Genomic DNA, 55,389 nt, shown 5'->3' on the forward strand with positions numbered 1-55,389 from the left:
TCGCCGCCAGCGTCGTCGATTTACCGGAACCCGTAGGGCCGGTGACCAGCACCAGGCCGCGAGGAACGTCTGTAATCTTCCGAAACACTTCCCCCATGCCCAACTCTTCCATGCTCAGGACCTTCGATGGAATGGTCCGGAACACGGCGCCCGCGCCACGGTTCTGGTTGAAGGCGTTGACCCGAAAGCGCGCCACCCCCGGCACTTCAAAAGAGAAGTCCGTTTCCAGATCTTCCTCGAAGTCCTTGCGCTGGCGGTCGTTCATGATGTCGTAGATCAGCGCCTGTACCTCTTTCTGGTCCAGCGCTGGCAGATTGATCCGTCGCACATCGCCGTCCACACGGATCATCGGTGGCAGGCCAGCCGAGAGGTGTAAGTCCGACGCGCCTTGCTTGGCACTGAAGGCAAGCAGCTCGGTAATATCCATACAGCTCCTCATCACATAGAATGCCGCAGACTTTAGCCCTGCTGGCGCAAATCAATGTCCACGATAGCAGAGAACATTTCAACGCTCGCAGAGCGAATTCGCATCGCAGCGCAGGCCGCTCAACGCGACCCGGCGACCGTCAGGCTGCTGGCCGTGAGCAAGACCAAACCAGCCAGTGACCTACGCGAAGCGTACGACGCGGGTCTGCGCGACTTCGGCGAGAACTACCTCCAGGAAGCCCTCGGCAAACAGACCGAATTGAGCGATTTGCCCTTGATCTGGCATTTCATCGGCCCCATCCAGTCAAACAAGACTCGCGCCATCGCCGAGCATTTCGACTGGGTACACTCCGTGGATCGTCTGAAAATCGCACAACGCCTGTCCGAACAGCGCCCTGCTGAACTGCCCCCGCTCAACATCTGCATTCAGGTCAACGTCAGCGGTGAAGCCAGCAAGTCCGGCTGCACGCCTGAAGAGCTGCCTGCGTTGGCGCAAGCGATCAACGCCCTGCCCAATCTGAGATTGCGCGGCGTGATGGCAATTCCCGAACCCACCGAAAACAGCGACGAACAGAACGCTGCCTTTGCTGCCGTGCGCAGCCTGCAAGACCAACTGAAGCTGCCGCTGGACACCCTTTCCATGGGCATGAGCCACGACCTGGAAGCCGCCATTGCACAAGGCGCAACCTGGGTGCGGATCGGCACGGCCCTCTTTGGCGCCCGTGATTACGGGCAGCCCTAACCTTTGCCTCACAGGAAATCGTTCATGAGCAAGACTCGTATTGCGTTCATCGGCGCCGGCAACATGGCTGCCAGCCTGATTGGCGGCATGCGCGCCCAAGGCGTCGAGGCTGAATTGATCCGCGCCAGCGATCCTGGTGCCGAAACGCGCGAGCGCATCAGCAAAGAACACGGCATCAAAACCTATGCCGACAACTCAGAGGCCATCGAAGGCGCTGACGTCGTTCTGTTGGCGGTCAAGCCGCAGATGATGAAAGCCGTTTGCGAGGCGCTCAAACCCTCGTTGAAACCAAATCAGCTGATCGTCTCGATTGCCGCCGGTATCACCTGCGCCAGCATGAAAGGCTGGCTCGGCGAGCAACCCTTGGTGCGCTGCATGCCCAACACCCCGGCGCTGCTGCGTCAGGGCGTGAGCGGTTTGTACGCCACCGCAGACGTGACGACGGCTCAGCGCCAACAGGCGGAAACCCTGCTTTCGGCTGTGGGCATCGCGCTGTGGGTCGACACCGAAGCGCAGATCGACGCCGTCACTGCCGTTTCCGGCAGCGGCCCTGCGTACTTCTTCCTGCTGATCGAGGCGATGGCAGCTGCTGGCGTCAAGTTGGGCCTCTCGCCTGAGGTCGCCAAGCAACTAAGCCAGGAAACCGCGCTGGGTGCCGCACGCATGGCCACTACCAGCGATGTCGATGCCGCCGAGCTGCGTCGTCGCGTCACCTCGCCTGCGGGCACCACGGAAGCGGCGATCAAATCGTTCCAGGCGGACGGTTTCGAAACGATCGTTGAAAAGGCGCTTGGCGCCGCTGCACATCGCTCGGCCGAACTCGCCGAACTGCTGGGCAAATAAGGAGCGATTTATGAATGCACTCACCGGCGCCACAATTTTCGTCATTCAGACGCTGATCAGCCTGTACCTGACAATCGTTCTGCTGCGCTTCGTGCTGCAACTGGTCAAAGCCAACTTCTACAACCCGCTCAGCCAGTTCGCCGTGAAGGCCACTCAGCCTCTGCTCAAGCCGATTCGCCGCATCGTTCCAAGCGTGCTGGGGCTGGATACGTCGTCGCTGTTGCTGGCCATCGTGATTCAGGCGCTGTTGATGGCCTTCGTGCTGATGATGACCTACGGCACCATCGGCGACTTCCCGCACCTGTTGATGTGGGCAATCATCGGTATCACCTCGTTGCTGCTGAAGATCTTCTGGGTGGCGATGATCATCATGGTGATCGTCTCGTGGATCGCCCCCGGCACCCACAACCCGGCGGCCGAGCTGGCCTACCAGATCAGCGAGCCGATCCTGGCGCCGTTCCGCCGCATCGTCCCGAACCTGGGTGGCATGGACATCTCGCCGATTTTCGCGTTTCTGGCGATTCAGGTGGTGCAGTCGTACGTCATGCCTGAACTGGCGGGCTATGCCGGTATGCCGCAAGAGTTGTGGCGGATGATCTGATCCCCAGCCTTGACACTCCCCTGTAGCAGTCCGGCTTGCCGCGACAGCGATCATTCAGACGCTACCGCCATCAAGCCGGACTGCTACGGGAGTTGTGTACGCCACTCCTGTTGTTTGCTTGCCGCTCCCCCCCGCGATCTTTAGACTTACGCCTCATTTCAGTGAGAGCAGGGTCGATGTCCACGGTCTTTCCCGAAGATTCTGTTGGTCTGGTCACGCCGCAAACGGCGCATTTCAGCGAGCCACTGGCTCTGGCCTGCGGTCGTTCGCTGGCCGCATACGACCTCATCTACGAAACCTACGGTCAACTCAACGCCGCCAAAAGCAACGCGGTGTTGATCTGTCACGCCTTGTCCGGCCATCACCACGCTGCCGGTTACCACAGCACCGAAGACCGCAAGCCGGGCTGGTGGGACAGTTGCATCGGCCCCGGCAAGGCGATCGACACCCACAAATTCTTCGTCGTCAGCCTGAACAACCTCGGCGGCTGCAATGGTTCCACCGGCCCCAGCAGTATCAACCCGGAAACCGGCAAGCCGTTCGGCGCCGATTTCCCGGTACTGACCGTCGAAGACTGGGTGCACAGTCAGGCGCGACTCGCCGACACCCTCGGCATCATTCAATGGGCCGCCGTGGTCGGCGGCAGCCTGGGTGGCATGCAGGCGTTGCAGTGGACGATGACCTATCCGGACCGCGTGCGCCATTGCCTGGCAATCGCCTCGGCGCCCAAGTTGTCGGCACAGAACATCGCCTTCAACGAAGTCGCGCGCCAAGCCATCCTCACCGACCCCGAATTCCATGGTGGCTCGTTCCAGGAACAGGGCGTGATCCCTAAACGCGGCTTGATGCTGGCGCGTATGGTCGGCCACATCACTTACCTGTCCGACGACTCGATGGGCGAGAAATTCGGCCGTGGCCTGAAAAGCGAAAAGCTGAACTACGACTTCCACAGCGTCGAGTTTCAGGTCGAAAGCTACCTGCGTTATCAGGGCGAAGAGTTCTCCGGGCGTTTCGACGCCAACACTTACCTGCTGATGACCAAGGCGCTGGACTATTTCGACCCGGCCGCCAACTTCAACGACGATCTGGCCGCGACCTTCGCCAACGCCACCTCGAAATTCTGCGTGATGTCCTTTACCACCGACTGGCGCTTCTCCCCTGCCCGTTCGCGGGAACTGGTGGACGCGCTGATGGCCGCGAAAAAGGACGTTTGCTATCTGGAGATCGACGCACCGCAAGGCCACGACGCCTTCCTGATGCCGATTCCGCGCTATTTGCAGGCCTTCACCAGCTACATGAACCGAATTGCACTCTGAGGACACCATGAGAGCCGACCTGGAAATCATCCAAGACTGGATACCGGCAGGCAGCCGCGTGCTCGACCTCGGCTGTGGCGACGGCGAATTGCTGGCCTGGCTGAAGGACAACAAGCAAGTGACCGGCTACGGTCTGGAAAACGACCCCGATAACATCGCCCGTTGCGTGGCGCGGGGCGTTAACGTCATCGAGCAGGATCTGGACAAAGGCCTGGGCAACTTCGCCAGCAACAGCTTCGACATTGTGGTCATGACCCAGGCGCTGCAAGCCGTGCATTACCCCGACAAGATCCTCGACGAAATGCTGCGCGTTGGCCGCCAGTGCATCATCACCTTCCCGAACTTCGGTCACTGGCGCTGCCGCTGGTACCTGGCAAGCAAGGGCCGGATGCCGGTGTCCGAGTTCCTGCCGTACACCTGGTACAACACGCCAAACATCCACTTCTGCACGTTCGCGGACTTCGAAGAACTGTGCCGCGGGCGTTCAGCGAAGGTCATTGATCGGCTGGCGGTGGATCAACAGCATCGCCACGGTTGGACCAGCAAGCTTTGGCCTAATCTGTTGGGTGAGATCGGCATCTATCGAGTCAGCAGCCCTACGTTGCAGGACCACCAGATCGCCGTGTAATCCCGACAAGAAGGAGAACGATCATGGCGCGTCTGCTAACCCTGCTGGGCCTGTTGATGACGCTCGCCATGTCAGCGATGGCCGCCGACAGCGCCAGCCCGACACGACAACAGCAGTTCGGCGACCTGATCGTTCATTACAACGCCTTCGCCTCCGGCATGCTGCAACCGGCGATTGCCGCGGAATACGGCCTGACCCGCAGCAAGGGTCAAGGCGTGATCAACATCACAGCGATCAAGGACGGCAAGACCGTCATGGCCAGCGTCGACGGCTCGGTCGCCGACCTGACCGGGCGCAAGAAAACCTTGAGCTTCAAGTCGATCAGTGAGAACAGTTCGATTAATTACCTCGCCCAGTTCGCTGTGGAGCCTGATACCTCGGCCACTTACGTGTTCACGATCAACGTCAAAGCGGCTGACGGCGAAACCCACACGCTCAGCTTCAACCAACAGATTTTCTCGGACGAATGATGAATTTTTCCCAACTCGTACTGGCCAGCCACAACGCAGGCAAACTCAAAGAACTTCAGGCCATGCTCGGCGGCAGCGTAAAACTGCGCTCTATCGGCGAATTCAGCAGCGTCGAACCTGAAGAAACCGGCCTGTCGTTCGTCGAGAACGCCATCCTGAAAGCCCGCAATGCCGCGCGCATTTCCGGGCTGCCTGCATTGGCGGACGACTCGGGCCTCGCGGTGGACTTTCTGGGCGGCGCGCCGGGCATTTATTCCGCTCGTTACGCCGATGGCAAAGGCGACGCGGCGAACAACGCCAAACTGCTCGACGCTCTGAAAGACGTGCCCGAAGAACAACGTGGCGCGCAGTTCGTCTGCGTGCTGGCGCTGGTTCGTCATGCCGATGACCCGCTACCGATTCTCTGCGAAGGGCTGTGGCATGGGCGCATCCTGACCGCCGCCAGCGGCGAACATGGTTTTGGTTACGACCCACTGTTCTGGGTGCCGGAGCGCAATCTGTCGAGCGCAGAGCTGACGCCTGCCGACAAGAACCAGATCAGCCATCGCGCCCGCGCCATGGCCATTCTGCGTCAGCGTCTGGGTTTGTAATGGTCAGTGATCTTCACACTCGGCCGCTGATCCTTGGCGCGGCCGGTCTCAGTTCGGAATCGGCACGACCTCCGCTGGCCGAGCTGCCCCCGCTGTCGCTGTACATCCATATCCCCTGGTGCGTGCGTAAATGCCCGTATTGCGATTTCAACTCCCACACCGCCAGCGCCGTGCTGCCGGAAGAGGAGTATGTCGACGCGCTGCTGGCCGATCTCGATCAGGATTTGACTCACGTCTATGGCCGTGAGCTGAGCACAATCTTCTTCGGCGGCGGCACGCCAAGCCTGTTCAGCGCAGAAGCCCTAGGACGGCTATTGAGGGGCGTCGAGCAACGCATTCGTTTTGCTCCGGACATAGAAATCACGCTGGAAGCCAACCCCGGCACCTTTGAACAGGTCAAATTCAGCGCCTATCGCGGCCTGGGGATCAACCGCCTGTCCATCGGTATTCAGAGCTTTCAGGAAGCCAAGCTCAAGGCCCTCGGACGCATTCACAATGGTGATGAAGCCGTGCGCGCGGCGGACATGGCGCGTCAGGCCGGTTTTGATAACTTCAACCTGGACTTGATGCACGGGCTACCCGATCAGTCCGAGGATGACGCGCTGGGCGATCTGCGTCAGGCCATCGCCCTCGCGCCGACGCATTTGTCTTGGTATCAGTTGACCCTAGAGCCCAATACCGTGTTCTGGAATCAACCGCCGACGCTGCCGGAAGACGACATCCTCTGGGACATCCAAGAGGCCGGTCAGGCGCTGCTGCGAGAAAACGGCTACGCGCAATACGAAGTTTCGGCCTATGCACAGCCAGGACGTATTGCACGCCATAACCTGAACTACTGGAGTTTCGGTGATTTCATCGGCATCGGTGCTGGCGCCCACGGCAAACTCAGCCACCCTGACGGCCGTATCGTTCGCACCTGGAAAACCCGGTTGCCCAAGGATTACCTGAACCCGGCCAAGCCGTTTCAGGCGGGCGAAAAGCTGTTGCCGCTGGATGAAATGCCGTTTGAATTCCTGATGAACGCCCTGCGCCTGACAAATGGGGTCGACGCTGCATTATTTCAGCGCCGCACCGGTCTAAGCCTCGATTCGCTCGCCAGCGCGCGTCAGCAAGCCGAACAAAGAGGTTTGCTGGAGGCCGATCCCACGCGTCTGGTAGCGACTGCCCGAGGTCAACTGTTCCTCAATGACCTGCTGCAGGATTTTCTTCTTTAAGGCTTAACGCTAAGGAAACTGAATGGACCTCGTACTCGACCTGCTGGCCACTGTCTCACGCTGGAGTCGCAGCAACCTGTCGGAAATCGCGCTGGCGTTGGTGGGCTGCCTGTTGATCCTGTTTGGCGCAGATATCAAAGGCTGGATCGAAGGCCGGTTGAGCAGCTTTGCCGGTGCCTTGCGCGTCCCGGTCATGGCGCTGCTGTGCACCATCGGTAGCGGCGCTGCGCTGATTTACGCCACGCCATGGGTCGTGCGCGGACTCAGCCAGTTCAACAACTACAGCCTGGCGCCGGTATTGCTGGTGGTGCTGGTCTTGATTGGCGTGGTGGCTGATCGCAAGTGATGGACATCGCACCCGTAGGCTTCACGGGTGCGACGCTTTCATTAGCGAATGCTCTGGATGCTGCCTTTGTTGCCGGTAACCTTGACGTTCACCTGCTTGAAGATGAAGTAATCGTTGACGGTCACTTCATAACGCGGCGCTACAATCAGGTCTGAACCGGACGACTTCACCGCCTTATAGGCCGCCGCAGCCTTGGCCTGAGAGATCGGGTCCGGCAGAGGCAAGCCCATGCCGCCACCGCTTGCGCCGCCATACGTCACACCGTCAGCGAATTGAGTATCGCCGCCGATGTTCAACCAGCCGAACAGAACGTTGCTGGACGATTCACCCTGAATGGTTTCGCCAACTTTCACGTCCGCCTTGAGATCGGTCGTCACATCGCCAGAAAGCGACGCAACCGGTTGGCTCATGTTGTAGCTGACACAGCCACTCGTCGTTGCGATCAGCGTAGCGACTGCGGCCATTTGCCAGATCTTTTTCATCATCATTCCCCGTTTTCAACATTGATAGGTGCAACGGCAGGACGATAGCGATCAAATTTGGCGAGCGAAGCAGGAGGGTTCTGACGGGGGTGTAGTTTCGCTTTGAAGGGGCTGAAGGATGAATCCTACAAGAATCCACCGATCCAGATCATGAACGACTGTGGGAGCGAACTCATTCACGATTGGCCGGTACAGACGGTATATCCCTATCGTCTGCAATAGCTCATCGCGAATGAATTCGCTCCCACTGGTTTGCGCACCTCTGCACCCTCATCGGTGCAGCACGGTCAGATCAAGCGATCTTTTCGAACTTCAGATCCCATACCCCATGCCCCAAGCGCTCGCCACGGCGTTCGAACTTGGTGATCGGGCGCTCCGCAGGGCGCGGAACGCATTTGCCGTCTACGGCCAAGTTGCGATAACCCGGCGCGACGTTCATCACTTCCAGCATGTATTCGGCATAAGGTTCCCAGTCGGTGGCCATGTGCAGAATGCCGCCCGGCTTGAGCTTGCTGCGCACCAGCGCCGCGAATTCGGCCTGCACGATACGGCGCTTGTGATGGCGCGCCTTGTGCCACGGGTCCGGGAAGAACAGCATCAGGCGATCGAGGCTGTTATCGGCCACGCAACGGTTGAGCACTTCGATCGCATCGCAATCGTAGACTCGCACATTGGTCAGGCCTTGGGTCAGCACGCCATTGAGCAGTGCACCGACACCCGGACGGTGCACTTCAACGCCGATGAAATCCTGTTCAGGCGCAGCCGCTGCCATTTCCAGCAGCGAGTGGCCCATGCCGAAGCCGATTTCCAGCGTGCGTGGCGCGGAACGGCCAAACACCTGATCGAAATCCACCGGCGCGTCCGCCAGCGGCAAGACAAACAGCGGCTTGCCCTGGTCCAGACCGCGTTGTTGGCCTTCGGTCATGCGACCGGCGCGCATCACGAAGCTCTTGATGCGCCGATGATGGCTGTCATCGCCCTGGGCTTTACCGTCTTCGTCGTTCATCACTTCGTCGTCCGGAAGTGGGTCGGGCGTTTGCGAATCAATCATCAACAGGCTCTTACTTGATCAGACCATCCAGCGGCGAGGACGCGCTGGCATAGAGTTTTTTCTGCATACGCCCAGCCAGGTAAGCCATACGGCCTGCCAGGATGGCGTGTTTCATGGCTTCGGCCATCAGGATCGGTTGCTGCGCGTGGGCGATGGCCGAGTTCATCAGCACCGCTTCACAACCCAGTTCCATGGCGATGGTGGCGTCGGACGCAGTGCCAACACCGGCATCGACCAGCACCGGGACTTTCGATTCTTCAAGAATGATCTGCAGGTTGTACGGGTTGCAAATGCCAAGACCGGTGCCAATCAGCCCCGCCAGCGGCATGACCGCACAGCAGCCGATTTCCGCCAGTTGACGCGCGATGATCGGGTCATCGCTGGTGTAGACCATCACGTCGAAACCATCCTTGACCAGCGTTTCAGCGGCCTTGAGGGTTTCGATTACGTTGGGGAACAGCGTCTTCTGGTCAGCCAGCACTTCCAGCTTGACCAGGTTGTGGCCGTCAAGCAGTTCACGGGCCAGGCGGCAGGTGCGCACGGCTTCGATGGCGTCGTAGCAACCTGCGGTGTTCGGCAGGATGGTGTAGCGGTCCGGCGGCAGCACGTCGAGCAGGTTCGGTTCGCCCGGGTTTTGACCCAGATTGGTCCGGCGCACGGCGACGGTGACGATCTCGGCACCCGAGGCTTCGATGGCCAGACGGGTCTCTTCCATGTCCTTGTACTTGCCGGTGCCGACCAACAGGCGCGACTGGAAAGTACGACCGGCCACGGTAAACGGCTTGTCGCTACGAACGTTGCTCATTGGAAATCCTCTTTATGGTTGAGGTTCTTGCAATTCTTCTGGATCGGGCAGCAGCGCGAGGCTGAAAGGCCTAGCCGCCGCCGATGGCATGCACCACTTCGACCTGATCACCTTCGTTCAGCGTCGTGGAAGCATGCTGGCTGCGCGGCACGATATCCAGATTGAGCTCGACCGCAATTCGACGCCCGGCCAGGTCCAGACGGGTCAACAACGCCGCAACGGTCTCGCCGTCGGGCAGTTCGTAGGATTCACCGTTCAACTGAATGCGCATGCGAAGGCAGCCATCATTTTAGGGGGCGTGCATTCTAGCCCGATCAGTCAGGATGAAAAAGGCAAAGCAGCGCCATTCGTCATGCGCAACCCTTTAAAGGGTATCCACGCCCAAACGCCACGCGGTCCAGCCCAAAATGAACCAACCGACCAGGAAACACAGGCCACCAATCGGCGTGATGATGCCCAACTTGCTGACACCCGTCAGGGTCAGGGCATAGAGGCTGCCGGAGAACAACAGAATGCCCAGCGTAAATGCTATACCGGCGTAGCTGACCAGCCGCCCCTGAATCTGCGTAGCGAGAATCGCGACGCCAAAGATCGCCAGCGCATGGATCAACTGGTACAGCACACCGGTATGAAAAATCGCCAGGTATTCCGGGGTTAGCCGGTTTTTCAAGCCGTGGGCAGCAAATGCGCCTAGCCCAACACCGGTGAATCCGAAGAAAGCGGCCAACATCAGAAAGGTTCGAAGCATGTGTAACTCCAGGTTCAATGGCGCGTGATCTGTATAATGGCCCGCTCAACGGGTTCGGCCAAGCCATCTCTATGCTGCGTTTTTTTCTTCGTCGTATCACCAAAGGCCTGCTCTGGTTCGCAGTGGCCAGTGTCGTGCTGGTTTTGATTTTTCGTTTCGTGCCTCCGCCCTTTACGGCGTTGATGGTCGAGCGCAAGGTTGAATCCTGGTTCGATGGTCAACCCATCGATCTGCAACGTGATTGGGAGCCGTGGGAGAAAATTTCCGACGATCTGAAAGTCGCGGTCATTGCGGGTGAAGACCAGAAATTCGCCGAGCACTGGGGTTTCGATATCGACGCCATCCAGGCCGCACTGGTTCACAACGAACGAGGCGGCTCAATTCGCGGCGCCAGCACCCTGAGCCAGCAAGTCTCGAAAAACCTGTTCTTGTGGTCGGGTCGCAGCTACTTCCGTAAGGGGCTGGAAGCCTGGTTCACGGCGTTGATCGAAGTGTTCTGGTCCAAGCAGCGGATTCTTGAGGTTTACGTCAACAGCGTTGAATGGGACGACGGCGTGTTCGGCGCCCAGGCAGCGGCTCAGCACCACTTCCACGTGAATGCCAGCCAACTGTCGATGCAGCAGGCCAGCTACCTTGCCGCCGTACTGCCCAACCCACGGGTCTGGAGCGCCAGCCATCCGAGCAGCTACGTATCACAACGTGCCGGGTGGATTCGCCAGCAGATGCGTCAGTTGGGTGGGGATGAGTATCTGGTGGGGTTGAATCACAGCCGTAAGTGGTGAAATTACAAACCTGTAGAAGTGCCGCCCAGACCAAGCTCACTCCTACAGGTGATTAGGCAACTACACAAACAAAAACGCCCCGATCATCTCGGGGCGTTTTTCGTTTCGGTTGGTCGCTTACGCTGCAATCGATAGCTTGAGCTTGTTCATCGCGCTCTTTTCGAGTTGACGAATACGCTCGGCAGAGACGTTGTACTTCTCGGCGAGGTCATGCAGCGTTGCCTTTTCCTCAGCCAGCCAGCGCTGGTAAAGGATGTCGCGACTGCGTTCATCAAGCACACTCAACGCTTCGTGCAGGTTCGCCGTCGAGCTATCAGACCAATCGGCGTCTTCCAACTGACGCGCCGGATCGTAACGATGGTCTTCCAGATAGTTGGCTGGCGACTGAAATGCGCTGTCGTCGTCCGCTTCCGCCGCCGGATCGAACGCCATGTCCTGGCCCGTCAGACGGCTTTCCATTTCGCGCACTTCACGCGGCTCAACGCCAAGGCTTTCCGCTACGCGATGCACTTCTTCGTTGTTCAGCCAGGCCAGACGCTTCTTCTGGCTGCGCAGGTTGAAAAACAGCTTGCGCTGGGCCTTGGTGGTCGCGACTTTCACGATGCGCCAGTTGCGCAGGATGAACTCGTGAATCTCGGCCTTGATCCAGTGCACAGCGAACGACACCAAACGAACGCCCATTTCTGGGTTGAAACGCTTCACGGCTTTCATCAAGCCGACGTTGCCTTCCTGGATCAGGTCAGCCTGAGCCAGTCCATAACCGGAATAACTGCGTGCGATATGCACGACAAAACGCAGGTGGGCGAGCACCATCTGCCGAGCCGCCCCTAGATCCTGCTCGTAATAGAGACTCTCGGCCAGTTCACGCTCCTGCTCGGGAGTCAGCAATGGAATGCTGTTCACCGTGTGCACATAGGCTTCCAGGTTTGCACCCGGAACCAAGGCATAAGCAGGTTGCAAAGAATTGGTCATACGAAAAAACCTCCTACACATGACTCGTGCAGTTCAGCACTGCGAAATTGACCGGGGACCGCGAAACAAGTTCCCTTAAGTTGAAAAGTCAATAGATGAAACAAAATTTACGCTACAAACATGAACCCAACATTAACACTCAACGCGGCGCCAGCTCTCTCAGGTGACGCGCAACCGCAATCCACGCACCGATATACCCCAACAACACAGCCCCTAGCAAGAGTGACAGACCATCAGCCACTGGCACACCGGCCAGCGAGAAATTGCTGCCGTACAGCCCTGCCAAGCGGATGACCGCCTCATTGAGCCAGTCCAGACCAAAGGCCAGGATGCCCCACGAGAAGATCCCCGCGCCGAAGCCATACAACGCGCCCATATAAAGGAAGGGCCTGCGCACATAGCTGTCGGTGCCGCCCACGAGTTTAATCACTTCGATCTCTGTGCGGCGGTTTTCGATATGAAGACGGATGGTATTGCCTATCACCAATAACAATGCGACAACCAACAGCACCGTCAAACCGAATACGAAGCGATCACCCAGCTTGAGGATCGCTGCCAGCCGCTCGACCCAGACCAGATCCAGTTGCGCCTGTTGCACCTTGGGCAGTTCAGCGAGTTGTGTACGTAATGCCTCAAGCCCCGCCTTGTCAACTTCCAGTGGCGTCACCAGCACGACGCCAGGCAGCGGGTTTTCCGGCAACTCCTTGAGGGCTTCACCCAGACCCGACTGCTTTTGGAACTCGTTCAATGCCTGATCGCGGGAGATGTACTCCGCTTCGGCGACACCGTTCATCTCCTTGATCCGGCTGACCAGACTTTGCCCTTCGCTTGGCGACGCATCCAGTTGCAAATAAAGCGAAATTTGCGCGGCGCGCTGCCACGATCCACCCAAGCGCTCGACGTTGCTCAACAGCAACGACAAGCCCATGGGCAAGCTCAACGCAACGGCCATCACCAGACAGGTGAAGAAACTGCCAATCGGTTGTTTGCCCAGACGGCGTAGGCTGTCGGCCATGCTGGAGCGATGAGCCTCGATCCAGGCGTTGAACAACTCGCCAAAACTCGGGCCGTCGTCGTCATCGTGGCGTTTCTTTTTCTGTTTCTGTGGCCCCGGCTCGGCGGCCTTGGGCGCGACGCGTTCGGACACCTTGGGACTGCGAGTGGCACTCATACGCCAGCCTCCCCATCACCGATCAGTCGGCCGCGTTGAAGCGTGAGCATGCGATGGCGCATCCGGGCAATCAATGCGAGGTCGTGACTGGCAATCAGCACGCTGGTGCCCAGTCGGTTGATGTCTTCGAACACACCCATGATTTCTGCCGCCAGCCGAGGGTCGAGGTTACCGGTTGGTTCGTCCGCCAACAGCAACGCCGGGCGATGAACGATGGCACGCGCAATACCGACGCGCTGCTGCTGACCGGTGGACAGGTCGCCAGGGTACAGCTCGGCCTTATCGGACAGCGCAACGCGCTCCAGCGCAGAATCCACACGCTTGGTGACTTCGGCCTTCGACAGCCCGAGGATCTGCAACGGCAATGCGACGTTGTTGAACACCGTGCGATCAAACAACAACTGGTGGTTCTGGAACACCACGCCGATCTGACGACGCAAGAAAGGGATCTGCGCGTTGCTGATCTGGCCCAGGTCCTGTCCGGCCAGCAACAGCTTGCCCGAGGTGGGGCGCTCCATCGCCAACAGCAGACGCAACAGGGTACTTTTACCGGCACCGGAGTGACCGGTTACAAACAGAAATTCACCACGACGCACTCGAAAGCTCAGCTCATGCAAGCCGACGTGTCCGTTCGGATAGCGTTTACCGACCTGTTCGAAACGAATCATGTGCGCTCCCGCTCGGCGAATAGGGCTTGAACAAAGGGTTCAGCCTCAAAAGTCCGCAAGTCGTCGATGCCTTCGCCGACACCGATGTAACGAATCGGCAGTCCGAATTGCTTGGCCAGCGCGAAGATCACTCCGCCTTTTGCCGTACCGTCGAGCTTCGTCAACGCCAGGCCCGTCAGGTTGACGGTCTGGTTGAATTGCTTGGCCTGATTGATGGCGTTCTGGCCAGTGCCCGCGTCGAGCACCAGCAGCACTTCGTGTGGCGCCGCTTCGTCGAGCTTGCCGATCACACGACGAACCTTTTTCAGCTCTTCCATCAGGTTGTCTTTGGTGTGCAGGCGACCCGCCGTGTCAGCGATCAGCACATCAATGCCACGGGCCTTGGCGGCCTGAACGGCGTCATAGATCACCGAAGCCGAATCAGCCCCAGTGTGCTGGGCAATGACCGGAATCTTGTTGCGCTCACCCCAGACCTGAAGCTGTTCGACCGCTGCGGCACGGAAGGTGTCGCCCGCTGCGAGCATGACTTTCTTGCCTTCAAGCTGAAGTTTTTTGGCCAGCTTGCCGATGGTAGTGGTCTTACCCGCGCCGTTGACGCCGACGACCAGAATCACGAACGGCTTGTGCTCGGCGGCGATCACCAGCGGTGCTTCCACCGGTTTGAGCATTTCCGTCAGTTCGCTTTGCAACGATTTGTACAGCGCATCGCTGTCGGTCAGCTGTTTCCGCGCCACTTTCTGCGTCAAATTCCGCACGATCAGCGACGTTGCTTCAACGCCAACATCGGCGGTGAGCAAGCGGGTTTCCAACTCGTCGAGCATGTCGTCGTCGATGGCCTTCTTGCCCAGAAACAGGCTGGCCATGCCTTCGCCAAGACTGGCGCTGGTTTTCGACAGGCCCTGTTTCAGGCGGGCGAAGAAGCCGGGCTGTTTAGGCTGGGCTGGCTCAACAGGCGACGGGACCGGCGGTTCGGCAGCAATAGGAGCTGGCGATGTTTCGACTACCGGCGCTGGCTGCGTCGGCGCGACAACGGATGCGGGTTGCGTCAGGGCAGGCAAATCGTTGCCGGCGACAGGATCCGGCAGCGCCACGGGCACCGGCTCGATCGCGGGGGGCGCTTCGACAACCGGAGAGGGTGCAGGAGCTGCAACCGCTGTCGGCACGTGCGACGCCGTGTGCGCTGGAATCGCAGGCGTCACATGGGGTTCGCTCTCATCGGTCAGCGCGACCGGCTCTTCGGCAACAGGCAGCTTCAGCCAAGGCTCGGCGGCAGGCTGTGCGTCGACAGCATGTTCCGGCTCAGGCGCAACAAAGGTGTGCGATGCAGGGCTGGTGGGCGGAATGGTCGGAGGCGTTTGCGGCTCGGCGAGGGGCGAAGTCGACTCAACGACAGGCTCAGGGGCTGCAACGGGGGATTCTGCTGGCTGTTCGGCGACGGTTTCCTGCGGCTTTTTGCGCAGCCATCCGAACAGGCCTTTCTTCTCGCCAGCCTGGGCTGGGGTCTTCTTGTCGTCGTTGGAACCAAACATGGAGGACGGCTATCTCAAGGTAGCGACGCGCCAGACCGGCGCCTCTGAAAAATTCTGTATGCGAAACAGACTGTTTTTAAGTCCGCTCGTTCATCAGCTGGCCCGGCGCAGGACGATACTGAAATCACTTCGAAGCGTGAAGCCGCATGCGCTGGTTTCAGCTCATGGGCCATCGCTTATCCGAAAACTCCTACATCTTAGTCGTGGTCGGCGAGCAAACTGGCCGCTATCCTAACACCCCCGCGCCCGCCGACGCTAAGTTCACGCAGGCCGTCTCGAAGGTTCAAATTACGAATGAATGCTCTCGCCCGCCGTGCCGCAGGCTTTTTGCTCGGTACATTGTGTTTGCCCCTCGCTGCTGTTGCCGCCGATCCTCAACCCACTACCGAATTCACGCTGGAAAACGGCCTGAAGGTGGTCGTGCGCGAAGACCACCGCGCGCCGGTCGTCGTCTCGCAGGTCTGGTACAAAGTCGGCTCCAGCTATGAGACGCCCGGCCAGACAGGCCTGTCCCACGCGCTGGAACACATGATGTTCAAGGGCAGCTCCAAAGCAGGCCCCGGCGAGGCATCGTTGATCCTGCGCGATCTGGGCGCTGAAGAGAACGCCTTCACCAGCGACGACTACACCGCTTACTACCAGGTGCTGGCCCGCGACCGTCTGAGCGTGGCTTTCGAGCTGGAAGCCGACCGCATGGCCAGCCTGCGCCTGCCGCCGGAAGAGTTCGCTCGGGAAATCGAAGTCATCAAGGAGGAGCGCCGCCTGCGCACCGACGACAAGCCTAACGCGAAGGCTTATGAGCGCTTCAAGGCCATTGCCTACCCGGCCAGCGGCTATCACACGCCCACCATCGGCTGGATGGCTGACCTGGACCGCATGAAGGTCGAGGAACTGCGCCACTGGTACGAATCCTGGTACGTGCCGAACAACGCCACACTGGTGGTGGTCGGCGACGTGCAACCCGATGAAGTGAAAGCGCTGGCCGAGCGCTTCTTCGGGCCGATCCCTCGTCGCGACGTGCCACCGTCGAAAAAACCACTGGAATTGCCTGAACCCGGTTTGCGCCAGATCACCGTTCACGTCGCCACACAAATGCCGAGCCTGATGTACGGTTTCAACGTACCGAGCCTGGCCACGGCCACGGACCCACAATCGGTGAACGCCCTGCGGCTGATCTCGGCGCTCCTCGATGGCGGCTACAGCGCGCGCATTCCGTCGAAACTCGAACGCGGGGAAGAATTGGTCACCGGTGCTTCGTCTAACTACGACGCCTACACCCGAGGCGACAGCCTGTTCACCATCAGCGCCACGCCAAACATGCAGAAGAAGAAAACCCTGGCGGACACCGAGGCCGGTATCTGGCGCCTGCTGAACGAACTGAAGACCAAGCCACCCACCAAAGCCGAGCTTGAGCGTGTTCGCGCGCAAGTCATTGCAGGCCTCGTCTACGAACGCGACTCCATCACCAGCCAGGCCAGCACCATTGGCGAACTGGAGACCGTCGGTCTGTCCTGGCGGTTGATCGATGGCGAACTGGCTGCGCTGCAAAGCGTCACGCCAGAAGACATCCAGAAAGCGGCACGCACCTATTTCACCCGCGAACGGCTTGCCGTCGCGCATGTACTGCCTGAGGAGAAAGCCCAATGACCCAGCGCATCGAGACCCGCTCTGCGCGAACAAGGGCTTCAGCATTGTTGCTGGCCGTCACCGTTGGCCTGCTTGGCCCTGTCGCGGCCATGGCCGAGACGCCAGCGTCGGCCCCCATGGAGACGCCAAAAGCCATCGACAAAGCGGCCAACACGCTGCAATCGCTCAAGGAACTCGATGGCAAGGCGCCCGCCCGCCGCGCGTTGAATATTCAGTCGTGGAACACCGCTGAAGGCGCGCGCGTACTGTTCGTCGAGGCCCACGAACTGCCCATGTTCGACATGCGCGTGCTGTTCGCCGCCGGCAGCAGCCAGGACGGCGCAACACCGGGCATCGCGCTGATCACCAATGCCATGCTCAATGAAGGCGTCAAAGGCAAAGACGTCAGCGCCATCGCTGCGGGGTTCGAAGACCTCGGCGCGGACTTCGGCAATGGCTCCTATCGCGACATGGCCTTGGCCTCGCTGCGCAGCCTGAGCGCTCCCGACAAGCGCGAGCCTGCGCTGAAACTGTTTTCGGAAGTGGTCGGCAAACCGACGTTTCCTGCCGACTCACTGGCGCGCATCAAGAATCAGTTGATGGCCAGCTTCGAGTACCAGAAGCAGAACCCCGGCAAACTGGCGGGCGATGAGTTGTTCAAGCGCCTGTACGGCGACCATCCGTATGCGCACCCAAGCATGGGCACCGCGAAAACCATCACGCCGATCACCCTCGCGCAGTTGAAAGCCTTCCACGCCAAGGCCTACGCAGCGGGCAACGCCGTCATCGCGCTGGTGGGCGATCTGTCTCGCGCAGACGCCGAAGCAGTGGCCGCACAAGTGTCGTCGTCGCTGCCAAAAGGCCCGGCGCTGGCCAAAACCGTTGCACCGACAGCCCCCAAGCCGGGCGAAACCCATATCGAGTTCCCGTCCAAGCAGACTCACTTGATGCTGGCTGAGCTGGGTATTGATCGCGCCGATCCGGATTACGCCGCGTTGTCGCTGGGTAACTCGATCCTTGGCGGTGGTGGTTTCGGCAGCCGCCTGATGACGGAGGTGCGCGAGAAGCGCGGCCTGACCTATGGTGTGTCGTCAGGCTTCACGCCGATGCAGGCGCAAGGCCCGTTCATGATCGGCCTGCAAACCCGCGCCGAACTGAGCGAGAACACGCTCAAGCTGGTCAAGGACGTTACCCGCGACTTCCTTGCCAACGGCCCGACCCAGAAAGAACTCGACGACGCCAAAAGGGAACTCGCGGGCAGCTTCCCGCTGTCGACCGCCAGCAATTCGGCAATCGTTGGCCAATTGGGGGCGATTGGCTTCTATAATCTGCCGCTGAACTACCTCGAAGATTTCATGACGCAATCCCAGAGCGTCACCGTCGAGCAGATCAAGGCGGTGATGAACAAACACCTGAACGTGGACAACTTGGTGATCGTGACCGCGGGCCCCACTGTCCCGCAGAAGCCTCTGCCACCCCCCACTGATAGACCCGCCGAACAACCCCTCGGCGTTCCGGAGCATTGATGACCTCGACTTCCAAGCCGCCGCGCCTTCACAAAGGCCCCAAAGTTCACACAGGCCTGGGCCAGTTGCGGATCATCGGCGGCGAATGGCGCAGTCGGCGTCTGAGTTTCCCTGACGCGCCGGGCCTGCGTCCGACGCCAGACCGGGTCCGGGAAACCCTGTTCAACTGGCTGGCGCCTTACATCGAAGGCGCTCGCGTGCTCGACCCGTTCGCGGGCAGCGGCGCGCTGTTTCTGGAAGCGCTGTCGCGAGGCGCCAGCCTGGGTCTGGCGCTGGACGCCAACTCGGCGGCCATTTCCAGCCTGCGTGAGCACTTGGGCACACTGCGTTGCACCGTCGGCAAGACCTCCACCGGCGACGCACTGCGTTACCTGGAGACGCAGCCCGCCGAAGCGTTCGACGTGGTTTTTCTCGATCCACCCTTCCACCAGAACCTTCTGACGCCAGCGTGCGCGCTGCTCGAAGAACGCGGCTGGCTGGCAAACGACGCCTGGGTTTACACCGAAAGCGAGACGGCTCCGTCGACGCTGGGCATGCCGGGCAACTGGCGCCTGCACCGGGAAAAAAAGACCGGTCAGGTGCATTACGCCTTGTGGGAACGCAGTGGCCACGCCAACTGACAGCGGCCCGTTCGCTCCAGCGTTCGGCCTCGGCAACCCCCACCTGCAAACCATGTGGGGGCCGATCTGGCGCTCAATCCCCTCGTTGGAGCGACGACGCGAGCGTATCTGGCTCGACGACGGTGACTTTCTCGATCTCGACTGGCATGGGCCCCATGACGCCAAAGTGCCCGTGGTGTTGGTACTGCACGGGCTGACGGGGTCATCCAACTCGCACTACGTGGTCGGGCTGCAACGTGCGATGGAAAAGCACGGCTGGACCAGTGTCGCCCTGAACTGGCGCGGGTGCTCGGGCGAACCGAATCTGCTGCCACGCAGCTATCACTCGGGCGTCAGTGATGACCTCGCAGCGGTCATCGCCCACATTCGCCGAGCACGCCCATTGGCGCCGCTGTATGCCGTGGGTTACTCGATGGGCGGCAACATTCTGCTCAAGCACTTGGGCGAATCCGGGCTGGACAGTCAGTTGCAGGGCGCGGCAGCGGTGTCGGTGCCCTTCCGGCTGGATGAGTGTGCGGACCGCATCGGGCTGGGCTTCTCCAAGGTCTATCAACGACACTTCATGCGCGAAATGGTGGGCTACATCAGAGACAAGCAGCGTCGATTTCAGCACGAAGGCATGAACGAAGGACTCGCCGTGCTGGCGGCACTGGGTTCACTGGACAACCTGCGCACGTTCTGGGACTTCGATGGCCGCGTGACTGCACCGCTGAATGGCTTTGACGACGCGCAGGATTACTATCGCAAGGCATCGAGCCGCTACTTCCTCGGCGCGATCCGCACCCCAACGTTGCTGGTGCAATCGTCGGATGACCCGTTCGTCTTCAAACACAGCCTGCCCGCCCTCAGCGAGCTGTCGGCAAGCACCCGATTCGATCTTCAGGAACATGGCGGGCATGTGGGCTTTGTCGGGGGTACGCTCAGAAAGCCGGTTTACTACCTGGAGCAGCGGATACCACAGTGGTTGGTGGATGTGCATGGGAAAGACGCTACTCGTTGATCGCGCCACTCCTACAGAGGCATAAGTAGCGCTTCAAACCTTGCAGGATCGTTCAAGACACCTCTGCGCCACAGGCCTACCATCCGGGACATAAGGAGAAATACCATGTCCCGCCATCAGTTATTCGTTCGCGGCCTTCGCGACAGCATGCCCATGCTGGTCGGCATCGCGCCGTTCGGCATCATTTTCGGAACCCTGGCCGGTGTCGGCGGCCTGTCGCTGTGGCAAGCGGTGGGCATGTCGATGTTCGTCTACGCCGGGTCCGCGCAATTCATCGTGGTCAGCCTGATGGGCGCCGGGGCCAGTGCCGTGGTGATCCTGTTGACCACCTTCATCGTCAACCTGCGCCATGTGCTCTACAGCGCCACCCTGCAACCACAGGTCCAGAACCTGCCGCAGCGCTGGCGACTGTTGCTGGCGTTCTGGCTGACTGACGAAACCTTTGCTGTCGTCCAGCGCTATTACCTCGTCCACGGTCGTACGCCATTGGCGCATTGGTACTGGCTAGGCGTGACCAGCGCGCTGTATACCTGCTGGGTCAGCAGCTCACTGATCGGCGTTCTGTTCGGTCAAGCCGTGCCGGACATGGCCAGTTGGGGCCTGGAGTTCGCGATGCTGGCGACCTTCATCGGCATCGTCGTGCCGCTGTTGCGCAACCAGCCGCAGATCGCTGCCGCCGTGGCCGCAGGCGCCGTCGCTCTGATGACATGGTCCTGGCCTTACAAACTGGGGTTGATGGCCGCTGCATTCAGTGGTATCGCGGTGGGCGTCCTGCTGGAGCGGCGCCAGTCTGAAGGCCCGCAAAACGCATCGGGCAAAGAGGTGCACTCATGAGCTACTGGTGGCTGATTCTGGGGATGACCGCGATCACGTTTTTGATGCGCTACAGCCTGTTCGCCTGGCCGAACCTGCGCTTCCCGCCGGTTGTGCGCCAAGGACTGCATTACGTGCCAACGGCGGTGCTGACAGCAATTGTGGTGCCCGGCATGCTGCTACCTGATGGCCAGCACTGGCAGTTGTCACTGGTTAACGCGTATCTGCTGGCGGGAATCGCGGCCATCGCCATCGCCGCGTTCAGCCGCAATCTGCTGGCGACGATTGGTGGGGGGTTGCTGGTGTTCTTCCTGCTGCGCTGGGCGTTGGGGCAGCTTTGATATAACGCGCCTGTGCAATCCCTGTGGAAGCAGGGCGTCGTGCAGCAAACGCAATACCCTGTGGGAGTGAGCTTGCTCACGATAGCAACAGGCCTGACACATCTGTGGTGACAGGCCTGCCGCAATCGTGAGCAAGCTCACTCCCACAGATTCACATCCACATCCACATCCACATCACAGATCATGACGACCGGGCTATTCCCCAGTCGCTACACCACGCTCAGGATCATTGATCCACTCACTCCACGACCCCGCATACAACCGCCCCAACGGATACCCGGCCAGACACAGAGCAAACAGGTTGTGACAGGCCGTCACCCCTGACCCGCAGTAAGCGACCAGTTTTTCCGGGGCTCGCCCGTTCAGCGTCTCGGCGAACCGCTGCTTGAGTTGTTCAGCGGGAAGGAAACGTCCGTCCGGCCCCAGGTTGTCAGTGAACGCGGCACACTGCGCCCCCGGAATGTGGCCGGCCACTGGATCGATCGGCTCGACTTCGCCACGAAAACGCGCAGGCGCGCGGGCGTCGATCAGGGTGACTTCAGGCTTATCCAGTTTCTTCTGTACATCCGCCGCGCTCAGCACCAGCGAATCATCCGGTTTCCCTTTGAACGCCCCCTCGCGATGCTGCGCCGGGTCCAGGCTCAACGGCAGCCCCGCCGCATGCCAGGCTTTCAGGCCGCCGTCGAGAATGAACACGCCATCACGCTTGCCCAGCCACGCCAGCAACCACCACGCGCGAGCGGCATAAGCGCCCGGACCGTCGTCGTACAGCACGATCTCGCTGTCGTTATCCACCCCCCAGAAACGCAGACGCTCGATCAGCGTTTGCGGAGATGGCAATGGATGGCGCCCCGTCACGCCTTTGGTGATCGGTCCGCTCAGGTCTTTGAGCAAATCGGCGTAGGACGCCCCCTCGATGTGTCCTTCCGCGTAGCTACGCTGGCCGTAGTCCAGATCATCGAGGGACGAACGACAATCAAGGATCACAAGCCCCGGCTGTTGTTGGCGTTCGGCCAGTTGTTGCGGGCTGATCAATTGCGCGATGGACATGACGGGCTCCTGCAGACAGTAAAAGTGGCTAAAGCGATAAGACAATCCATTCAAACGGATAGATTACAGTCAACCTGCATCTTCCAGCGCCTTGTTCAACGGCACATAAAATTCGCTGCACAAGGCATGTACTGCGTCCCGCGCCTCGGGCGTCACGTAGGCCAGTTCGAGCATCAGCACCTGATAGACGCCTCGACGGATGGCCTCTTCATTCAGATGGCCCGCGTTCTCCCGCGTAGTGCACAGGAAACGCACCCAGGACGTGAGGATGATCCACGCGTTGAGCGTCAGGGATTCAATCTGCACGGTGTCCATGTCGAGAATGCCCGCTTCAACGAAACCGCCATAAATGGCCATCGCCTTGATCAGACAATGCTGAGAAAAGCGCCGATAACGCTCGGCCAACTCAGGATCGGCATCCAGCAGGTGCTCAAGATCGCGATGCAAAAAGCGATAGCGCCACATGCCATCGAGGATCGCCATCAGGTAATGGCGCTTGTCTTCGACACTGGGCAAGCGCCCCTTGGGCGGGTGGAGAAAACTGTCGACCAGCGCTTCGTATTCGGTGAACAGCTCGGCGATGATCGCCTGCTTGTTGGGGAAGTGGTAATACAGATTCCCCGGTGAAATCTCCATGTGCGCCGCGATGTGGTTGGTGCTCACGCTACGCTCGCCCTGCAGATTGAACAGCTCGAGGCTGCTCTGCACGATGCGTTCTCGGGTCTTGATGCGTAGGGGTTTGATACGCGGCGCCATGCTCAGCTCGAACGTCTGGATGTAACAGGGATGTGCTGGATCTTAACGCATGCGCTGCGTTTCGGTGCAGCCCGACGCGTCATTTGACTTTATAGAGCAATGACTCTAAAAACACTCTATAACTTCAAAAAGGAACCACAGCGATGCCTGTCGAATCCGTGCATTTACCCTTGCCCGATGATGCATCGACCGACTCCGACGAGCTTGTACGACTTTTCGACTTACAGCGTCGGGCTTTTGCCGCGAACCCCATGCCAGTCGCCGCCCAGCGCCTGCAATGGCTCGACAGCCTTCGCCAATTACTCAGCGATGAGCGCCAGGCGCTGATTGACGCGATCAGTGCAGACTTCAGCCATCGCAGCGCAGATGAAACCCTGCTCGCCGAGTTGATGCCCAGTCTGCACAACATCCATTACGCCCGCCGCCATCTGAAAAAGTGGATGCGCCCGTCTCGTCGCCGCGTTGGCATGGCTTTTCAACCAGCGTCGGCCAAAGTCATGTATCAACCACTGGGCGTGGTGGGCGTGATCGTGCCGTGGAATTACCCGCTGTATCTGGCGATAGGCCCTATGGTGGGCGCGCTGGCGGCAGGCAATCGAGTGATGCTCAAGCTCAGCGAGTCCACGCCCGCAACGGGTGAACTGCTGAAAAGGTTGTTCGCCAGGGCGTTCCCGGAGGATCTGGTTGCGGTCGTACTCGGTGAAGCCGACACAGGCGTGGCGTTCTCGCGGCTGCCGTTTGATCATTTGTTGTTCACAGGCGCAACCAGTATCGGTCGGCATGTAATGCGCGCAGCCGCCGAAAACCTGACCCCGGTGACACTGGAACTGGGTGGAAAGTCCCCTGCCATCGTCGCCCACGACGTGCCCATGAAAGACGCAGCCGAGCGCATCGCCTTCGGAAAAACCCTGAATGCCGGACAAACCTGTGTGGCGCCAGACTACGTGCTGGTGCCCAAAGATCGGGTCGATGAATTCGTCGAAGCCTACAAAAAAGCCGTCACCGGGTTTTATCCGACGCTCGCGGACAATCCGGACTACACCGCCATCATCAACCCCCGACACGTCGCGCGGCTGAACAACTACCTGGCAGACGCCACCAGCAAAGGCGCCCGGGTCATTTCACTTTATCCACAGAGCCAAGGTCGGCGCCTGCCGTTCAGCCTGCTACTCGATGTCGGCGACGACATGCTGGTCATGCAGGATGAAATCTTCGGTCCTCTTTTGCCGGTCGTGCCCTATGAGCGCATCGAGCAGGCCTTTGACTACATCAACCAGCGGCCTCGCCCACTGGCTCTTTACTACTTTGGCTATAACAAGGCCGAACAGAAGCGGGTGCTGGAGCAGACACATTCTGGCGGGGCCTGTCTGAATGACACCTTGCTGCACGTGGCACAGGACGACCTGCCATTCGGCGGCGTCGGCCCCTCTGGCATGGGCCAATACCATGGCCACGAGGGTTTTCTGACCTTCAGCAAGGCCAAGGGTGTGTTCATCAAGCAGCGTTTCAATGCGGCGCGTCTGATTTACCCCCCCTACGGGAAAGCCATTCAAAAGCTGATCCATCGGTTGTTCGTGCGATGAGCGCAGTGACGCAAGGGATCTCGCGTCGCCACGCACTCAAGCTCGGGCTTGGCGCCACGGCCTTTCTGGCCAGCGCCGGACTGACCGCCAGCCTGAGCGGCTGTTCCAGTTCGTCAGCGGCGCCGGGGTTCAGTGTTCTGCGCGCCAGCGACATGCCGTTTTTACGGGCGGCGATTCCAGTCATGCTCGACGGTGCGCTTAAAGGTGTTTCGCTTTCAGGTGCTGTCGATCAAACCTTACAGAGCCTCGACCGCGGCCTGGCGCACCTGTCTCCGGAAATGCTCAAACTGACGCAGCAATTGTTCGATGTATTGGCGATGGCCATCACCCGAGGACCGCTGACGGGGATTTGGGGTAGCTGGGAAGGCGCCGATGCCGACGCGATACGGCATTTTCTGGAGCATTGGAAAAACAGCTCACTGAACCTGCTGCGCCAAGGCCATAGCTCATTGCTGCAACTGGTGCTGATGGCCTGGTACAGCCGCCCAGACGCATGGGCGCCATGTGGATACCCCGGCCCACCGAAAATCTGATCCACCCAAAACAATAAAAACAACGAGGTTCTATGCCTGTTCCCGACACGTTCCGCGAAGGACTCGCTCGCGGCTGGAAAACCTACGACGGCTCGCACTTACAACAAGACCTGACACTGGAGGTTGACGTCGCGATCATCGGCAGCGGCGCGGGCGGCGGGACGAGCGCCGAGATACTCAGCGCTGCGGGGTTCAACGTGCTGATCATCGAAGAAGGCCCACTGAAAACCAGCTCTGATTTCACACTGCTTGAAGATCAGGCCTATTCGACGCTGTATCAGGAAGGCATCGGGCGAATGAGCAAGGACGGCGCGATTACCATCCTGCAGGGCCGAGCGGTGGGCGGCACCACGCTGGTCAACTGGACGTCCAGTTTTCGCACACCCGACCAGACCCTTGAACACTGGGCACGCGAGCACAACGTGAAAGGCCACGGCCCCACCGAGATGGCGCCCTGGTTCGGCAAGATGGAACAACGTCTGGGTGTTGCGCCGTGGATCATGCCGCCCAACGCCAACAACGACGTCATTCGCCGGGGCTGTGAAAAGCTCGGTTACAGCTGGCATGTCATTCCGCGCAACGTGCGAGGCTGCTGGAATCTGGGTTATTGCGGGATGGGCTGCCCGACCAACGCCAAGCAATCGATGTTGGTGACAACCATTCCGAGCATGCTGGATAAGGGCGGCGAACTGCTGTATCTGGCCCGTGCCGAGCGGCTGATCATCGAAAAAGGCAAGGTGCTGGGCGTGGAATGCCTGGCCATGGATGAGCGTTGCGTGGCGCCCACCGGCCGCAAGATCACGGTCAAAGCCCGGCACACGGTATTGGCCGGGGGCGGCATCAACAGCCCGGCATTGCTGATGCGCTCCAAGGCGCCGGACCCTCATAAAACGCTGGGCAAAAGAACATTTCTGCATTTGGTGGCGTTTTCGTCCGGGCTGTTCGATGAGGTGATCAACCCGTTCTACGGTGCGCCGCAATCGATCTACTCCGACCACTTTCAGTGGCGCGACGGGGTGAGCGGCCCAATGGCCTACAAGCTGGAGGTCCCACCCCTGCATCCGGCGCTGGCCAGTACGTTACTGGGTGACTATGGGCAGAAAAACGCCGAACGCATGGCCCAATTGCCTCATACCCACATGATGCTGGCGCTGCTTCGGGACGGGTTTCATCCCGACAGCGTGGGCGGCAGTGTCGAATTGCGCGGCGATTACACGCCAGTGTTGGACTATCAGGTGTCGCCCTACGCGTGGGACGGCGTGAAACGCGCATTGCACACCATGGCGGACATTCAGTTCGCGGGCGGTGCCAAGGTCGTCATGCCGCTGCACCAGGACGCGGATTACGTGAAGACCATCGGTGAGGCACGTGCCTTGATCGACCGCTTGAGCATGGAAATCTTCCGCACTCGATTGGGCAGTGCTCATGTCATGGGCGGTTGCGCCATGGGAGAGGATGCGTCATCTGCGGTGGTCGACAGCCTTGGGCGGCATCACCAACTGGAAAGCCTGTCAGTGCACGACGGGTCGCTGTTTCCCACCAGCATTGGCGCCAATCCGCAATTGTCGGTGTATGGGTTGACGGCGAAGCTGGCGAGCGCACTGGCAAAGCGATTGATGACGACGCGAATCCTGTAGGAGCGACACCTGACTTGGCCCGTGCGCTCGCGCTGCGCTACCATCCGAATCCCACAACGGACTCCGACCAGGACGACGCGATGAACCGAGTGTTGTACCCAGGCACCTTCGACCCCATCACCAAGGGCCATGGCGATCTGGTCGAGCGCGCCTCGCGCATGTTCGATCAAGTGGTCATTGCCGTGGCCGCCAGCCCCAAGAAAAATCCGCTGTTCCCGCTGGAGCAACGAGTCGCCTTGGCGCAGGAAGCGACCAAGCACCTGCCGAACGTCGAAGTCGTGGGTTTCTCGACCCTGCTGGCGCACTTCGCGCAAGAGCAGAACGCCAACATCCTGCTGCGCGGTCTGCGCGCAGTGTCTGACTTCGAGTATGAATTTCAACTCGCCAACATGAATAAACAGCTCGCCCCGGATGTGGAAAGTCTGTTTCTCACCCCGTCCGAACGCTATTCATTTATTTCATCTACGCTGGTCAGAGAAATCGCGGCGTTAGGCGGGGACATCACGAAATTCGTACATCCGGCGGTCGCCCAGGCGCTCAAGGAACGGTTCAAAAGCTAGTTCCTGCGCTATGTTCAGGTGCATACCGAGCGCTAATGCGGCACAATTCGCCGCATTGGTTTTTGATATGCCCCGGTGTCGACCGCGGCAGGAGTATCCATGTCCCTGATCATCACCGACGATTGCATCAATTGCGACGTCTGCGAACCCGAGTGCCCGAACGAAGCGATTTCCCAAGGTGAAGAGATCTACGTGATCAATCCGAACCTGTGTACCGAATGCGTTGGCCATTACGATGAACCCCAGTGCCAGCAAGTCTGCCCTGTGGATTGCATCCCGCTGGATGAAAACAACGTCGAGAGCAAAGACCAGTTGATGGCCAAGTACCATCTGATTACCAGCAAGGCCTAAACGAAGGCATATCCTGTCGGCATCCGCGCTTTCGCCGAAGACACTGGCTGTAATGCCTGTTGAACTGAGCGAGATACGCATGACTTCGAAGCTTACGCGGATACCGTCCTCGTTTGGCGCAGCGCTTTTTCTGTGCGCCCTCTCGGCTCAAGGCAGTCCTGATCATCCCAATCAGGCCGCCATTGCCAGCCCACATCCCATTGCGACTGCCGCCGGTCGGGAAATTCTGGTCGATGGCGGCAATGCGTTCGATGCCGCCATTGCCATCAGTGCCACCCTCGCGGTGGTCGAGCCTTACGGTTCGGGGTTGGGCGGTGGAGGCTTCTTTCTGCTGCGTCAGGCGGGCGAGCCGGTGCAGTACCAATTCCTCGATGCGCGAGAAAAGGCGCCCCTCAAATCAAAACTGCGGATGTTTCACCGCAATGGCATCGCCCAACCCGATTTATCCCTGAACGGCCCGCTGGCCGCTGCCATACCCGGCCTGCCCGCCGCGCTGGTCGAGCTGGCCGAGCGCTATGGTCGGCTGCCACTGAGCATTTCCCTGGCCCCGGCCATCCGCGTGGCCTATCGCGGCTTCAAGGTGGATGAGGTGTACCGCGAGCGGGCCAGTTGGCGGCTGTTCGCCCTGCGCGCCAATAAGGAAAGCGCCCGGCTATTCCTGCGTAACAACGACGTGCCCGACCTTGGCGAAATCATCAAACAACCGGAGCTGGCGCAGACACTGGATCGCCTGGCAGACAAGGGCCGCGCCGGTTTTTACAGCGGCTTGACCGCGCAATCGATGGTCAGCGGGGTGAGGGCCGCAGGCGGGATCTGGAATTACCACGACTTCGAAGAGTACGACGTCATCACCCGCACGCCGTTGCGCTTCCAGCTGGCCGATCAACGGGAATTGATCAGCGCCCCGCCCCCTTCAGCAGGCGGCATAGCGTTGGCGCAAAGCCTGTTCATGCTTCAACAACTGCCATGGCGCGAATCCGAGAAGGTTCAACGCGCGCACTATGTGGTGGAGGTTTTACGCAGGGCGTATCGGGACCGCGTGCTGTTGGGTGATCCTGATTTCGTGCCCAACCCGATCGCGCAGGTCCTGGCGCCGGATTATCTATTGCAACTGTCTACCAGCATCGATCCTCACCGCGCCACGCCCAACAATATCCTGCCACCCGCGCCGCGCTGGCGTGAGGGCGACAACACCAGCCATTTCTCCGTGCTCGATAACGAAGGCAATGCCGTCGCGGCAACGTTGTCGCTCAATCTGCCGTTCGGCTCCACCTTCACGGTTCCGGGTACAGGGGTGATTCTCAACGATGAAATGGACGATTTCGCCGTCGACCCCAAAGGCAGCAACACCTACGGACTGGTGGGCAGCCCGGCCAACATCATCGAACCCGGCAAACGCCCGCTGTCGAGCATGAGCCCGAGCTTCATCGAAAGCCCTCGAAATTTCACCGCCTTCGGGTCACCGGGCGGCAGCCGGATTCCCAGCATCGTGCTGTTGTCGATGTTGCAGTATCTGGACGACCAACCCATCGCCAACTGGGCCTCGGCCCCGCGCTATCACCATCAATACATGCCAGAAATGATGGAATACGAAGCGGGGGCGTTTACCGAAGAGGAATTGAGCGATTTGCGGGAGCGCGGCTACCGGCTCAGAGAGACACGTCGAGACTTTGGCAATCAGCAAGTGCTGCTGTGGCACAAGAACAATGCGCGTGTGGAAGCGGCGAGCGATCCAAGAGGTGTGGGGGTTTCAGCGACGTTCCGGCCGGATGCGCCGCTGAATCTGGTGCGCACCTGCGCTGATCAGTCCTGTTTGCCGTAACCGCTGGTCGTGCAACCCAGGCAGCGCACGAATGCCGCTTTGCCGGGTTCGACCACCAGCGCCTTGCCGGTCGCGCCGAGGTTGCCGCCCGCCGCCGCAAACGGCGAGGCCACGACGAACAGGCCTGCGCCAATGACGGTGGCCACGATCAACAGAGGACGAGCGATCAGCAAGTCGCCGATCATCGCGTAGGCAGGCGGGTTCTGGATCTCGTACATCGGATCCCCACTGCCCGACGCCTCGACCTGCGCCAGCGCAGGCGTCATCTGCAAACCGAAGAACAGGGCCAGGGTGGCAGCGAGAATACGAAACGGGCTCATGGCGTGATCCTTCAGGCACAGCAAGAAAAGTGATGCAGCTCACTATAAACAGGGATGGGGGTTACGCAAGTGGCGAAAGTTTGAAGGTTATGACCGTAGGAGCGCCATGAGCAACGGCTTGTGTGTCACTTCTGACATTTCGGGCAATAAACGCTCGCCCGTTGCCCCAGCTTCACCTCGCGCATGATCGTCCCACAAACCTTGCATGGCTCTTCGCCACGGCCATAGGCGAACAATTCCTGCTGGAAATACCCCGGCTGACCATCCCCACCAATGAAATCGCGCAACGTGGTGCCGCCGCGCTCGATCGCCGCCGCCAGAATCCGTTTGATCTCAATGGCCAGCCTTATATAGCGCGCCTTGGAAATGGTCTTGGCTTCCCGGCGAGGATCGATGCCCGCCGCGAACAACGCCTCGGTCGCGTAAATGTTGCCCACGCCCACGACAACGGCGTTGTCCATGACGAACGGCTTGACTGCCATCGAACGACCACGGGACAACTCATACAAACGCAAGCCATCGAACACGTCGGTCAACGGCTCAGGCCCCAGACGAGCCAGCAGTTCGTGATTATGAGGATCAAGGCTCCACAGCATCGCGCCAAAACGGCGGGGGTCGGTGTAACGCAAAGCCAGGCCGGACTCCAGCTCGATGTCCACATGCTCGTGCTTGAGCGCGGGCAACCCGGCCTCGACCAGACGCAAGTTGCCGGACATGCCCAAATGGCTGATCAAGGTCCCGACTTCGGCCTGAATCAGCAAATACTTGGCGCGCCGCTCCACCACGACAATCTTCTGCCCCGACAGCCGCACGTCCAGGTCTTCCGGAATGGGCCAACGCAAGCGGCGGTCGCGCACGATGACGCGATTGACTCGCTGACCTTCCAGATGGGGCGCAATACCCCGACGAGTGGTTTCGACTTCAGGCAATTCAGGCATGGGACGGCTCGATGGCGAGAGGAGGATAAGCGCGCGGTCAGTGCGCGCTCAGCTCACGAATACTTTCTTTGAGGTTTTCGAAGTCGTAATCGGACAGGCCGACGTAGTCGAGGATCAAGTGGCCAATGCTGTTCCATTCATGATCGACGCTTTGGTTGCCCAATACACGATGGGACGAACAGATGTGCTCCGCCATCTTGAGGATCGCCAGCAGGTTCTTCAGCGGCGCGTTGCGCCCTGATTCGTCCTGGAAGATCGCCAGTGCGTTGTGGTGGTTGGCAATCGCATTGCTGACATGTTCGGGTAAACGCCAGGATTTGGCTGTGAAATACCCGACAACTGCGTGGTTGGTATTGAGAATGCGGTTCTCGGTGTCCACCACGCGGCATTCCGGGCTAGCCTTGGCATAGGCTTCTTCCAGTACGTTCATGTATTCGGGGAAACGCTTGAGCATCAGCGGCACGCCGCAATCATGGAACAAACCCAACGCGTAGGATTCGTCCACGGTTTGCGAGCCGATGCGCTTGGCCAGCGTCAGACTGGTCATCGCCACGTCCTGCGCGGTGTCCCAGAAGCGGTTGAGCACGACGATGGTTTCGTCGCTCATTTCGCCCTTGATCGATTGCGCGTTGATCAGGTTGATGACCGACCGACTGCCCAGCAGATTCACAGCGCGCTGGATGGACGCGATCTTGTTGGCCAGCCCGTAATGAGCCGAGTTGACGATTTTCAGTAGCGCTCCCGACAGGCCCGGATCCTGCGCGATCAACCGTGCGATGACACCCAGATCGGGGTCGGGCATGTACTGCTCCATCTGCAAATCCACCATGATTTGCGGCTGGGGCGGGACGCTGATGCCTTGCAACGCCTGCTGGATCTGCTCGGAAGTAAGCTCTTGGGACATAAGTACACACTCAAGGTCAGGGGGCGATTTTAACCCTTACCGCCCATGCTTCGACAACCGTTGAAACACCTTGAAGGTTCCGACCGGAGACCACCTGGTTAATTCATCTGCATCCGCCCGCTGGCGAGATGACACGGTATAATCCCGCTCTTTTTTCCGGAGCGACGTCATGTCCCTGCCTAGCTTGCGCCTCAAGCCCAACGCCGACCGTCGCCTGCGCGCCGGTCACCTGTGGATCTACAGCAACGAAATCGACGTTGCCGCCACCCCGCTCAACGGCTTCGCTCCAGGCGCCCAAGCGGTTCTTGAAACAGCGAGCGGCAAGCCGTTGGGCATCGTAGGCGTCAGCCCGAACAACCTGATCTGCGCCCGTCTGCTGTCTCGCGACATCAAGCTGGCGCTGGACAAATCGCTGCTGGTGCATCGCCTGAACGTCTGCCTGTCGCTGCGCGAGCGCCTGTTCGACAAGCCGTTCTACCGTTTGGTCTACGGCGACTCCGACCTGCTGCCGGGCCTGGTGGTGGATCGTTTCGGCGACATTCTGGTGGTGCAACTGGCCTCAGCCACCATGGAGCAGCACAAAGACGACGTGCTGGCTGCGCTGATTCAGGTGCTCAAGCCCAGCGGCATCCTGCTCAAGAACGACTCGGCCGCCCGCGATGCCGAAGGCTTGAATCGTTACGTTGAAACCGCGTTTGGTCTGGTGCCCGAATGGGTTGCGCTGGAAGAGAACGGCGTGAAATTCGAAGCGCCGGTGATGGAAGGCCAGAAGACCGGCTGGTTCTACGACCACCGCATGAACCGCGCGCGCCTGGCACCGTACGTCAAAGGCAAGCGCGTGCTGGACCTGTTCAGCTACATCGGTGGCTGGGGTGTGCAAGCGGGTGCGTTCGGCGCGAGCGAAGTGTTCTGCGTCGACGCATCGGGCTTTGCTCTTGATGGCGTGGAGCGCAACGCGACGCTGAACGGCTTTGCCGACAAGGTCACCTGCGTTGAAGGTGATGTGTTCGAGGCCCTGAAAGAGCTGAAAGCGGCTGAAGAACGTTTCGACGTGATCGTCGCCGACCCGCCCGCCTTCATCAAACGCAAGAAAGACCTGAAAAACGGAGAAGGCGCCTACCGTCGCCTGAACGAGCAAGCCATGCGCCTGCTGACCAAGGACGGCATTCTGGTCAGCGCCTCCTGCTCGATGCACCTGCCGGAAGACGACCTGCAAAACATCCTCCTGACCAGCGCCCGCCACTTGGACCGCAACATCCAGTTTCTGGAACGCGGCGGCCAAGGCCCGGATCATCCGGTACACCCGGCGATTCCGGAAACGCGTTACATCAAGAGCATTACGTGCCGGTTGTTGCCGAATAGCTAAAAGCTTCGCAGGCAAGCGCGCTCCTACAGATAACCGCGTTTTCCATGTGAATGCGCTCCGCTGCAGGAGCGCGCTTGCCCGCGATGACGTCTCAACATGAATCAAATCCCAGCCGCTCGACCGCAAGACCCCAACCTCGCCACTTCCCACCATTCCCTCCTGCCCTCACAGGTGTAGAATCAGCGCTATTCATCGCCAATCATCCCCCGGCGGGTTTATGAGCTCTGGCCGAGCGCGCAGCGATCCTGCGGCGTCACCGACCTCATCCGCAGCGGCAGCTACCTGTCGCCGTTGCAATGGACCAAGAGAAGCTCACTCCCTTACTGAACCTGATTAGCCGCCCGGAGTGCTCCAATGCCTGATTACCGCTCGAAAACGTCTACCCATGGCCGCAACATGGCCGGCGCGCGCGCCCTGTGGCGTGCGACGGGCATGAAAGACGAAGACTTCAAGAAACCGATCATCGCTATCGCCAACTCCTTCACCCAGTTCGTTCCGGGCCACGTGCACCTGAAAGACCTGGGCCAGCTGGTCGCGCGCGAGATCGAAAAAGCAGGCGGCGTCGCCAAGGAATTCAACACCATCGCGGTCGATGACGGCATCGCGATGGGTCACGACGGGATGCTGTACTCGCTGCCGAGCCGCGAGATCATCGCCGATTCCGTGGAGTATATGGTCAACGCCCACTGCGCTGACGCCATTGTTTGCATCTCCAACTGCGACAAGATCACCCCCGGCATGCTGATGGCCGCCCTGCGCCTGAACATCCCGGTGATCTTCGTGTCCGGTGGTCCGATGGAAGCGGGCAAGACCAAGCTGGCCAGCCACGGTCTGGACCTGGTCGATGCGATGGTCATCGCCGCCGACTCCTCGGCGTCCGACGAGAAAGTCGCCGAATACGAGCGCAGCGCTTGCCCGACATGCGGCTCGTGCTCCGGCATGTTCACCGCCAACTCGATGAACTGCCTGACCGAAGCCCTGGGCCTTGCGCTGCCGGGCAATGGTTCGACCCTGGCGACCCATGCCGACCGCGAGCAACTGTTCCTGCGCGCCGGTCGTCGCATCGTCGAGCTGTGCCAGACCTACTATCGCGACGGCGATGATTCGGTACTGCCACGCAACATCGCCAACTTCAAAGCCTTTGAAAACGCGATGACCCTCGACATCGCCATGGGCGGTTCGACCAACACCATCCTGCACTTGCTGGCGGCCGCTCAAGAAGCCGAAGTCGCGTTCGACCTGCGTGACATCGACCGTCTGTCGCGCAAAGTCCCGCAACTGTGCAAAGTCGCGCCGAACATCCAGAAGTACCACATGGAAGACGTGCACCGTGCCGGAGGCATCTTCAGCATCCTCGGCTCGCTGGCCCGAGGAGGCCTGCTGCACACCGACCTGCCGACCGTGCACGCCCCGTCGATGGAAGAAGCCATCGCCAAGTGGGACATCACCCAGACCGACGACGAAGCGGTGCACACGTTCTTCAAGGCCGGCCCCGCGGGCATCCCGACTCAAACGGCGTTCAGCCAGTCGACCCGCTGGGAAACGCTGGACGACGACCGCGAGAACGGCTGCATTCGCAGTGTTGAGCACGCGTACTCGAAAGAAGGCGGCTTGGCCGTGCTGTACGGCAACATCGCACTGGACGGCTGCGTAGTGAAAACTGCGGGTGTCGACGAGTCGATTCACGTGTTCGAAGGCAACGCCAAGATCTTCGAAAGCCAGGACAGCGCCGTACGTGGCATCCTCGCTGACGAAGTGAAAGCGGGCGACATCGTGATCATCCGTTATGAAGGTCCGAAAGGCGGTCCGGGCATGCAGGAAATGCTTTACCCAACGTCGTACCTGAAATCCAAAGGTCTGGGCAAAGCCTGTGCGCTGCTGACCGACGGTCGCTTCTCGGGCGGCACCTCGGGCCTGTCCATCGGCCACGCTTCGCCTGAAGCGGCGGCTGGCGGCGCCATTGGTCTGGTGCGCGATGGCGACAAAGTGCTGATCGACATCCCGAACCGTGGGATCAACCTGCTGGTTTCCGATGAAGAACTGGCCGTGCGTCGCGCCGAACAGGACAAGAAAGGCTGGCGTCCGGCCGAAGCGCGTCCACGCAAAGTCACCACCGCCCTCAAGGCTTACGCCCTGCTGGCAACCAGTGCCGACAAAGGCGCTGTGCGTGACAAGGCACTGCTGGACAAGCTGGTTCCGTAATCAGTCTTCGCAGCAAATAAAAAGCCCGGCAGCGATGCCGGGCTTTTTATTGAAGTCCGAAATACGGTCTTATCGCGGGAGATTCTATGTTGCCTGGTCAAGCGCATTCGCCACCCAGTTGGCTCCCACAATGACTGCGTCTGCCCCATACCTTATGTTCAACGTCGAACCTGTGGGAACTGGCTTGCTGGAGAAAGCGGTGTGTCATTCACCGCCTCCTTGTCTGACCCGACGTATTCGCCAGCAAGCCGGCTCCCACAGAGGCGGATTGCATCAATCCTGATGGACTGCACCATCCACCAGCACCTGAATCGTCCCCTGCGAACAAAACTCCACCCGCCCCTGCACGCCATACACATCGGCCAGCAGACGAGCATCAAGGATCTGCCCCGCTGAGCCGCAGGCAAACAACTCCCCCTCGCGCAGCACGGCGATCTGATCGGCATGCCGCGCCGCCAGGCTGATGTCGTGCAGCACCACCACCGCAATCAACTGATGTTCGCGCACCATGTCGCGCACGCAGGCCATGACTTTGAGCTGGTAATTGAGGTCCAGCGCGCTGGTGGGTTCGTCCAGCAGCATGACTTTCGGGCGACGGGCGATCAGTTGCGCAAGGCTGACCAGTTGCCGTTGCCCGCCGGAAAGACCGTTGAGCAGGTTGTCCGCCAGGTGCGTGATGCCGATCCGTTGCAGCGCCTTGTACGCCTCGCGCAAACAGACCTCGCTGGACAACGGCACGCCATCGACCGAACTGACACGCAGCGCCGCGACAATGCTCTCCATGACACTCAGCGATAGCCCCGGCGGCAAGTTCTGCGGCATGTAAGTGATCAGCCGTGCCCGCTCCGCGATGGAGACGTTGTTCAGCGAACGCCCCTGCAGACTGACGTCGCCACGCATCTTCTCCAGCCCTGCCACGGCCCGCAGCAGCGTCGACTTGCCCGCGCCGTTCGGCCCGATCAGCGCGGTTACCGTACCCGGTTGCAGTTCGGGCAGCGACAGCCCGCGCACGACGTGGCGTCGGCCATAACTCACCTGCGCATCGCGCACGCTTAACCCGCTCACAGTTGCCTCCCGCGCTTGAACACCAACACCACGAAGATCGGCACGCCGACCAGCGCGGTCACGATACCGACCGGCACGATCAATTTGCTGGCGATGGACGATAGCGAAAGCAGCAGCGCACCGACAATCGCGCTGGCAGGCAGCAGGAAGCGCTGGTCCTCACCCACCAGAATCCGCGCGATATGAGGACCGACCAGCCCGATGAACCCGATGGTGCCGACGAAGGCCACAGCCGTGGCCGACAGCAAACTGATGCGCAACAGGGAGAACAACCGAAGACGACGCACATCGATGCCGAAACTCTGGGCCCGGTCTTCCCCCATGCGCAGCAGGGTCATGCGTGGCGAGGCCGCGAACGACATTGGCATGATCACCGCCAGCACCAGCGCCAGAATCCCCAGCTTTTCCCAGTTGGCGCGGGCGACACTGCCCAGGCTCCAGAACACCAGTTGTTGCAAAACGTCTTCGGTGGCCACCAGTTGCAGCAGGGCCACCAGCGCATTGCAACTGAACACGAGCGCGATGCCGAACAGCACCAGGCTTTCGACACCCGCCCCACGTAACCGCGACATGGCTTGCAGCAGGAAGACTGATGCACAGGCGAAGACAAACGCCGACAGCGAAACCGCCGCATTGCCCGATAACCAACTGACCGACACGGGAAACACGATCACCAGCGAAGCGCCCAACGCCGCCGCTGAAGACACGCCCAATGTGAACGGGCTGGCCAGCGGGTTATTGAGGATGGCCTGCATCTCGGCCCCCGCCAGCGACAACGCACAGCCCACCAATACCGCCATCAGCGCGTACGGCAGGCGCACGTTCCAGATGATGATGCGGTCGGTGATCGGCAGATGTTCGGGGTGCAACATGCCGTCGATCAATGTGCCCAGCCCCATGCCGGAAGGGCCGGTGGTGAGGTCGATCAGTACGGCGAATACCAACACCGCCAGCAAGATCGCCAGCAGCCAGAAACGACGCGCCAGCAAACGGCGGTAGCCCAGGCTTGCGGCTTCAAGCCCTGCCGGAGCGGACTCGGGCAGAGCACGGGCTTGAGAAGTCACTTCTGTTGGTCGATCCAGTACTGGCCGGACAGCGGCGTGTCGAGGAACTGCTTGTTCATCTCGGCCATCGTCTGCTGCGGATCGAGGTCCTTGAACTTGGCCGGGCTGATCCATTTGGCCAACGCCTCGATCGCCAGAATGTTGTACGGCGAGTTGTAGAAGTCGTGCCACAGGCCGTGGGCCTGACCCTCACGAATCGGACGCAGGTCCTTGAACTCAGGACGCGCCAGCACTTTCTGGAACGCGGCCTGCGCCGGGGCTTGTTGCACACCCGCGCCGAGCAGCAGACCTGGCTCATGGTTGCCGGTGGCGATATACACGTCAGGGTCAGCCTTGAGCGCGTATTCAACGCTCACGTCGCCCAGCGCACCCGGCACCACGCCTTCGGCGATGTTGCGGCCACCGACCAGCTTGATCACCTCACCCAGACCACTCTTGCCGGTGGTGTGACCCGGCGCCTGCCAGGCCCCAGCCAGCAATTCAAGGAAAACGCTCGGGCGCTGGCTGTCGTCGACTTTGCCAACGGTGTCGATAACGTGTTTGAGGTGTTGATCATAGAAATCGATGTAGGCCGCCGCTTCCTTGTCACGCCCCAGCGCGCGGCCCAGGGCCATCATGCTGGTGCGGGTGCCCTCGATAGGCTTGATACGGAAATCGACGAACAGCACTGGAATGCCCGCTGCCGCCAGCGTGTCGGCCACCGGGCTGTGCTCGGTCGGGCCGTGGCCGGAGATGCTGAACACTGCCAGATCCGGTTTCAGGCTGAGAATTTCTTCGGCGCTGACGCTTTGCTCGGACGCCTGACCGATCAACGGGATTTTGCTGACTTCGGGGAATTTCGCGGCGTAAGCGTTATAGGTGTTGGGGTCCAGTTTTTTCAGGTCGGCCTGCCAGCCGACGATGCGCTTGAACGGAGCGTCGTGATCGAGCACCGCAAACACCGAAATCAAACGACCCTCGCCCAGCACCACACGCTGAACGTTGTCCGACACGTTGACCTTGCGGCCCAGCACGTCGGTGACTTCTTTGGCCGAGGCCGTGGACATCTGGGCCAGACAGGCGCCCAGCATCAGGACCAGCGCAGCGGTGGCCCGTATCGAGAGGAAAGGTTTGAACACGCACGTCTCCAGATTACAATGACTCGCATTTACACTCGCCAGTCTAAAGAGCAGCCTGGTGCGCGATGGTTGAACTTTGTATTGGCGATGCAGGAAAACGTCGCTCACAACATTTCATTACATTTGCCCCGCCCACTGACTGTTTTTTTCGGTAGGACAACGCCGGGCGGGCGTCTCGGCAGGGCTGCCCTCATTCGACCCACAGGCACATCATCCCGAATGTCCAAGCAAGATCATGTGTTGATCGTCGATGACGATCCGGAAATCCGCCAACTGCTCGCCGATTACCTGCGCGATGCGGGCTATCAGACGTCCACGGCGAGCGACGGCAAGGAAATGCGTCGACGCCTTGAGCTGAACGTCATCGACCTCATCGTGCTGGATCTGATGTTGCCTGGCGAAGACGGCCTGACGCTGTGTCGCGAACTGCGCACCACGTCCAACATCCCGGTGGTGATGCTGACGGCGCGGGGCAGTCTGATTGATCGCATCGTGGGCCTGGAAATCGGCGCCGACGATTACTTGCCCAAGCCGTTCGATCCTCGCGAATTGCTGGTGCGGATCAAGGTCGTGCTGCGCCGGGTGCAGAGTTTTCCCGAGCGGGCACGGGTGGATGAAACGCCCTTCGTGGTATTCGACGGCTGGAAACTCGACACCCGAGCGCGGCAAATCCTGTCTCCGGCTGGGCTGGTAATCAGTCTCGGTAACTCGGACTACCGGGTGCTGCGCCTGTTGTTGCAACACCCGAACCGGCCGTTGAGTCGCGACTTCCTGCTCAATCATGTTTTCGAGAAAAACAGCACACCGTTCGACCGCTCCATCGATGTCTGCGTCAGCCGCCTGCGCCAGCAACTCGACCCCAAGCTGATCAAGACCGTGCGCAACGAGGGCTATATGCTCACTGCGACTGACGTGGCTTCGGCTTCATGAGGCTGTGGCCGCGCACGCTTTATGGCCGCCTGGTGATCATTCTGGTCAGTGGCATGATCGCCGCGCAGATCGCCACCAGCAGCATTTGGTATGACGTGCGCCACAGTCAGGTGCTGGAAATTCCCACGCGCCTGATCGCCAGCCGCCTAGCCGATATCGTACGGGTGATCAGCATTGAACCGACCCATACCAACGGCTTCATCGGGCACCTGAACACCCCCGACTTTCGCTTGCAGTTCATCCCCACGCCGACGCCACGCACCGAAAAACTCAGCAGCGCCGATCAAGCCACAGAGCGCCTGTTGAGCAACGTGATCGAGCAGCGCACCCACATTCCCACCAACCTGCGCCTGCTGCATTTGTCGTTGCTGGATGAACAGGGCAACACCGCCGGGATGAGCACATTGTTTGGATCAGGCCCCGCAGCCGGGATGTTCGATATCGAGCTGCAACTGCCCGATGGCCGCTGGCTGCAAGTGCGCGCTCGGGAAGATCAGGGCTGGACCAGTCTTACGCCGGTGCAGGTCATGTTCGATTACTTCCTGCGGATTTATCTGGTGCGCATCGTGTTGCTGGCAATCATCGTACTGCTGGCCGTACGCCTGGCCATTCGCCCGCTGACCCAACTGACCAACGCTGCGCAGGCGCTGGGCCGCGACATCAAACGCCCGCCGCTGGCGGTGGACGGGCCGCTGGAAGTACGGCGCGCCGCCAGAGCGTTCAACAGCATGCAGCAGCGGCTGATCAACAACCTGCGCGAGCGCACACGCTTCCTTGCCGCCATCTCCCACGATCTGCGTTCGCCCATTACCCGCTTGCGCCTGCGCACGGAAATGCTCGCGGATGAACGGGCCAAAGAGCGCTTTCGCCAGGACCTGGAGGACATGGAAAACATGGTCTCGGCGACGCTGGAGTTTGTCAGCAGCGGTGAGATCAACGAGCCTCGGCAGAGCGTCGACATCAATGCCCTGCTGGTAAGCCTGCAAGCCGATTTTGAAGACATGCATGCCAAAGTGACGCTCCACGGCACCGCGTCGCAGCCTCTGCCCGCATATGCACGCAGCCTGAAGCGTTGCGTGCAGAACCTGCTGGAGAACGCCATCCGTTACGGGCATCAGGCCGAAGTTTTCGTCGAGGATCAGCCAGAGCGTCTGCGTATCGTCATCGCCGATCAGGGGCCGGGGATTCCCGAGGATCAACTTGAGCAAGTGGTCGAGCCGTTTTTCAGGCTGGAAAGCTCGCGCAACGTGGGGACCGGCGGGTATGGCCTGGGGCTGAGCATCGCCCATACCGTGGCGGCGGCTCATGAAGGGCGGTTGCAGTTGCGCAATAAAGAGAGCGGCGGGCTGGAAGCGATTCTGGATTTACCGCGGGTTTGATATCGGACGCACACCGGCGCCTGCAGGGGTGCGTGTTCAACGATAAATTCATGATCGGGCCGATACTTGTGGGAGCCGCCTTGGTGGCGAAAGCGGTGTGTCAGTCACCTCAACCGTGCCTGACCTGACGCCTTCGCCAGCAAGCCGGCTCCCACAAATACTCACCAAGTCTTACTGGATTTCATCCGGCTTCACGATCACCCAGTTCTTGTCCGCCGTCACCGGCAGACCTTCTTTGGCCTGGGCCTCGGCATTGGTTTTCATCATGCCGTTGAGCTGGGTCATGTACTTGTCCTTGCGGTTGACCCACAGGTGAATGCCGCCTTTGCTCACATCAACACTGTGGAACAACATGTAACCGTCGCTGCTTGGCGTATCGCCACCCACCAGCACCGGCTTCTTCCACTGATCGATGTACGTCAGGATCGCCGCCTGCTTGCCTGCCATCCAGGTCGCCGGGGTCCACAGGTAAGGGGTCAGCTCCAGGCCGAGGTTGGCTTTCTCGTCGTATTTACCTGCGCTGATCTGTTTGCGCGCGGTAGTCAGCTCACCGGTTTCACGGTTCTTCAGCAGGGTGGTCACGCCGATTACGTTCTGCGGTTTGACGTTGTAGCCGTACTTTGGATCGGACGCGACCATGCGCACCAGTTCCTCAGACGCGGCGGTCATCACGTACACCTCGATGCCGTTTTCCATCAGTTTGTTGTACAGCTCGGCTTGGCCGGTGAAGACCTTCGGCGGCTGGACTTCGATGGTCTTGACCACGTCACCGTCGTAATAGGTGCTCGGGACGGGTTTGCCCGATGCCATCAATTCGTCGACGTAGCCTTTGAGTTCTTTGAGGGTGAAACCGGAGAACACCTGCGCAACCCATGGGTAGCACACCATGTCGTCGATTTCGCAGAGGCGGTAGTAATAGCTGAACAGGCTTTCCTTGTGCTCAGCGGTGTCCTTGAAGGGGATCAGTTTGAGAGAAGGGTCCAGCTTTTCGCGAGTGATCAGCCCCTTGTTTTCCATGTACGGCAGCAGGGATTCTTCCAGATCGTAGCGATAGCTGGTGTTGTCCATGTCGAAAACCGCGAAGTTACCTTTGTTGGCGTTCGCCGCAATCATGGCGTTGAGCTGCTTGGCGGCAGGCTCTGGCCAGTGCTTGAGTTCGGTGGAAAATGCCTGTCCGGCAAGACCCAGACAGAGCGCAGCGGCCAACAGTTTTGGAGCGAGCTTCATAACGGTGTCCTCCCCTTTTCAAATTCGAGACTGGACCGTAACAAAAAGCCATGACTGTTTTAATGCGTCAGCGACGGTGCGTGTTCTGATGGCGCCATGTTGAGAGCCATTCGCGACAAATGACATAAAAACGACACTTTCATTTCATTGCTTATGAAAGCGCCAAGGCGTCGCAGCGCAGCGGCAGGCTCCGTCAGCGTCAATCTGGAAATTTTGAAGAGCGATCCACTCGTCCAGCGAAACGCCTGACTAAGTCGTCACTGCCGGAGAATGGGTACGGAATACAGCTAGTTTATTGAGCGCAATGACCAGCGACTCATCGTCGAAAAGCTTGCTCTTGCGAACAGCAGCAGCCTTGCCTCCGGACCAGCATTTGAGCCCGCTCTTGATGTCATCCACAGTTGGAGCGACCTTATCTTGATACAAAAGCCAGTCAACCGTAGCCAGAAGCTCCATACCGAATGGAGATTCAAAACCATCAATCAAGTCAGCTGTAAACTCCAACGCAGGTAGATAAGCCTTGGCCTCACTAGCCAGATAGGCCTGCAGATAGGGCTTTCGACTATCGTCAAACCATATGACGTCTAGTGGCCCCGCATCAGCTATGCGTTTCCCACAATGCAGATAACTTCCATCCAGATTATCCAGCAGATGATCAAGACGATTCGCGTACGGGCCGTATGTGTGTGCCGAAAACTGGAGTTCCAGCGGATTATCTGCAGGTAAAAACCGTTCGATTGATCGCTCCAAGAACCAAGCAAGCTTCTGAATCTCAAGCAGACTGCACTCCATACCCAAAACCCAATAGCGACGCACCAGCTCCGCGATAAGAGCCCGAGCGGGCGTAAGATTTTCTACACCACTTCGTTTTGAAACATTCTGGTATTTATCAGTAGGCTCAAAAACCAGGATATCGGCATCCAGCCCTTTAAGGACTGCCGTGATCTCGTCACGAACAGCGGGCCACGGCAAGCCGCCATTACCCGCCCCCAATGGAGGGATAGCGATGGAGTTCACTGATTTTTCGAGGATGAAGCGGCGCAGATCCTCCAGACCCGCGGTGATCCATGCTAGCTGCGACGGCGAACGCCAATGTCGTTTTGTTGGGAAGTTCACAATCCATCGCGGCCCGTCCAGCTCCCGAACCTCGGTGACAAACATCTTTCCGGTGACGACTTCATCCGATTTGCAGGCAGCGGCGTACAGGCGATAGTTTTCTACAAAGCGCTCCTTGAACATCAGCGCAATGCCTTTTCCCATCACTCCAACAGTGTTGACTGTGTTGACCAGCGCTTCGGCCTTGGCCTCGAGCAGGTTACCTTGCGTAAAGCGAATCATCAGAAATACCACCCAGGACGAGCATGAACAGGAAGATCAAGGCGACGCTGCCGGACCTCCAGCTCAAACCGACGTTTCAAAGCTTCGTTGTAGCAGATAATCCCAAGAAGACCAGCGACAGGAACGTGACCATGGACGAGCGCTTCAGCCTGATAGCGCTCCATTTTCCGAGGATCATCGGGATCACGCTTGAAGTCTCTGTGTTGCAAAAGCCTCCAATCGATCCTGTCGAGATGCACGAGATCAGCATAGTAGCCGGTCCAGTCTGGATAAGCGTGAGCATCGGTGAAGATAAACGGCAAACCCAATGATTGAATATGGTACAGGCTAGAGACGAGGATCACGATCTCCTCATTGGGCCTCTGCTGCACGCCCCACCCCGAATGGATGTTTTTCATCATGACGGAAAAGGGTGTGAAGTAGAAAGGCACGTAATCGGCCAAGGTCCCACCAGGAGCGATATGCACATGACGAGAGGCGCGCTTGGAAATCAAGTCAGGATTGCCAATGCCGACGTAATTGTCCGCAAACTTCCCTGCTCCCATTGCATAGAGCCCATGCTTGAGGATCCATGGCAGATTGTCTCTGTGAACGATCCTCCATAGGAGCGCTTTTTGAGGATTGAGGTTCGTGAAAATCATCTGTTCGAAAACATGTTAGGGGCCGCGTCCACCCAAAGTCTCGAATAACCCATATCTTGAGCTCGCCTGCTGACCATTTGCCAGATCTCCTCAGTCGGTACGTAGATTTTAGCAAAATCGCTCACCGGAACCGCAGCCGGTGAAAGGCACTCTGACATGCAAACATGGCGACAATCCGCATTAGAGTAGTCCCTACGATCCATCAGATCCCAGTCAATCGCCGCAAAACCTTCAACGTACGACATGAGCTCAAACCGGCCTCCGGCCAGCGGGTGACTGGGGATAATGCGCCAATTGTTCTGACTAGCATGACCACGATTCACTGCAATCAAAACAAAATCCTCGTCAGGTCGATCACGCTGAACTCGGCCGTCAAACGGATTACGGGCAAACCAGTGAAATGGCACAAAATTTTCTAGCGAGTTGCGCGTACGCCCCTCGATGATGTCGGCATCTGCAACGTCTCTAAAAACACCATGAGCCAAAGCTGCACGCGGTTGCAACCCATCTCGGAGGATCGATGAGATATTGTCGAAGCTAGTTAAATGGTAAATGAAGCGTTGATCGCGAATAGTCACCGATATACCCCAATAGAGAGCCATCAATATGATGGCAACTCTGACATGGGATCCAAAATCCAGCTAGAGCCTACGCCACAAATTCAACCTCGTTCGCTAACATGTCGCCGATGCATCAAACCCGCTCCCACACCTCAAAGCTGTACGCAGGCTTGTCGTCCAATGCCGGATTCTCAACGTTCGACACCAGCGTCCACCGCGCCTCATCAAATTCCGGAAACCACGCATCGCCTTCCGGATTCAACGCCACACGCGTCAGGTACAAACGATCCGCGCGCTCCAATCCCTGCTCATAAAGCTGAGCACCGCCGATCAACATCACTTCACTGACGCCCTGCTCAATAGCCCAGGCCTCAGCACGCTCAACGGCCGCTTCCAGCGAGGTAAAGACCTCGGCGCCGTCCAGTTTGAGATCGGCCTGGCGAGTCACGACGATATTCAGGCGCCCCGGCAGCGGACGACCCAGCGAATCCCAGGTCTTGCGACCCATGATGATCGGCTTGCCCAGCGTCGTGGCCTTGAAATATTTGAAATCCCCTGGCAGATGCCAGGGCATGGAATTGTCGATGCCGATCACGCGGTTTTCCGCGAGGGCGGCAATCAGGCTGAGGGGGAGATGTTCTTTTTTCATGGCGGCGAGGATAGCAGTACACATGCATGCACGTATGCACGGAAGCTCGCGATAGCGGTCACACCGGTTATGCTCCCTCCTGAACTTACCAACGAGATACCGCGTGACTGCACTGACCCCACTCGATGAACTCTGGCTGACCGAAGCGGTGCGCCTGCGCGAGCAGCACGCAGGCGCCCTCGAAGACGAAGAAGCCAGCCGCCGCGCCCGCACCACGGCGGGCGATCTGCTGACCCGTATCAAGAACCGCGCAGTGTGGCTGGCCGAGCGCGACGGCATGGTGGCGGCCCTGCGTCAATGGAAACAGGGCGCTCGCCTTTCGCTGATCCTGTTAGGCATTTTCGCCGTGGTCAGCGGTGCCGGGTTGGCCTTCGCCGCATTGGGCGACGGGCAAACACCGGTCAACGTGTTCTGGGCCTTGGGCAGTTTGTTGGGGCTGAACCTGATTCTGCTGATCAGTTGGGCGCTGGGCTTTCTGTTTGCCGGTGAAAGCGCTGCCAGCCTTGGCCGATTCTGGTTATGGCTCAGCGAAAAACTCGCCCGCGATGCTCAGGCCGCGCAATTGGCCCCTGCGTTGATTCTGTTGCTGCAGCGCAAACGCCTGAACCGTTGGCTGCTCGGGGCGTGCGTCAACGGACTATGGCTGCTGGCTCTACTCAGCGCGCTGATATTGCTGTTGTTACTGATGGCCACGCGGCGCTATGGGTTTGTCTGGGAAACCACCATTCTGGGCAGCGACACATTTGTCAGTCTGACCCAGACCCTCGGCGCACTGCCGTCAGCGCTGGGCTTTCGCGTTCCAACCGTAGAAATGATCCGCGCCAGTGGCGACAGCGCGCTGGTGATCGAAAACGCGCGGCAGGCTTGGGCGGCGTGGCTCGTCGGCGTACTGGTCATTTATGGCATTGCCCCTCGCCTGCTGCTGACTCTGCTGTGTTATGGCCGCTGGCGCGTGGGCCGTAAACATCTCATGCTGGATGTAAGTGAACCGGGCTACGCCGAGTTGCGCGAGCGCTTGATGCCCAGCAGCGAGCGCCTCGGGGTCAGCGACGCCGCACCTGCCCAATTGCATCAGGTGCAAAGCGGCCCGGCAGCCGAACAAAGCGAAGGCGCGTTGCTGGTGGCCATCGAACTGGACGATCAACGCCCTTGGCCGCCTAAGCTCCCACACACCGTCGCTGACGCAGGCATCCTCGACAGCCGCGAGTCCCGCCGCACCCTGTTGGATCAACTGACCCGTTATCCACCTGCACGCCTGGCCATCGCCTGCGACCCCCGCCGTTCGCCGGACCGAGGCAGCCTGGCACTGATTGCCGAACTCGCTCGCTGCGCCACGGCGACACGCATCTGGCTCTTGCCCGCCCCCGTCGGTGAGGCGCTGGACGCAGATCGATTGAGCGACTGGCACGTCGCCCTGCAACAATTGGAGCTGCAATGGGCCGACAGCGCGCCGCTCACGTGGCTGGAGACCGGACATGACTGATAAACACGCCTATCGCCCACTGAAACTGGCCGTTGTCGGTCACACCAATGTCGGCAAAACCTCGCTGCTGCGAACTTTGACCCGCGATGTCGGCTTTGGCGAGGTGTCCCATCGCCCCAGCACTACACGTCACGTTGAAGGTGCGCGACTGTCGGTGGAGGGTGAGGCTTTGCTGGAGCTGTACGACACACCGGGTCTGGAAGACGCCATCGCCCTGCTGGACTTTTTGGAGCGTCTGGACCGCCCCGGCGAACGCCTCGATGGCCCGGCGCGGCTGGCGCGCTTTCTGGAAGGCAGTGAGGCCAGGCAACGCTTCGAACAGGAAGCCAAAGTACTGCGCCAGTTGCTGGCGTCGGATGCAGGCCTGTATGTCATCGACGCCCGTGAGCCCGTTTTCGCCAAGTACCGCGACGAACTGGCGGTACTCGCCAGTTGTGGCAAACCGCTGCTGCCGGTCCTGAATTTCGTCAGCAGCTCGCACCATCGCGAACCGGATTGGCGTGAAGCCCTGGCGCGGCTCGGTTTGCACGCACTGGTGCGATTCGACAGCGTTGCTCCGCCGGAAGACGGCGAGCGACGGCTTTATGAAAGCCTGGCGTTGCTGCTGGAGTCGTCTCGCGGTCAGTTGGAACGGCTGATCCTCGATCAGCAGGCTCAACGTGAAGTCCGTCGTCACAGTGCAGCGCGCCTGATCGCCGAATTGCTGCTCGATTGCGCTGCCTGCCGCCGCAGTGTGGCGACCGAAGCCAGCCAGGTGAATACCGCGATTGACGACCTGCGCAAATCAGTGCGTCAGCGCGAACAGCGTTGTGTCGAAGCCTTGCTGAAGCTGTACGCGTTTCGACGCGAAGATGCGTCGGCCAGTGACCTGCCGTTGCTCGACGGTCGCTGGGGCGATGACCTGTTCAACCCGGAAACCCTGAAGTTGCTGGGCGTACGGGTGGGCAGCGGCATTGCGGCTGGGGCTGCGGCGGGCGCGGGCGTGGATCTGCTAGTGGGCGGCATCACGTTGGGCACGGCGGCGCTGGTCGGGGCGATTGCCGGTGGCGCCTTGCAGACTGCGCGCAGCTATGGCGGCCGCTTGCTGGGCAAGCTCAAGGGCCAGCGGGAACTGACCGTCGATGACGCAGTGCTGCGATTGCTCGCCCTGCGCCAACGGCAACTGCTGCTGGCACTTGAGGCGCGGGGTCATGCGGCGATGGACAGCATCAAGTTGGAGGCGCCACAGGAAAAATCCTGGCGCGAGGGCAAACTGCCGGACGCGCTGCACAAAGCCCGAGCGCATCCACAGTGGTCGTCGTTGAACCCGCATGCGAAGCTCAATCAGGCCGAGCGCCAGGAGCACATCGAAGCGTTGGCGACAACGATTGTTCGATGACACTGCCGATAGTCGCATCGATCATTTTGCGATAGGGGAATTGCGCGCCGCCCGGTATGATCGCGCGCCCGATACACCCTGAGTTCACCGTGATGAAACCGACCCTGATCGCCGCTGCAGAAATCGACCGTCTGGAAACCTGGCAGAAGTATTCCAGCCACATGTGCGGAGGTTGTGTATCCAGCTGCTGCACGCTGCCGGTCGAAGCGAAGATCAAGGACTTGATCCGCATCGGTGTCGTTGACGAATTCGAAATGGGCGATAACCCGAAGAACATCGCCAAGCGCTTGCAGAAGGAAGGCATTATCGAGCGCTTCAACCAGAAATCGGGGATCTTCACCCTACAGCGCATGAGCAACGACGATTGCCTGTACCTGGATCGCAAAAGCCGCCTGTGCACGATCTACGACAAACGCCCCGACACCTGCCGAAACCATCCGAAAATCGGACCGCGTCCGGGGTATTGTGCGTACAAACCCAAAGCGCCTGAGCGTCAGGACAGTGGCACGTTGCGCTCCAACTCTGCGCACATACCGTTGAAGTTTTGATACACCTCTGTAGCAGTCCGGCTTGCCGGCGGTGGCGTTATTGAAATCGCTACCGCCGGCAAGCCGGACTGCTACAGAAGGTTAGGCGCATCCCCCGCACAAACAAAAACGCCCCCGGCCTTTCGACCGGGGGCGTTGTCATTCAGCCTGAGCTAGATCAAGCCTTGGCTTTCTTGGCAGCGCGGGTACGCTCGCCTTCGTCCAGGATCTTCTTGCGCAGACGGATCGACTTCGGCGTCACTTCGCACAGCTCGTCGTCCTGGATGAACTCCAGAGCTTGTTCCAGCGTGTGGCGAACTGGCGGAACCAGAGCGATGACTTCGTCTTTACCCGAAGCACGCATGTTGTCCAGCTTCTTGCCTTTGGTCGGGTTAACGCCCAAATCGTTGTCACGGCTGTTCAGACCGATGATTTGACCGTTGTAGATGTCCTGACCGTGCTCGATGAACAGCTTGCCACGAGCCTGCAGGGTTTCCAGGGAGTAGGTCAGTGCCTTGCCGGTTTCGACCGAAACCAGAACACCGTTCTGACGGCCCGATACGTCGCCCGACTTCATGGTGTCGTAACGGTCGAAGATCGAGGTCAGGATGCCTGCACCGGAGGTCAGGGTCAGGAACTGGTTACGGAAACCGATCAGACCACGGGCTGGAATGTTGTATTCCAGACGTACACGGCCCTTGCCATCCGGCGCCATGTTGGTCAGGTCGCCCTTACGCAGACCCATTTCTTCCATGACCTTGCCCTGAGCGTCTTCAGGGATGTCGATGGTGACGTTCTCGAACGGTTCCTGCTTCACGCCATCCTTGACACGGATGATCACTTCCGGACGACCAACGGCCATTTCGAAGCCTTCACGACGCATGGTTTCGATCAGAACCGACAGGTGCAGCTCACCACGGCCAGAGACCTTGAACTTGTCAGCCGAGTCGCCTTCTTCAACGCGCAGCGCAACGTTGTACAGCAGCTCTTTGTCCAGACGCTCCTTGATGTTACGGGAGGTCACGAACTTGCCTTCTTTACCGCAGAACGGCGAGTCGTTGACCTGGAAGGTCATGGAAACGGTCGGCTCGTCAACGGTCAGAGGCTTCATCGCCTCGATGGTGTTCGGGTCGCACAGGGTGTCGGAGATGAACAGCTCTTCGAAGCCGCTGATGCAGACGATGTCGCCCGCAGTGGCTTCTTCGACGTCCACGCGGTGCAGACCGTGGTGGCCCATTAGCTTCAGGATGCGGCCGTTGCGCTTCTTGCCGTCAACGTCGATCGCAACAACCGGGGTGTTCGGCTTGACGCGACCGCGAGCGATACGGCCAACGCCGATAACACCCAGGAAGCTGTTGTAGTCCAGAGCGGAGATTTGCATCTGGAAAGGACCGTCGACGTCAACGGTCGGAGCCGGGACGTTGTCGATGATCGACTGATACAGCGGGGTCATGTCTTCGGCCATGTCGGTGTGGTCCAGACCGGCGATGCCGTTCAGGGCCGAGGCGTAGACGACTTTGAAGTCCAGCTGTTCGTCGGTGGCACCCAGGTTGTCGAACAGGTCGAAGATCTGGTCCAGAACCCAGTCAGGACGCGCGCCCGGACGGTCAACCTTGTTGATGACGACGATTGGCTTCAGACCGGCTTCGAAGGCCTTCTTGGTCACGAAACGGGTTTGCGGCATCGGGCCGTCTTGAGCGTCGACCAGCAGCAGTACGGAGTCGACCATCGACATCACACGCTCAACCTCGCCACCGAAGTCGGCGTGGCCCGGGGTATCGACGATATTGATGCGGTAGTCGTTCCAGCGAATCGCGGTGTTCTTCGCCAGAATGGTAATGCCGCGCTCTTTCTCCTGGTCGTTGGAGTCCATCACGCGCTCATCATTGAGTTCGTTACGCTCAAGAGTGCCGGACTGACGCAGGAGCTTGTCGACGAGGGTCGTTTTACCATGGTCAACGTGAGCAATGATGGCGATGTTACGTAGATTTTCGATCACTTGTGTATCTCGATCAGAGGATTCGGTGAGCTGACTGATTGTAGCCAGCTATGAAGACAGAAACCGGCGCAAGCCGTTACGGCTGACGACTGGTGTCGGGGGGCCGGTGACGCAAGCCACAGGCAAACAGCCCCGGGCACTTAGCTCGGTCGATAAACGCGCACATTGGCATGCCCCTCACTGAGCAAATGGTGAGCATGCAGGCGACTCATGACGCCTTTGTCGCAATACAGCAGGTACTGGCGCGTGGGGTCCAGTTCCTTGAAGCGGCTGTTCAATGCAAAGAACGGCAGCGTTTGCACTTCGATGCCCGACAGTTCCAGCGGGCGATCCTCGGCTTCGTCCGGATGACGAATGTCGATGATCACTTGCCCTGCCAGCGCCTGGCCGACTTCCTCGACCTGCACGTCCTGACCCAGTTCCTCGATCACGCGATCGATGGGCACCAGACGGGCGTTCTCGATCGCACGTTCAAGCACGGCCATGTCGAACTCTTTTTCTTCATGCTCGACGCGATGGCGTTTCGCTGCGGTTTTCGGGTTGACCGAAATCACGCCGCAATACTCGGGCATATGTCGGGCAAAATCGCCGCTGCCGATCTGATCGGCTTCGTCGATGATGTCCTGCTTGTGAGTGGCGATGAGCGGGCGCAAGACCAGCTTTTCTGTAACGCAGTCGATGACCGACAGGTTAGGCAACGTCTGGCTGGACACCTGGGAGATCGCCTCGCCAGTGACCAGCGCGTCGATGTCCAGGCGATCGGCCATCCGGCTCGCCGCACGCAACATCATACGCTTCAATACGACACCCATATGACTGTCGTCGACTTTTCCGAGAATTTCGCCCAGCACTTCTTCAAACGGCACGCTGATAAACAGCACGCGCTGGGAGCTGGCGTACTTCTTCCAGAGGAAGTGCGCCACTTCCATCACGCCCAATTCGTGAGCGCGGCCGCCCAGGTTGAAGAAGCAGAAGTGGCTCATCAGCCCGCGACGGATGACATGATACGCCGCGACGGTGGAGTCGAAGCCACCGGACATCAGCACCAGGGTCTGCTCCAGCGAACCCAGCGGGTAGCCGCCGATGCTGTTGTGCTGGCTGTGAATCACGAACAGGCGCTGATCGCGGATCTCGATCCGTACTTCGACTTCAGGCTCTTTCAGCGAAATACCGGCGGCGCCGCACTCACGGCGCAACTTGCTGCCCACGTAGCGTTCGACGTCCATCGAACTGAAGTCATGGTGACCGCCGCGTTTGCAGCGCACCGAAAAAATCTTGCCGGGCAGTTCATGGCCGAAGTGCTGTTTGCACTTCTCATAGATGTCGTCCATGTCGCCCAGCGGGTATTGATCGACCTGTAGAAAATGCGCGATACCCGGCATGCAGCTCAGGCGTTCGGTCATCTCGTGCAAGACTTTCGCATCCTCGACCTTCGTTTCGACCTCAAGGTTGTCCCACACGCCATCGACCACCAGTGCCGGGTCCAGATCGCGGAGCACGGTACGGATGTTCTTGGCCAGCTGTTTAATGAAGCGCTTGCGCACAGGCCGGCTTTTGATGGTGATTTCTGGAAAAACTTTGACGATTAGTTTCATGAAAACAGCGCGCGAGGTGCCGGTCGAAAAAGGGGGGCGCGGATTATAGCGGAAATTGCTCAAGGTTTAACCAGTTATCGTGCATCCAATCATCAGCGCACCAATATGGCACTGTATACAATTTATAAGCACCATTAAGGTGCGTACATTTTCACAAATGCGACGTTTTGCACCGAAAAACCCGGTGTTTTCAGTAAGAAACCCAACACGGGGCACTGGCATGCAAATTGCTCCCTTGTGAGGCAGGTTGCCTTGGCCGACTATCGCGCCCGGCATCACCCAAATTGAAGGGCGAACAACTACCCTGCCCTAATCCACCCCGGAGGACAACATGTCGAAGTCGGTTCAACTCATCAAAGATCATGACGTTAAGTGGATTGATCTGCGCTTCACGGACACCAAGGGCAAACAGCAGCACGTCACCATGCCAGCGCGTGATGCACTGGACGACGACTTCTTCGAAGTCGGCAAGATGTTCGACGGTTCCTCCATCGCTGGCTGGAAAGGCATCGAAGCTTCCGACATGATCCTGCTGCCAGACGACTCTACTGCCGTTCTGGACCCGTTCACTGAAGAACCGACCCTGATCCTGGTTTGCGACATCATCGAACCTTCGACCATGCAAGGTTACGACCGCGACCCACGTGCCATCGCTCACCGCGCCGAGGAATACCTGAAGTCCACCGGTATCGGTGACACCGTATTCGTTGGTCCAGAGCCAGAATTCTTCATCTTCGACTCGGTACAGTTCAAGTCCGACATCTCCGGCTCCATGTTCAAAATCTTCTCCGAACAAGGTTCGTGGATGACTGACCAGGAAGTCGAAGGCGGCAACAAAGGCCACCGTCCAGGCGTCAAAGGCGGCTACTTCCCGGTTCCACCGGTCGACCACGACCACGAAATTCGTACCGCCATGTGTAACGCCCTGGAAGAAATGGGCCTGACCGTTGAAGTTCACCACCACGAAGTGGCGACTGCCGGCCAGAACGAAATCGGCGTCAAGTTCAACACCCTGGTGAAGAAAGCCGACGAAACCCAGACCCTGAAGTACTGCGTACACAACGTTGCCGACGCTTACGGCCGTACCGCTACCTTCATGCCTAAGCCTCTGTACGGCGATAACGGTTCGGGTATGCACGTTCACATGTCCATCTCCAAAGATGGCAAGAACACCTTCGCAGGCGAAGGCTATGCCGGCCTGTCCGACACCGCTCTGTACTTCATCGGCGGCATCATCAAGCACGGTAAAGCACTGAACGGCTTCACCAACCCGTCGACCAACTCCTACAAGCGTCTGGTCCCAGGCTTCGAAGCGCCAGTGATGCTGGCCTACTCGGCTCGTAACCGTTCCGCCTCGATCCGCATTCCATACGTCTCCAGCCCTAAAGGGCGTCGTATCGAAGCTCGCTTCCCGGATCCGGCTGCCAACCCATACCTGGCTTTCGCAGCACTGTTGATGGCCGGTCTGGACGGTATCCAGAACAAGATCCACCCAGGCGATGCCGCTGACAAAAACCTGTACGACCTGCCGCCAGAAGAAGCAGCAGAGATCCCACAAGTTTGTGGCAGCCTGAAAGAAGCTCTGGAAGAGCTGGACAAGGGCCGTGCGTTCCTGACCAAAGGCGGCGTATTCAGCGACGACTTCATCGACGCTTACATCGCTCTGAAATCGGAAGAAGAAATCAAAGTACGTACCTTCGTACACCCACTGGAATACGACCTGTACTACAGCGTCTGATCCGGTTGCGTCAGCGATAGCTGCGTAAAAGAGAGGCCTCCTTCGGGAGGCCTTTTTTATTGCCGAGCAACGACACTGCCCCGCTATAGCGATCCGGCTTGCCGACGGCGGCGATGCCAAAAACGCCACAGCCGGTGAGCCGGATTGCTAAAGAGGCATGTGCACTATCTATTTATCGTTTTTTCAGTGGTTTTTTCTGGATACTGTCCCATTCGCTCTACAACCGGGACACCGTGATGACTGGCACACACTCAACAATACTTACACCGCTCTGGACCCTGCCTCTGACCGCAGCCTTGATTTCCGGTTGCGCCGACAGGACGGTCGCGCCAGCCCCTGCAGAACTGCGCCCATTGATCGAGACGATGCACCAGCGTCTCGACATCGCCAACGATGTCGCCCAGAGCAAGTTCTACAGCGGCAAGCCGGTTCAGGACAATGAACGTGAACGGCTGGTGATCGACAATGCACAAGCGCAGGCAGCTACGTACGGACTCGACAAAGCCGATGTGCGCCAATTCATGAACGCGCAAATCGAAGCCAACAAAATGGTGCAGTACGCCCGCATCGAGCATTGGCACGCAACGCTGGCGCCTGAAAAACCCACCCACAACCTGACCACCGGAATTCGAGCACGCCTGGATACACTGCAACCGCTGATGATGCAGAACTACGCTGCCTTCCAGCCTTACCGCAAAGACAGCGCCTGCCCACACTGGGTGGATAGCGAAGTCCAACGCCTGGCCTCTGACCCGATTGTCGTGAGTGCACTGCAGCGAGCGGCTGCAAATCTTTGCGTTACCGCGAGCGATCACTGACAGTCGATGACGTCACCACCCCGCTTTTGCTCTATGCTGGCCTTGCGTCTGATGTTATGAGCTGTCGTTCCTCTGATCGTGTTCCCGGAGTATTCATGCGTCAAAGCCTTGCCCTTGTGCTGCTGTTGCTTGCGCTCCCCGCAGTCGCTCAGATCTACAAATACACTGACGCCAACGGCAACACCGCCTACAGCAACCAACCGCCGGACGGCACCAAGGCTGAAGCGGTGAATCTGCCGCCGCTCAACAGTGTCGACACTGTGACCCCCGCATCACCGGCGCCCAGTTCGACACCCAATCAGAATCAGCTGCAACCAGCGGCTGCGACGTACCAGGTGCTGGAACTGACAGACCTTCCCAAAGACGAAGCCTTGCGCGCCAACAACGGTTCCTTCACCGTGGGCGTGGCGATTCAGCCGCGCTTGCAGCCCGGGCATATGTTGCAACTGTTGATCGATGGCAAACCTTATGGCCAGCCCAGCAATATTCCCCGCTTTCAGGTGCTGGAGCAGGACCGCGGCGAGCACAGCCTTTCGGTGCAAGTCCTG

57 protein-coding genes (2 of these 57 running past the window's edge) are annotated in these 55,389 nt (G+C 59.5%); 32 read left to right on the forward strand and 25 right to left on the reverse strand.

The window, feature by feature from the left end:
* Nucleotides 1-427: the 5' end (the start) of a type IV pilus twitching motility protein PilT gene (locus ACI2KB_RS18860; RefSeq protein WP_081565107.1), read on the reverse strand. It extends 608 nt beyond the left edge of the window; 427 of the gene's 1,035 nt are visible here — the first part of the coding sequence; its start codon is at nt 425-427; the stop codon falls past the left edge of the window.
* A gap of 54 nt (nt 428-481) precedes the next feature.
* On the opposite strand from ACI2KB_RS18860, the gene ACI2KB_RS18865 reads away from it, so the two are divergent.
* The 9 genes from ACI2KB_RS18865 (at nt 482) to ACI2KB_RS18905 (ending at nt 7,176) form a co-directional block, all read left to right on the forward strand.
* Nucleotides 482-1,168 carry a YggS family pyridoxal phosphate-dependent enzyme gene (locus ACI2KB_RS18865; protein WP_404636710.1) on the forward strand — a complete coding sequence of 229 codons (687 nt, stop codon included), beginning with the start codon at nt 482-484 and terminating at the stop codon, nt 1,166-1,168.
* Nucleotides 1,169-1,192: 24 nt separating this feature from the next.
* Nucleotides 1,193-2,011: a pyrroline-5-carboxylate reductase gene (gene proC, locus ACI2KB_RS18870; protein ID WP_404636712.1), complete on the forward strand. Its 819-nt coding sequence runs from the start codon at nt 1,193-1,195 to the stop codon at nt 2,009-2,011.
* Between the two features lie 10 nt (nt 2,012-2,021).
* Entirely contained in the window at nt 2,022-2,612 is a 591-nt protein-coding gene (locus ACI2KB_RS18875) for a YggT family protein (RefSeq protein ID WP_404636714.1), read from the forward strand.
* Between the two features lie 176 nt (nt 2,613-2,788).
* Complete coding sequence (locus ACI2KB_RS18880; protein WP_404636716.1) at nt 2,789-3,928, forward strand: homoserine O-acetyltransferase; 1,140 nt, start codon at nt 2,789-2,791, stop codon at nt 3,926-3,928.
* A gap of 7 nt (nt 3,929-3,935) precedes the next feature.
* On the forward strand, nt 3,936-4,556 hold the full coding sequence (gene metW, locus ACI2KB_RS18885; RefSeq protein WP_404636718.1) for a methionine biosynthesis protein MetW: 621 nt from the start codon (nt 3,936-3,938) through the stop codon (nt 4,554-4,556).
* A 23-nt stretch (nt 4,557-4,579) separates the two neighbouring features.
* The gene (locus tag ACI2KB_RS18890) at nt 4,580-5,026 is read left to right on the forward strand and encodes a DUF4426 domain-containing protein (RefSeq protein ID WP_404636720.1); all 447 of its coding nucleotides are present in this window, start codon (nt 4,580-4,582) and stop codon (nt 5,024-5,026) included.
* Entirely contained in the window at nt 5,023-5,616 is a 594-nt protein-coding gene (gene rdgB, locus ACI2KB_RS18895) for an RdgB/HAM1 family non-canonical purine NTP pyrophosphatase (protein WP_404636722.1), read from the forward strand. The genes ACI2KB_RS18890 and rdgB overlap by 4 nt, the downstream gene beginning before the upstream one ends.
* The gene (hemW, locus tag ACI2KB_RS18900) at nt 5,616-6,830 is read left to right on the forward strand and encodes a radical SAM family heme chaperone HemW (protein WP_404636724.1); all 1,215 of its coding nucleotides are present in this window, start codon (nt 5,616-5,618) and stop codon (nt 6,828-6,830) included. The genes rdgB and hemW overlap by 1 nt, the downstream gene beginning before the upstream one ends.
* Nucleotides 6,831-6,852: 22 nt before the next feature.
* Entirely contained in the window at nt 6,853-7,176 is a 324-nt protein-coding gene (locus ACI2KB_RS18905; RefSeq protein WP_062385487.1) for a DUF3392 domain-containing protein, read from the forward strand.
* 41 nt (nt 7,177-7,217) lie between these two features.
* On the opposite strand, the gene ACI2KB_RS18910 is transcribed toward ACI2KB_RS18905, so the two are convergent.
* The 5 genes from ACI2KB_RS18910 to ACI2KB_RS18930 all read right to left on the reverse strand — a co-directional run bounded on the left by ACI2KB_RS18910 (nt 7,218) and on the right by ACI2KB_RS18930 (nt 10,262).
* Nucleotides 7,218-7,658 carry a hypothetical protein gene (locus ACI2KB_RS18910; protein WP_404636726.1) on the reverse strand — a complete coding sequence of 147 codons (441 nt, stop codon included), beginning with the start codon at nt 7,656-7,658 and terminating at the stop codon, nt 7,218-7,220.
* Between the two features lie 292 nt (nt 7,659-7,950).
* Nucleotides 7,951-8,664 carry a tRNA (guanosine(46)-N7)-methyltransferase TrmB gene (trmB, locus tag ACI2KB_RS18915; protein ID WP_404637015.1) on the reverse strand — a complete coding sequence of 238 codons (714 nt, stop codon included), beginning with the start codon at nt 8,662-8,664 and terminating at the stop codon, nt 7,951-7,953.
* Nucleotides 8,665-8,719: 55 nt separating this feature from the next.
* A complete protein-coding gene (locus ACI2KB_RS18920) occupies nt 8,720-9,514 on the reverse strand; it encodes a thiazole synthase (protein ID WP_108237662.1) in 795 nt (264 codons plus the stop codon).
* 70 nt (nt 9,515-9,584) lie between these two features.
* Nucleotides 9,585-9,785 (reverse strand): sulfur carrier protein ThiS, encoded by a 201-nt coding sequence (thiS, locus tag ACI2KB_RS18925; RefSeq protein WP_404636728.1) that lies wholly within the window; start codon nt 9,783-9,785, stop codon nt 9,585-9,587.
* A gap of 93 nt (nt 9,786-9,878) precedes the next feature.
* Nucleotides 9,879-10,262, reverse strand: coding sequence for a DUF423 domain-containing protein (locus ACI2KB_RS18930; RefSeq protein ID WP_404636730.1), 384 nt, complete (start codon nt 10,260-10,262; stop codon nt 9,879-9,881).
* A 71-nt stretch (nt 10,263-10,333) separates the two neighbouring features.
* On the opposite strand from ACI2KB_RS18930, the gene mtgA reads away from it, so the two are divergent.
* Nucleotides 10,334-11,044 carry a monofunctional biosynthetic peptidoglycan transglycosylase gene (gene mtgA / locus ACI2KB_RS18935; protein ID WP_404636732.1) on the forward strand — a complete coding sequence of 237 codons (711 nt, stop codon included), beginning with the start codon at nt 10,334-10,336 and terminating at the stop codon, nt 11,042-11,044.
* 117 nt (nt 11,045-11,161) lie between these two features.
* Here mtgA and rpoH read toward each other — a convergent pair whose 3' ends face one another.
* From rpoH to ftsY, 4 genes are all read right to left on the reverse strand, one after another.
* Nucleotides 11,162-12,016: an RNA polymerase sigma factor RpoH gene (gene rpoH, locus ACI2KB_RS18940; RefSeq protein WP_404636734.1), complete on the reverse strand. Its 855-nt coding sequence runs from the start codon at nt 12,014-12,016 to the stop codon at nt 11,162-11,164.
* Nucleotides 12,017-12,155: 139 nt separating this feature from the next.
* Nucleotides 12,156-13,187, reverse strand: coding sequence for a permease-like cell division protein FtsX (ftsX, locus tag ACI2KB_RS18945; RefSeq protein ID WP_404636736.1), 1,032 nt, complete (start codon nt 13,185-13,187; stop codon nt 12,156-12,158).
* Nucleotides 13,184-13,855 (reverse strand): cell division ATP-binding protein FtsE, encoded by a 672-nt coding sequence (ftsE, locus tag ACI2KB_RS18950; RefSeq protein ID WP_108237657.1) that lies wholly within the window; start codon nt 13,853-13,855, stop codon nt 13,184-13,186. Before ftsE ends, ftsX begins: the two co-directional genes overlap by 4 nt.
* Nucleotides 13,852-15,384, reverse strand: a complete 1,533-nt coding sequence (ftsY, locus tag ACI2KB_RS18955; protein ID WP_404636739.1) for a signal recognition particle-docking protein FtsY — start codon at nt 15,382-15,384, stop codon at nt 13,852-13,854. The genes ftsE and ftsY overlap by 4 nt, the downstream gene beginning before the upstream one ends.
* A gap of 294 nt (nt 15,385-15,678) precedes the next feature.
* Between ftsY and ACI2KB_RS18960 the strand changes: the two genes are divergently transcribed.
* The 6 genes from ACI2KB_RS18960 to ACI2KB_RS18985 all read left to right on the forward strand — a co-directional run bounded on the left by ACI2KB_RS18960 (nt 15,679) and on the right by ACI2KB_RS18985 (nt 21,310).
* Nucleotides 15,679-17,031: a M16 family metallopeptidase gene (locus ACI2KB_RS18960; RefSeq protein WP_404636741.1), complete on the forward strand. Its 1,353-nt coding sequence runs from the start codon at nt 15,679-15,681 to the stop codon at nt 17,029-17,031.
* The gene (locus tag ACI2KB_RS18965) at nt 17,028-18,536 is read left to right on the forward strand and encodes a M16 family metallopeptidase (RefSeq protein WP_404636743.1); all 1,509 of its coding nucleotides are present in this window, start codon (nt 17,028-17,030) and stop codon (nt 18,534-18,536) included. Before ACI2KB_RS18960 ends, ACI2KB_RS18965 begins: the two co-directional genes overlap by 4 nt.
* Nucleotides 18,536-19,156, forward strand: coding sequence for a 16S rRNA (guanine(966)-N(2))-methyltransferase RsmD (gene rsmD, locus ACI2KB_RS18970; RefSeq protein WP_404636745.1), 621 nt, complete (start codon nt 18,536-18,538; stop codon nt 19,154-19,156). The genes ACI2KB_RS18965 and rsmD overlap by 1 nt, the downstream gene beginning before the upstream one ends.
* Nucleotides 19,140-20,156, forward strand: coding sequence for a hydrolase (locus ACI2KB_RS18975; RefSeq protein WP_404636747.1), 1,017 nt, complete (start codon nt 19,140-19,142; stop codon nt 20,154-20,156). Before rsmD ends, ACI2KB_RS18975 begins: the two co-directional genes overlap by 17 nt.
* 105 nt (nt 20,157-20,261) lie before the next feature.
* Entirely contained in the window at nt 20,262-20,990 is a 729-nt protein-coding gene (locus ACI2KB_RS18980) for an AzlC family ABC transporter permease (RefSeq protein ID WP_404636749.1), read from the forward strand.
* Entirely contained in the window at nt 20,987-21,310 is a 324-nt protein-coding gene (locus tag ACI2KB_RS18985; protein ID WP_404636751.1) for an AzlD domain-containing protein, read from the forward strand. Before ACI2KB_RS18980 ends, ACI2KB_RS18985 begins: the two co-directional genes overlap by 4 nt.
* A gap of 195 nt (nt 21,311-21,505) precedes the next feature.
* On the opposite strand, the gene ACI2KB_RS18990 is transcribed toward ACI2KB_RS18985, so the two are convergent.
* Both ACI2KB_RS18990 and ACI2KB_RS18995 read right to left on the reverse strand, forming a co-directional pair.
* Nucleotides 21,506-22,360 carry a sulfurtransferase gene (locus tag ACI2KB_RS18990; protein ID WP_404636753.1) on the reverse strand — a complete coding sequence of 285 codons (855 nt, stop codon included), beginning with the start codon at nt 22,358-22,360 and terminating at the stop codon, nt 21,506-21,508.
* 69 nt (nt 22,361-22,429) lie between these two features.
* Nucleotides 22,430-23,116 carry a TetR/AcrR family transcriptional regulator gene (locus tag ACI2KB_RS18995; RefSeq protein WP_404636755.1) on the reverse strand — a complete coding sequence of 229 codons (687 nt, stop codon included), beginning with the start codon at nt 23,114-23,116 and terminating at the stop codon, nt 22,430-22,432.
* Nucleotides 23,117-23,259: 143 nt separating this feature from the next.
* Here ACI2KB_RS18995 and ACI2KB_RS19000 point away from each other — a divergent pair, with 143 nt between their 5' ends.
* The 6 genes from ACI2KB_RS19000 to ggt all read left to right on the forward strand — a co-directional run bounded on the left by ACI2KB_RS19000 (nt 23,260) and on the right by ggt (nt 29,602).
* Nucleotides 23,260-24,699 carry a coniferyl aldehyde dehydrogenase gene (locus ACI2KB_RS19000; protein WP_404636757.1) on the forward strand — a complete coding sequence of 480 codons (1,440 nt, stop codon included), beginning with the start codon at nt 23,260-23,262 and terminating at the stop codon, nt 24,697-24,699.
* A complete protein-coding gene (locus tag ACI2KB_RS19005; protein WP_404636759.1) occupies nt 24,696-25,232 on the forward strand; it encodes a twin-arginine translocation pathway signal protein in 537 nt (178 codons plus the stop codon). Before ACI2KB_RS19000 ends, ACI2KB_RS19005 begins: the two co-directional genes overlap by 4 nt.
* A 32-nt stretch (nt 25,233-25,264) precedes the next feature.
* On the forward strand, nt 25,265-26,869 hold the full coding sequence (locus tag ACI2KB_RS19010; protein WP_404636761.1) for a GMC family oxidoreductase N-terminal domain-containing protein: 1,605 nt from the start codon (nt 25,265-25,267) through the stop codon (nt 26,867-26,869).
* An 80-nt stretch (nt 26,870-26,949) separates the two neighbouring features.
* Nucleotides 26,950-27,429, forward strand: a complete 480-nt coding sequence (gene coaD, locus ACI2KB_RS19015; protein WP_404636763.1) for a pantetheine-phosphate adenylyltransferase — start codon at nt 26,950-26,952, stop codon at nt 27,427-27,429.
* Nucleotides 27,430-27,528: 99 nt separating this feature from the next.
* Nucleotides 27,529-27,780 carry a YfhL family 4Fe-4S dicluster ferredoxin gene (locus ACI2KB_RS19020; protein WP_404636765.1) on the forward strand — a complete coding sequence of 84 codons (252 nt, stop codon included), beginning with the start codon at nt 27,529-27,531 and terminating at the stop codon, nt 27,778-27,780.
* A gap of 79 nt (nt 27,781-27,859) precedes the next feature.
* Nucleotides 27,860-29,602 carry a gamma-glutamyltransferase gene (gene ggt / locus ACI2KB_RS19025; protein WP_404636767.1) on the forward strand — a complete coding sequence of 581 codons (1,743 nt, stop codon included), beginning with the start codon at nt 27,860-27,862 and terminating at the stop codon, nt 29,600-29,602.
* On the opposite strand, the gene ACI2KB_RS19030 is transcribed toward ggt, so the two are convergent.
* From ACI2KB_RS19030 to ACI2KB_RS19040, 3 genes are all read right to left on the reverse strand, one after another.
* Nucleotides 29,584-29,922, reverse strand: coding sequence for a multidrug transporter (locus ACI2KB_RS19030; protein WP_404636769.1), 339 nt, complete (start codon nt 29,920-29,922; stop codon nt 29,584-29,586). The genes ggt and ACI2KB_RS19030 overlap by 19 nt on opposite strands.
* A gap of 125 nt (nt 29,923-30,047) precedes the next feature.
* Nucleotides 30,048-30,860, reverse strand: coding sequence for a bifunctional DNA-formamidopyrimidine glycosylase/DNA-(apurinic or apyrimidinic site) lyase (gene mutM / locus ACI2KB_RS19035; RefSeq protein ID WP_404636771.1), 813 nt, complete (start codon nt 30,858-30,860; stop codon nt 30,048-30,050).
* A gap of 37 nt (nt 30,861-30,897) precedes the next feature.
* Nucleotides 30,898-31,764 (reverse strand): HDOD domain-containing protein, encoded by an 867-nt coding sequence (locus tag ACI2KB_RS19040; RefSeq protein WP_404636773.1) that lies wholly within the window; start codon nt 31,762-31,764, stop codon nt 30,898-30,900.
* 169 nt (nt 31,765-31,933) lie between these two features.
* On the opposite strand from ACI2KB_RS19040, the gene ACI2KB_RS19045 reads away from it, so the two are divergent.
* Both ACI2KB_RS19045 and ilvD read left to right on the forward strand, forming a co-directional pair.
* Entirely contained in the window at nt 31,934-33,130 is a 1,197-nt protein-coding gene (locus ACI2KB_RS19045) for a class I SAM-dependent rRNA methyltransferase (RefSeq protein ID WP_404636775.1), read from the forward strand.
* A 354-nt stretch (nt 33,131-33,484) separates the two neighbouring features.
* On the forward strand, nt 33,485-35,332 hold the full coding sequence (gene ilvD, locus ACI2KB_RS19050) for a dihydroxy-acid dehydratase (RefSeq protein WP_404636777.1): 1,848 nt from the start codon (nt 33,485-33,487) through the stop codon (nt 35,330-35,332).
* 273 nt (nt 35,333-35,605) lie between these two features.
* Here ilvD and ACI2KB_RS19055 read toward each other — a convergent pair whose 3' ends face one another.
* Genes ACI2KB_RS19055 through ACI2KB_RS19065 form a run of 3 tightly spaced genes read right to left on the reverse strand, consistent with a single transcriptional unit; the run spans nt 35,606 to nt 38,531 of the window.
* Nucleotides 35,606-36,397: an ABC transporter ATP-binding protein gene (locus ACI2KB_RS19055; protein WP_404636779.1), complete on the reverse strand. Its 792-nt coding sequence runs from the start codon at nt 36,395-36,397 to the stop codon at nt 35,606-35,608.
* Nucleotides 36,394-37,461: a FecCD family ABC transporter permease gene (locus tag ACI2KB_RS19060; RefSeq protein ID WP_404636781.1), complete on the reverse strand. Its 1,068-nt coding sequence runs from the start codon at nt 37,459-37,461 to the stop codon at nt 36,394-36,396. The genes ACI2KB_RS19055 and ACI2KB_RS19060 overlap by 4 nt, the downstream gene beginning before the upstream one ends.
* The gene (locus ACI2KB_RS19065) at nt 37,458-38,531 is read right to left on the reverse strand and encodes an ABC transporter substrate-binding protein (RefSeq protein WP_404637016.1); all 1,074 of its coding nucleotides are present in this window, start codon (nt 38,529-38,531) and stop codon (nt 37,458-37,460) included. Before ACI2KB_RS19065 ends, ACI2KB_RS19060 begins: the two co-directional genes overlap by 4 nt.
* Before the next feature lie 267 nt (nt 38,532-38,798).
* Between ACI2KB_RS19065 and ACI2KB_RS19070 the strand changes: the two genes are divergently transcribed.
* Together ACI2KB_RS19070 and ACI2KB_RS19075 are read left to right on the forward strand one after the other, a co-directional pair.
* A complete protein-coding gene (locus ACI2KB_RS19070) occupies nt 38,799-39,509 on the forward strand; it encodes a response regulator (RefSeq protein ID WP_404636783.1) in 711 nt (236 codons plus the stop codon).
* Nucleotides 39,506-40,888, forward strand: coding sequence for an ATP-binding protein (locus ACI2KB_RS19075; RefSeq protein WP_404636785.1), 1,383 nt, complete (start codon nt 39,506-39,508; stop codon nt 40,886-40,888). The genes ACI2KB_RS19070 and ACI2KB_RS19075 overlap by 4 nt, the downstream gene beginning before the upstream one ends.
* 171 nt (nt 40,889-41,059) lie before the next feature.
* Here the strand turns inward: ACI2KB_RS19075 and ACI2KB_RS19080 are convergent, their stop codons facing one another.
* From ACI2KB_RS19080 to ACI2KB_RS19100, 5 genes are all read right to left on the reverse strand, one after another.
* Nucleotides 41,060-42,115, reverse strand: a complete 1,056-nt coding sequence (locus ACI2KB_RS19080; RefSeq protein ID WP_404636787.1) for a haloacid dehalogenase-like hydrolase — start codon at nt 42,113-42,115, stop codon at nt 41,060-41,062.
* 249 nt (nt 42,116-42,364) lie between these two features.
* On the reverse strand, nt 42,365-43,453 hold the full coding sequence (locus ACI2KB_RS19085) for a macro domain-containing protein (protein WP_404636789.1): 1,089 nt from the start codon (nt 43,451-43,453) through the stop codon (nt 42,365-42,367).
* Entirely contained in the window at nt 43,453-44,094 is a 642-nt protein-coding gene (locus ACI2KB_RS19090; protein ID WP_404636791.1) for a DUF4433 domain-containing protein, read from the reverse strand. The genes ACI2KB_RS19085 and ACI2KB_RS19090 overlap by 1 nt, the downstream gene beginning before the upstream one ends.
* A complete protein-coding gene (locus tag ACI2KB_RS19095; protein ID WP_404636793.1) occupies nt 44,091-44,672 on the reverse strand; it encodes a DarT ssDNA thymidine ADP-ribosyltransferase family protein in 582 nt (193 codons plus the stop codon). Before ACI2KB_RS19095 ends, ACI2KB_RS19090 begins: the two co-directional genes overlap by 4 nt.
* A 115-nt stretch (nt 44,673-44,787) precedes the next feature.
* Nucleotides 44,788-45,327: a dihydrofolate reductase gene (locus tag ACI2KB_RS19100; RefSeq protein WP_404636795.1), complete on the reverse strand. Its 540-nt coding sequence runs from the start codon at nt 45,325-45,327 to the stop codon at nt 44,788-44,790.
* 79 nt (nt 45,328-45,406) lie between these two features.
* Between ACI2KB_RS19100 and ACI2KB_RS19105 the strand changes: the two genes are divergently transcribed.
* From ACI2KB_RS19105 to ACI2KB_RS19115, 3 genes are all read left to right on the forward strand, one after another.
* Nucleotides 45,407-46,786, forward strand: coding sequence for a DUF2868 domain-containing protein (locus tag ACI2KB_RS19105; protein ID WP_404636797.1), 1,380 nt, complete (start codon nt 45,407-45,409; stop codon nt 46,784-46,786).
* Entirely contained in the window at nt 46,779-48,164 is a 1,386-nt protein-coding gene (locus ACI2KB_RS19110) for a GTPase/DUF3482 domain-containing protein (protein WP_404636799.1), read from the forward strand. Before ACI2KB_RS19105 ends, ACI2KB_RS19110 begins: the two co-directional genes overlap by 8 nt.
* A 92-nt stretch (nt 48,165-48,256) precedes the next feature.
* Nucleotides 48,257-48,712 (forward strand): YkgJ family cysteine cluster protein, encoded by a 456-nt coding sequence (locus tag ACI2KB_RS19115; RefSeq protein WP_404637018.1) that lies wholly within the window; start codon nt 48,257-48,259, stop codon nt 48,710-48,712.
* 157 nt (nt 48,713-48,869) lie between these two features.
* Here the strand turns inward: ACI2KB_RS19115 and typA are convergent, their stop codons facing one another.
* Nucleotides 48,870-50,690, reverse strand: coding sequence for a translational GTPase TypA (gene typA, locus ACI2KB_RS19120; RefSeq protein ID WP_404636801.1), 1,821 nt, complete (start codon nt 50,688-50,690; stop codon nt 48,870-48,872).
* A 140-nt stretch (nt 50,691-50,830) separates the two neighbouring features.
* Nucleotides 50,831-52,285 (reverse strand): tRNA uracil 4-sulfurtransferase ThiI, encoded by a 1,455-nt coding sequence (gene thiI / locus ACI2KB_RS19125; protein ID WP_404636803.1) that lies wholly within the window; start codon nt 52,283-52,285, stop codon nt 50,831-50,833.
* 331 nt (nt 52,286-52,616) lie between these two features.
* Between thiI and glnA the strand changes: the two genes are divergently transcribed.
* The 3 genes from glnA to ACI2KB_RS19140 all read left to right on the forward strand — a co-directional run.
* Nucleotides 52,617-54,023, forward strand: coding sequence for a glutamate--ammonia ligase (gene glnA, locus ACI2KB_RS19130; protein WP_404636805.1), 1,407 nt, complete (start codon nt 52,617-52,619; stop codon nt 54,021-54,023).
* A 113-nt stretch (nt 54,024-54,136) separates the two neighbouring features.
* Nucleotides 54,137-54,841 (forward strand): chorismate mutase, encoded by a 705-nt coding sequence (locus ACI2KB_RS19135; RefSeq protein ID WP_404636807.1) that lies wholly within the window; start codon nt 54,137-54,139, stop codon nt 54,839-54,841.
* Nucleotides 54,842-54,936: 95 nt separating this feature from the next.
* Nucleotides 54,937-55,389: the 5' portion of a DUF4124 domain-containing protein gene (locus ACI2KB_RS19140; protein WP_404636809.1), read on the forward strand. It continues 75 nt past the right edge of the window; 453 of the gene's 528 nt are visible here — the first part of the coding sequence; it begins with the start codon at nt 54,937-54,939; its stop codon lies off the right edge, out of view.

The organism is Pseudomonas sp. NPDC088444, assembly GCF_044900175.1.
GTDB lineage: Bacteria > Pseudomonadota > Gammaproteobacteria > Pseudomonadales > Pseudomonadaceae > Aquipseudomonas.

What these genes read in the sequence shown, in the direction of transcription:
- rpoH (WP_404636734.1), bottom strand. Translation starts at nt 12,016, where the DNA reads ATGACCAATTCTTTGCAACCTGCTTATGCCTTGGTTCCGGGTGCAAAC.
- ACI2KB_RS19135 (WP_404636807.1), top strand. Translation starts at nt 54,137, where the DNA reads ATGCCAAAAACGCCACAGCCGGTGAGCCGGATTGCTAAAGAGGCATGT.
- thiI (WP_404636803.1), bottom strand. Translation starts at nt 52,285, where the DNA reads ATGAAACTAATCGTCAAAGTTTTTCCAGAAATCACCATCAAAAGCCGG.
- ACI2KB_RS18960 (WP_404636741.1), top strand. Translation starts at nt 15,679, where the DNA reads ATGAATGCTCTCGCCCGCCGTGCCGCAGGCTTTTTGCTCGGTACATTG.
- trmB (WP_404637015.1), bottom strand. Translation starts at nt 8,664, where the DNA reads ATGAACGACGAAGACGGTAAAGCCCAGGGCGATGACAGCCATCATCGG.
- ACI2KB_RS18985 (WP_404636751.1), top strand. Translation starts at nt 20,987, where the DNA reads ATGAGCTACTGGTGGCTGATTCTGGGGATGACCGCGATCACGTTTTTG.
- ACI2KB_RS19000 (WP_404636757.1), top strand. Translation starts at nt 23,260, where the DNA reads ATGCCTGTCGAATCCGTGCATTTACCCTTGCCCGATGATGCATCGACC.
- mutM (WP_404636771.1), bottom strand. Translation starts at nt 30,860, where the DNA reads ATGCCTGAATTGCCTGAAGTCGAAACCACTCGTCGGGGTATTGCGCCC.
- ftsY (WP_404636739.1), bottom strand. Translation starts at nt 15,384, where the DNA reads ATGTTTGGTTCCAACGACGACAAGAAGACCCCAGCCCAGGCTGGCGAG.
- ftsX (WP_404636736.1), bottom strand. Translation starts at nt 13,187, where the DNA reads ATGAGTGCCACTCGCAGTCCCAAGGTGTCCGAACGCGTCGCGCCCAAG.
- metW (WP_404636718.1), top strand. Translation starts at nt 3,936, where the DNA reads ATGAGAGCCGACCTGGAAATCATCCAAGACTGGATACCGGCAGGCAGC.
- ACI2KB_RS19090 (WP_404636791.1), bottom strand. Translation starts at nt 44,094, where the DNA reads ATGATTTTCACGAACCTCAATCCTCAAAAAGCGCTCCTATGGAGGATC.
- proC (WP_404636712.1), top strand. Translation starts at nt 1,193, where the DNA reads ATGAGCAAGACTCGTATTGCGTTCATCGGCGCCGGCAACATGGCTGCC.
- rdgB (WP_404636722.1), top strand. Translation starts at nt 5,023, where the DNA reads ATGATGAATTTTTCCCAACTCGTACTGGCCAGCCACAACGCAGGCAAA.
- ACI2KB_RS18980 (WP_404636749.1), top strand. Translation starts at nt 20,262, where the DNA reads ATGTCCCGCCATCAGTTATTCGTTCGCGGCCTTCGCGACAGCATGCCC.
- ACI2KB_RS18880 (WP_404636716.1), top strand. Translation starts at nt 2,789, where the DNA reads ATGTCCACGGTCTTTCCCGAAGATTCTGTTGGTCTGGTCACGCCGCAA.
- hemW (WP_404636724.1), top strand. Translation starts at nt 5,616, where the DNA reads ATGGTCAGTGATCTTCACACTCGGCCGCTGATCCTTGGCGCGGCCGGT.
- ACI2KB_RS18965 (WP_404636743.1), top strand. Translation starts at nt 17,028, where the DNA reads ATGACCCAGCGCATCGAGACCCGCTCTGCGCGAACAAGGGCTTCAGCA.
- ACI2KB_RS18910 (WP_404636726.1), bottom strand. Translation starts at nt 7,658, where the DNA reads ATGAAAAAGATCTGGCAAATGGCCGCAGTCGCTACGCTGATCGCAACG.
- thiS (WP_404636728.1), bottom strand. Translation starts at nt 9,785, where the DNA reads ATGCGCATTCAGTTGAACGGTGAATCCTACGAACTGCCCGACGGCGAG.
- ACI2KB_RS18990 (WP_404636753.1), bottom strand. Translation starts at nt 22,360, where the DNA reads ATGTCCATCGCGCAATTGATCAGCCCGCAACAACTGGCCGAACGCCAA.
- ACI2KB_RS19045 (WP_404636775.1), top strand. Translation starts at nt 31,934, where the DNA reads ATGTCCCTGCCTAGCTTGCGCCTCAAGCCCAACGCCGACCGTCGCCTG.
- ACI2KB_RS19070 (WP_404636783.1), top strand. Translation starts at nt 38,799, where the DNA reads ATGTCCAAGCAAGATCATGTGTTGATCGTCGATGACGATCCGGAAATC.
- ACI2KB_RS19005 (WP_404636759.1), top strand. Translation starts at nt 24,696, where the DNA reads ATGAGCGCAGTGACGCAAGGGATCTCGCGTCGCCACGCACTCAAGCTC.
- ACI2KB_RS19040 (WP_404636773.1), bottom strand. Translation starts at nt 31,764, where the DNA reads ATGTCCCAAGAGCTTACTTCCGAGCAGATCCAGCAGGCGTTGCAAGGC.
- ACI2KB_RS19065 (WP_404637016.1), bottom strand. Translation starts at nt 38,531, where the DNA reads ATGCTGGGCGCCTGTCTGGCCCAGATGTCCACGGCCTCGGCCAAAGAA.
- ggt (WP_404636767.1), top strand. Translation starts at nt 27,860, where the DNA reads ATGACTTCGAAGCTTACGCGGATACCGTCCTCGTTTGGCGCAGCGCTT.
- ACI2KB_RS19085 (WP_404636789.1), bottom strand. Translation starts at nt 43,453, where the DNA reads ATGATTCGCTTTACGCAAGGTAACCTGCTCGAGGCCAAGGCCGAAGCG.
- ACI2KB_RS19100 (WP_404636795.1), bottom strand. Translation starts at nt 45,327, where the DNA reads ATGTGTACTGCTATCCTCGCCGCCATGAAAAAAGAACATCTCCCCCTC.
- ACI2KB_RS18890 (WP_404636720.1), top strand. Translation starts at nt 4,580, where the DNA reads ATGGCGCGTCTGCTAACCCTGCTGGGCCTGTTGATGACGCTCGCCATG.
- ACI2KB_RS19110 (WP_404636799.1), top strand. Translation starts at nt 46,779, where the DNA reads ATGACTGATAAACACGCCTATCGCCCACTGAAACTGGCCGTTGTCGGT.
- ACI2KB_RS19030 (WP_404636769.1), bottom strand. Translation starts at nt 29,922, where the DNA reads ATGAGCCCGTTTCGTATTCTCGCTGCCACCCTGGCCCTGTTCTTCGGT.
- rsmD (WP_404636745.1), top strand. Translation starts at nt 18,536, where the DNA reads ATGACCTCGACTTCCAAGCCGCCGCGCCTTCACAAAGGCCCCAAAGTT.
- ACI2KB_RS19115 (WP_404637018.1), top strand. Translation starts at nt 48,257, where the DNA reads ATGAAACCGACCCTGATCGCCGCTGCAGAAATCGACCGTCTGGAAACC.
- ACI2KB_RS19080 (WP_404636787.1), bottom strand. Translation starts at nt 42,115, where the DNA reads ATGAAGCTCGCTCCAAAACTGTTGGCCGCTGCGCTCTGTCTGGGTCTT.
- ACI2KB_RS18995 (WP_404636755.1), bottom strand. Translation starts at nt 23,116, where the DNA reads ATGGCGCCGCGTATCAAACCCCTACGCATCAAGACCCGAGAACGCATC.
- ftsE (WP_108237657.1), bottom strand. Translation starts at nt 13,855, where the DNA reads ATGATTCGTTTCGAACAGGTCGGTAAACGCTATCCGAACGGACACGTC.
- ACI2KB_RS18920 (WP_108237662.1), bottom strand. Translation starts at nt 9,514, where the DNA reads ATGAGCAACGTTCGTAGCGACAAGCCGTTTACCGTGGCCGGTCGTACT.
- ilvD (WP_404636777.1), top strand. Translation starts at nt 33,485, where the DNA reads ATGCCTGATTACCGCTCGAAAACGTCTACCCATGGCCGCAACATGGCC.
- ACI2KB_RS18875 (WP_404636714.1), top strand. Translation starts at nt 2,022, where the DNA reads ATGAATGCACTCACCGGCGCCACAATTTTCGTCATTCAGACGCTGATC.
- ACI2KB_RS19010 (WP_404636761.1), top strand. Translation starts at nt 25,265, where the DNA reads ATGCCTGTTCCCGACACGTTCCGCGAAGGACTCGCTCGCGGCTGGAAA.
- coaD (WP_404636763.1), top strand. Translation starts at nt 26,950, where the DNA reads ATGAACCGAGTGTTGTACCCAGGCACCTTCGACCCCATCACCAAGGGC.
- ACI2KB_RS19020 (WP_404636765.1), top strand. Translation starts at nt 27,529, where the DNA reads ATGTCCCTGATCATCACCGACGATTGCATCAATTGCGACGTCTGCGAA.
- glnA (WP_404636805.1), top strand. Translation starts at nt 52,617, where the DNA reads ATGTCGAAGTCGGTTCAACTCATCAAAGATCATGACGTTAAGTGGATT.
- mtgA (WP_404636732.1), top strand. Translation starts at nt 10,334, where the DNA reads ATGCTGCGTTTTTTTCTTCGTCGTATCACCAAAGGCCTGCTCTGGTTC.
- ACI2KB_RS18905 (WP_062385487.1), top strand. Translation starts at nt 6,853, where the DNA reads ATGGACCTCGTACTCGACCTGCTGGCCACTGTCTCACGCTGGAGTCGC.
- ACI2KB_RS19075 (WP_404636785.1), top strand. Translation starts at nt 39,506, where the DNA reads ATGAGGCTGTGGCCGCGCACGCTTTATGGCCGCCTGGTGATCATTCTG.
- ACI2KB_RS18930 (WP_404636730.1), bottom strand. Translation starts at nt 10,262, where the DNA reads ATGCTTCGAACCTTTCTGATGTTGGCCGCTTTCTTCGGATTCACCGGT.
- ACI2KB_RS18865 (WP_404636710.1), top strand. Translation starts at nt 482, where the DNA reads ATGTCCACGATAGCAGAGAACATTTCAACGCTCGCAGAGCGAATTCGC.